Source organism: Sphingobium sp. FG58 (assembly GCF_057809055.1).
This window is the reverse complement of record NZ_JBMDJF010000022.1, coordinates 1-51,175: the sequence shown is the minus strand read 5'-3', so window position 1 is coordinate 51,175 and position 51,175 is coordinate 1. Positions and strand designations below refer to the sequence as shown.

Genomic DNA, 51,175 nt, shown 5'->3' with positions numbered 1-51,175 from the left:
CCCCCCCCCCCCCCCCCCCCCCCCCCCCCCCCCCCCCCCCCCCCCCCCCCCCCCCACGGAGGTAGGGATTCAGGCGCGGGGATGGGCGTTGCGATAGACGTCCATCAGATGCGCGGCATCGACCTGGGTGTAGACCTGGGTCGAGGACAGGCTGGCATGGCCGAGCAGTTCCTGCAGACTGCGCAGGTCCGCGCCGCGGCCCAGCAAATGGGTGGCGAAGCTGTGGCGCAGCGCGTGGGGCGTGGTGCGATCCGAGAGGCCGAGGCGTCCCCGTGCGCCCTGTACCGCGCGGCGGATGAGGGCGGGGGAGAGCGGGCCGCCGCGTGCGCCGCGAAACAGCATTTCGTCGCGGGTCATGGGGTAGGGGCAAAGCGCCACATAGGCGTCGATCGCGGCGCGGACCTGCGGCAGCAGCGGGACGACGCGCATCTTGCCCCGCTTGCCGGTGACGCGCAGGGTTTCGCTCAAGGGCAGCACCGCGCCGGTCAGACCCATCGCTTCGCCGATGCGGAGGCCCGCGCCATAGAGTAGCAGCAGCACCGCCCAGTCGCGCGCGCCGATCCACGGTTCGCGTGCGCCCTCGGCAATGTCCTGCGCCAGCGCGACGGCTTCGTCGGGGGAGATGGGGCGGGGCAGGCCGCGCTTGGTGCGCGGGCCTTTGAGCAGCGGGACGCGGGCTTCCTCGCCCCCGATGAAACGCAGGAAACCGCGCACGGCGGACAATTCGCGCGCCGCCGACAGATTGCCGATCCCGTCCATCCGCCGCGCGGTGAGGAAGGCGCGCAGGTCCGCTTGCTCCAGCCGGGCGAGCAGCGGGACGGTGACTTGCTCGCCATGATGCGCCTCCAGAAAGGCGATGAGCCGCTCGGCGGTCGCGACATAGGCGCGCACCGTATGGGTCGATCGCCGCCGGTCGAGGCTGAGATGATGACGCCAGCGTTCGATAAGGTCTGGGGAGGGCATATGGCCTGTCTAGGGCAGGCGTGGGAAAATAGGAAATGGCGGGCTTAACTTCGCATATTTCCCGGCAAATGAGACATAAAAGAACAATATAGAGACGTTTTATTACTTCGCTAAGAGGTTGGGGACTGCCGGGCAAGCAGCGGGCCGGGGCCGACGATGGGAAAGAGCCGTGGCGACAGCGTAGCAGCAGCGGGGCCGATAGGACAGGCGCGGCCTTGAAATCCGGTGAGAAATAGGCACATGGGAAGCATGGCACCCCCTTTTGATCTGGCCGACCTGCCAACCGGCGTGGCGATGCCGCTGTCGCCGCTGGTCGCCCGCGTGCTGGCGCCCAATCCGTCGCCCTTCACCTTTACAGGCACCCAGACCTATGTGGTCGGGAGCAGCGACGTGGCGGTGATCGATCCCGGCCCGGACGAGGCGGACCATCTGGCGGCGCTGATGGCGGCGATTGCGGGGCGGCCTGTGGTCGCGATCGTCTGCACCCATACCCATCGCGACCATAGCCCGGCAGCGCGCCCCTTGAGCGCCATGACTGGCGCGCCGGTGATCGGCTGCGCGCCGTTGACGCTGGACGATGACGGGCCGCGCGCCGATGCGGCGTTCGATGCGGCCTATCGCCCCGACCGGGTGCTGGCCGATGGCGAACGGCTGGCGGGCGACGGCTGGACATTGGAGGCGGTGGCGACGCCGGGGCATACGTCCAATCACCTCTGCTTTGCGCTGGTCGAGGAACAGGCGCTGTTCACCGGCGATCATGTCATGGGCTGGTCCACCAGCGTGATTTCTCCGCCCGATGGCGATATGGCCGATTATATGCGGTCAATGCAGCGGCTGCTGGAGCGCGAGGATGCGGTCTATTATCCCGCCCATGGCGAGCCGATCGACAATCCGCAGCGGCTGGTGCGCGGCATGATGGGGCATCGCAAGCAGCGCGAGGGCCAGATATTGCGCTTTCTGGAGCGCAATGGCGACAGCGTCATCCCCGACATGGTGGCCGAAATGTATAAGGGCGTCGATCCGCGCCTGCATGCCGCCGCCGGGCGATCGGTGCTGGCGCATCTGATCGACCTTGATCAGCGCGGGATCGTGCGCGCGGCGGACGGCCTGTGGCAGATGCGCTGAAACGCTATGCCGGGCCGGTTGCGGCCGGGCTGGTCCTGCTGTTCGTGGCCGGAGCGATGTGGCTTGGCTGGCAGCGCTATGACCGCGATTATGTCGTGGCGGTGGAGGAGGACGGGTCTGCCGTCACCAAGGTGATCGCGGCCAAGCTGTCCGGGGTCAGCAGCCTGAAAGTCTCCGAACTCAACGGCACGATCCAGAGCAGCGCGCAGGATGTGCGCGGCTTTGGTCTGCTGAAATCCGATCAGGTCGTCAAAATGCCCTTCTCGGTCGATTATTTCGTCGATGTGAGCAAGCTGGACGCGGGCGATCTGGAATGGAACGGGCAGACCCGCACGCTGATCGTCAACGCGCCGGACGTGATGCCGGGCAAGCCCAATGTCGACGAAAGCCGCCGCACTTTGGTGCAGACCAACGGCCTGTTCGTGACCCGGCAGGCGAGCGAGGCGCTGAGCCGCCGCGTGTCCGTCCATGCCCAGAGCCGCGCGCTGGCGACCGCGCGCTCGCCCGAACGCCTGGCGCAGGCGCGCGATTATGGCCGGGCGGCGATCGGCAAGCTGATGACGGCACCGCTTACCGCGGCGGGCTATGGCGATGCGCAGGTGATCGTCACCTTTCCGCCGGAGCGCAAGGGGAGGAATGGTGAGCGCTGGGACGTGACCACACCGATCAACGAGGTGCTGGCCAACCGGCAACGGCAGCGTTAGGGCGCTCAACAGGGACCGAGGAGTTTTAGGCATATGAACGCTTTTACCGGCATTCCGCAGGGCACCGACCTGCGCGCAGAGATTGAGCGGCTGCGCAAGGAGCGCAACGCCGTGATCCTGGGTCATTATTATCAAAGCCCTGAAATTCAGGACCTGTCCGATTTCGTCGGCGACTCGCTGGAACTGTCGCGCAAGGCGGCGGAGACGGATGCGGATGTCATCGCCTTTTGCGGTGTGCGCTTCATGGCGGAGACGGCCAAGATTTTGTCGCCCGACAAGATCGTCGTACTGCCCGACATGGATGCCGGTTGCTCCCTGGAGGACAGTTGCCCGCCCGCCCAGTTCAAGGCGTTCCGCGAGGCGCATCCTGATCATATCGCCTTGAGCTACATCAACTGTTCGGCCGAGGTGAAGGCGCTGTCCGACATTATCGTGACATCCTCGTCCGCCGAGAAGATATTGTCGCAGATCCCGAAGGATCAGAAGATCATCTTCGGTCCCGACAAGCATCTGGGCGGCTATCTGAAGCGTAAGCTGGGCCGCGACATGCTGCTGTGGCCGGGCGTGTGCATCGTGCATGAGGCGTTCAGCGAGACCGAATTGCTGAAGCTCAAGGTCCAGCACCCCGACGCGCCGATCGCCGCGCACCCCGAATGTCCGCCCTATATCGTCGATCATGCCGATTATGTCGGATCGACTAGTGGCATCCTTGATTTCGCCAAGACGATGCCCGGCGACACGCTGATCGTCGCGACCGAACCGCATATCATCCACCAGATGGAAAAGGCGGTGCCGGAAAAGACGTTCATCGGCGCGCCCGGTGCGGACGGCAACTGCAACTGCAACATCTGCCCCTATATGGCGCTCAACACGATGGAGAAGCTGTATCTGGCGCTGCGCGACCTACAGCCGCGCATCGAGATGGACGAGACGCTGCGGCTGGGCGCGAAGAAGAGCCTGGACCGGATGCTGGAAATGGCGAGTGCGACGGTAGGGTTGGGGGATTTGGGGGCGCGGTGATGACCTTCTCCCTCCCCCATTTCGACCTTGCCGCTTTCGTCGCTTCCACGCTTGCCGAAGATCTCGGCCCGGACGGGCGCGATGTCACCAGCGAGGCGGTGATCCCCGCGGACGCGATGTTCGACGGGGTGATGGACACGCGCGATGCGGTGACGCTGGCGGGGTTGCCGGTGGCGGTGGCGTTTTTTCGGGCGCTTGATCCTGATGTGGTGATTGAACAACTGCGTCAGGATGGGGATCAGGTCGCGGCGGGGACCGACATTTTGCGGATTCGTGGGAAGGCGCGGGCGATGCTGACGGCGGAGCGGTCGGCGCTCAATACGGTCCAGCATCTGAGCGGCATCGCGACGATGACGCGGGCCTATGTCGATGCGATCGCCGGGACGGGCGCGACGCTGCTGGACACGCGCAAGACCATTCCGGGGCTGCGCGTCCTTGAGAAATATGCGACGCGGATGGGCGGGGCGACCAATCATCGCATGGGGCTGTGGGACGCGGCGATGATCAAGGATAATCATGTCGCGGTGGCTGGGTCGGTCGGCGAAGCGGTGCGCCGCGCGGTCGATGCCGGGGTGCAGCAGATCATCGTCGAAGTCGACCGGATCGACCAGATCGAACCGGCGCTGGCCGCCGGGGCGACCCATTTGCTGCTCGACAATATGGATGCGGCAATGCTGCGCGCGGCGACGGCATTGGTCGCCCGGCGGGTGCCGACCGAGGCGTCGGGCGGGGTGACGCTGGAGACGATCCGGGCGAAGGCGGAAACGGGCGTCACCTATATCAGCGTCGGGCGGCTGACCCAGTCGGCCCCCGCGGCGGACATCGGGCTGGATTTTGCTTATGCTTGAACGGCTGGCCATGCTGGCGCTGATCGCGATGCCGGGGACGGCGCTGGCGCAATCCGCCCAGTGCAGCCCGCCGGCGCGGATCGAACGGCCCGATATCGAGGGACCAAGCGCGCAGGAGCCGAGGCGCATCCTGCCGATCGGCAGCTATACGCTGGCGCTCAGCTGGTCGCCGCAATATTGTTCGACCGCGACGGGCGGACGCAGTGCGCTTCAGTGCGGCGGGCGCAATGGCCGGTTCGGCTTTACCCTGCATGGGCTGTGGCCCGATGGTTATGGCAAGAAGTGGCCGCAATATTGCCGCGCGGCCGATCTGGTGCCGCGCGCGGTGATCCGGGACAATCTGTGCGCGACGCCCTCGGTCCAGCTGATCCAGCATGAATGGGCCAAGCATGGCACCTGCATGACGAGCAAGCCGAAGCAATATTTCGACCGGTCGCGCAGCCTCTACGAGTCGATCCGCTATCCCGACATGGGGGCGCTGGCGCGCACCAGGAATTTGACCGTGGGGCAATTCGCGCAAGCCTTTGCCCGCGCCAATCGGGGGCTGAAGCCGAACATGCTGCGCGTCACGACGACGCGCGACAATTGGCTGAGCGAAGTGTGGCTGTGCATGGACCGGGCGATGAAATTTGCCCGTTGCCCGGCGCATCAGGGCGGCGCGCCGGTCGCAAGCTATGTGCGGATTGCGCCCCGCTAATCGCTAGCGCTCGATCGTCACGGTCGAGGGATGATGCTTGTCCAGATGCTTGCGGATGATGCGCAGGTTGCGGCTGTTCGATCGGAAGGCGAAGTCGAACAGGTCGCCGACAAGGGGGATGGCGCCCAGCAGCGTATCGACCCCGACATTGGCCGACATGCGGGTCAACTGCCATTTCGACATGCCGAGGTTTCGGGCTTCCCAGATCATCCAGATGCCCATCGACGCGGTTGCCAGGTCGCCGATCACCGGGACCAGCCCGACGATGCTGTCGATGCCGACCGGGCGGTTGATGCCGGGAACGACGAACAGCCGCTCCAGCACCTCCTCCATCGTTTCGATGCGACGGCGGACCGAAGCAGGGTCGCGGCCAAAGCCCGGCATGGCGCGGGCGCCAGCCTTTGCGGGATCGGGCGAAATCGGCATGGGCAAAGCGTCTCCTGTTGCCCTTCCTAATTGGTGCGGCGGAACAGATGGTTCAATGGGTGGCGCGCACGGGGCGAGGGCAGGAAGCCGTTGAGCCGCTTGGACACGAGCGACCAGCGGATCGGTGCGCCGAGCGGGATATAGCCATTATGCGCGACCATCAGCGCTTCGGCCTGCGCGATGCGGGCCGTGCGATCGGCCAGCGAACTGGCGAGGCTCGCGGCCTGGAGTTGGGCATCGGCTTCATTGCTGCAATGGATTTTGCGGGCGCAGCCGACCCGGCCCAGATACCAGAGCGCGCTGTCATAGGCGGCGACTTCGTCGATCAGCCGCAGGTCCGCGTCGCTGGTGAGGGGGACGCGGCGGACGGCCAAGCCGATCGCGCCAAGATCGCGGCGCAGCAGCCCGAACAGCAGGGTTGCGCCCGGACCCTGCGGCAGGGCGATACGCAATGGCGGCGGCGCGCCGCGATCGGTGCGCCAGCGGTCGATGGTCGCGCGCGCCTGCGCCCGTCGATCCTCCAGCGACAGCGCCGCCCAGTCGGGTTCTGTCGGCGGACGGCCAAGGTCAAGCTGGTCGGGGACGATGCGGTTGCTGGTTGCCCAGCCGCCGATCGGCAGCAGGGCGGGAATCTGGCTGCGGTCGATCGCCATGTTGATGGCTGCGCGCACCCCGTCATCGTCCAGCAGGCGGCCCCGGCCGGTCACTGCCAGCCCCAGCAAGCCCTGCACCGGATCGGCGCGCACCGCGTCACGATCGATTCCCGCGGTGACCAGCAGCGGCAGGTCGGCTAGGCGTCCGCCCAGCACCAGCGCCGCCTGGCGTTCGCGGAAGCGTATGATCGCCAGCGCTGCCCGTTCGGAACGCACGACCCGCGTCTGCCAGGCGGGGACCGGCGTTTCTTCCGGCTCGTCCCCGCCGCTCAGCCGGTCGACCGGGGTCAGGATCACCGCCTTGCCCCATGTCTTGCGCCGATAAGGGCCAGTGCCGCCGTCGCGCGAGACGATGGCCATTTGCGGCTGGGCGAGCATCTGGAGGATGTGGGGACGGGCGGCGGCCAGGCGGATTTCGATCACTTCGCCGGTCATCGGGATGACGGCCTGCACCGCGTCCAGCGGTCCGTCCGGGTCGAAGCGGCGCAGCGATTCGATCCGCGCCATCAGCATCCGCGCGACGTCGGGCGCGGTGACGCGCGCGCCATTGGCCCAGAAGGCGCGGCGCAGGCGGAAAATATAGCTGCGCCCGTCATCCTCGACGATCCAGCGCTGGGCGAGTGCGGGCAATATGTCGCCGCTGGCGTCGAACGCGACCAGCCCCTGCGCGGTCGCTTCCAGGATCAGCTTGGCGCCGGGATCAGGCAGATGTTGCAAGGGTTTGGCGAAATCATCCCGGTCGCCCACGACGCTGACGACCACAGGGTCGTTATTCTCGCTGGAGCAGCCGCCAAGCAGCGCAAGCAGGCCGGGCAGCGCGGCAAGGGCAAGGCGGTGGAAGCGCCGACGGGGGATGGGCACGGTCGACATGATGGCCCGCTACCCTAGCCCGCTATCGGGCCGTCGCCAACCGCGATGGCCGGGCGATGGCGATCATTCCGACACCATGCCGGGATCGCGCGCCACCGCCATGGGAAGGTGCAGGATGAAGCAGGCGCCGCTCTGGGCGTCTTGCCGGTCGGCGATGCTGATGCGGCCCTGATGGCCGTCGATGATCGAGCGGGCAATGGCGAGGCCAAGGCCGGAATGTTTGCCGAAACTTTCGCCTTCGGGGCGGACGCTGTGGAAGCGGCGGAACACATGTTCGCGCTCCGATTCCGGGACGCCCGGCCCCTCATCCTCCACACTGACCAGCACCTGATCGTCCGCGACGGTTGCGACCACCTGAACCAGTCCGCCGTCGGGCGAGAAGGAAATGGCATTGTCGATCAGATTTTCCAGCACGCGCACCAGCCGCTGTTCTTCGCCCAGCACCACCGCGACATCCTTGCGCGGGCGGGCGAAGGCGAGGCGGACGCCGCGCGGCACGCCGCGCGCTTCATGGGCGCCGACGATCTTTTCGATCAGCTGGCCCAGATCGATCGGCTCGAACCGGGTGCGCGAGAGTTCGGCATCGACGCGGGAGGCTTCGGCAATGTCGGTGACCAGCCGGTCGAGGCGGCGGACATCGTCCTGCGCGATCGCCATCAGCTGCGCGCGCAGGTCGGGCCGGTCGACCCGATCGAGCGCATCGAGCGCGGAGCGGAGCGAGGCGATGGGGTTTTTAAGCTCATGGCTGACATCGGCGGCAAAGGCGTCGGTCGCGTCGATCCGCTGGCGCAGTGCCTGGCTCATGTCCGACAGGGCGCGCGCCAGCATCCCGATTTCGTCACGTCGTTCGGGCAGGCGCGGCACGGTAACCTGCCGCGCCCGGCCCAGCCGCACCCGCACGGCGGCGCGGGCAAGGCGCTGGAGCGGCAGCACGATGGTGCGGGCCAGGAACAGCGAGAGCAGCACCGAGGCGAGCGCGGCGACGGCCAGCACCATGCCCAGCCGCAACCGCTCCGCCCGGACGGTGCGGGTGATGTCACGGGCATTTTCGGTCGCCAGCAGGCTGGTGCCGTCGCGCATCACCATGGCGGCGGAAATCACGAAGGTCCGGTCGGGGGCGTAGCGATTGACCGCCTGGGGTCGCCCGGTCTTGCGCGCCAGTTGCACTTCGGGCCAGGCATCGGCGCGATCGACGGTCGGTTCGGTAAAGTCTGGCGGACGGTCAGCCGATACGACCCGGTCCATCGCCTTGTCCAGGAAACGGGCGACATGGCGCTGCCAGCCTTCTTCCGACGGCTGGCGCAGCCGATAGCGCGGCGCGTTCATGGCGAAACTGTCGGACAGGCGATGGCCGTCGGGGGCGTAGCGGCGCACCCGGTCGCCGGTCTGGCGGGCATAGGCGGCGATCAGCTGGCCCTGCCGTTCGGGCGGCGCGCTTTCCAGCCCGATCGCCAGCAATTGCAGCTCCCGCGCGGACTGTTCCAGCCGTGCGTCGACGATGCGCGTGCGATAGCTGTCGAGATAGAAGAATCCCCCCGCCAGCAGCGCCAGCGCAAAGACGTTGACGGCCAGGATGCGCGGCGTGAGGCTGATCCGCCCGGACCAGCGCAGGCCGTCAGCACCCATGCCGTCACTCTTCGGAGAAGCGATATCCGGCGCCATAGAGTGTGTCGATTGCGTTGAAATCGGAATCTACCTCGCGGAATTTGCGCCGCAGCCGCTTGATATGGCTGTCGATGGTGCGGTCGTCGACATAGACGTCATCCTGATAGGCGGCGTCCATCAACTGGTTGCGGTTCTTGACCACGCCGGGGCGGGCGGCCAGCGTTTCGAGGATGAGAAATTCGGTGACGGTCAGCGTCACGTCCTGCCCGTTCCATTTCACCCTGTGACGGGCCGGGTCCATTTCCAGTCGCCCGCGGATGATCGGGTCGGCGACTGGCTGGTCGGGGGTTTCGGGGGTGCGGCTGACTTCGGCGCGGCGCAGGATCGCGCGGATGCGGGCGATCAGCAGCCGCTGGGAAAAGGGTTTGGAGATATAGTCGTCCGCGCCCATCGCCAGCCCCAGCGCCTCGTCCAGCTCATCGGCCTTGGACGTCAGGAAAATGACCGGCATCGGGCTTTTTTCACGCAGGCGGCGCAGCAGTTCGAGGCCGTCCATGCGCGGCATCTTGATGTCGAACACGGCCAGATCGGCAGGATTGTCGAGCAGCGCTTTCAGCGCGCCTTCGGGATCGGAATAGACCCGCGTCATGAAGCCTTCGGTCTGGAGCGCGATCGACACGGACGTCAGGATATTCTTGTCGTCATCCACCAGGGCGATGGTTGCTGTCATGCGGCATCCCAGAAAAATGTGTGGCCAGGAATATGTGAGGACGGGGGCGGACAGAGCGTTAGACCATGCCAGCGCGCGCTGCAAGGAAGGCAGGTGCAGCCGATCCTGCGGTATAAGAGTCGCTATTCGGGACAAACGCCGGACCACAGGGATTTGACGCACCATCCGCAAAGCCTTATGCCCCCAAATGTCTGCAGGAATGACGCCGCGCACAAGACAGCGGCGCTGAGGGGCGGACCGGTCGCGAATATGCAGATGTTTGTGACACGGAATTATTACATCAGGAGCAAAGGCGTGCAGGCCAAATCCTCAATCACCCTGGTCAACCAGGGCATTACGACCAATGCCGTCCAGTTCTGGAATCTCGGCACCGCGCCTTTGGTCGAGGCGGCGATCCGCAACGGCGAAGGCATATTGTCGAAGGACGGCCCGCTGGTCGTCAAGACCGGCAAGCATACCGGCCGCAGCGCCAAGGACAAGTTCATCGTCCGCGACGCCGAAACCGAATCGACGGTGTGGTGGGGCGATACCAATCGCGGCATGACGCCGGAGCAGTTCGCTGCGCTGAAGGAAGATTTTTTCAAGGCGCTGGGCGAGAAAGACACGCTCTATGTCGCCGACCTGTTTGGCGGTTCGCAGCCTGAACATCGCGTCAATGTGCGCGTCATCAACGAACGTGCCTGGCACAATCTGTTCATCCGCACGCTGCTGGTCCGTCCGAGCGCGGACGAATTGGCGAGCTTTGCGCCTGAATATACGATCATCGACCTGCCCAGCTTCAAGGCTGACCCGGCGCGCCATGGCTGCCGCAGCGAGACGGTGGTGGCGGTCAACTTCACCGAGAAGCTGATCCTGATCGGCGGCACCGCCTATGCCGGTGAAATGAAGAAGTCGGTGTTCGGCATCCTCAACTATCTGCTGCCGGTGAAGGGCGTGATGCCGATGCACTGTTCGGCCAATATCGGCCCGAACGGCGACACCGCTGTGTTTTTCGGCCTGTCCGGCACGGGCAAGACCACCCTGTCGGCGGACGCCAGCCGCACGCTGATCGGCGATGACGAGCATGGCTGGTCGGACACCGCCGTGTTCAATTTCGAGGGTGGCTGCTACGCCAAGATGATCAACCTGTCGGCCGAGGCCGAGCCGGAGATTTTCGCCACCACCAAGCGTTTCGGCACGGTGCTGGAAAATGTCGTGATCGACGAGGAGACTCGCGAGATCGACCTGGACGACAATAGCCTGGCCGAAAACAGCCGCGGTTCCTACCCGATCGACTTCATCCCCAACACGTCGGAGAAGAATCTGGGTCCGGTCCCGAAGAATATCATCTTCCTGACCGCCGACGCCTATGGCGTCCTGCCGCCGATCGCGCGGCTGACCCCGGAGCAGGCGATGTATCACTTCCTGTCCGGCTATACCGCGCGGGTCGCTGGCACCGAAATCGGTGTGACCGAGCCGACCGCGACCTTCTCTACCTGCTTTGGCGCGCCCTTCATGCCGCGTCACCCCAGCGTCTATGGCAATCTGCTGAAAGAGCGGATCAACAAGGGCGGGGTTACCTGCTGGCTGGTCAATACCGGCTGGGCCGGTGGCAAGGCGACGATGCCGGGGATCAAGCGGATGCCGATCAAGGTCACCCGCGCGCTGCTCAATGCCGCGCTCGACGGCAGCCTGAACCAAGCCGAATTCCGCACCGATCCCAATTTCGGCTTCGACGTGCCGGTGGCGGTCGCTGGTGTCGAATCGACCATTCTGGATCCGCGCGCGATGTGGGCGGACGCCAACGCCTATGACGAAACCGCCGCCGTGCTGGTCAAGCAGTTCGTCGACAATTTCGCGCAGTTTGAGGATCATGTGGACGAGGGCGTCCGCAGCGCGGCGCTGACCGTCGCCGCCTGATCCGGCGCAATCGTGAAAAATCGGGGCCGGGGGAGCGATCCTTCCGGCCCTTTTTCTTTTTGCACATGCGTAACGATGCTATGCTGCCCGACGTTGTGAAGCAGGAGTGACGATGATGGGCATGTTCGACGATCTCATTGGCAAGGTAGGCGGTCTGGAAGCGATCGCGGCGCAGATCGGCGTGACGCCGGAACAGATGCAGGGATTGATGACCGAAATCAGCGGCAAGATCGGGTCGGGCGAAACCAGCGTGGCCGCGCTCGCTGAAACGGCGGCGGAACATGGCGTGTCGGCGGACAAGTTGCAGGAATTGCTGGGCCAGTTCGGCGGTCCCGAAGCGATATTGGGGAAGCTTGGCGGGATGTTCGATCGTGATGGCGACGGCAATCCGCTCAATGAACTGGGCGGCCTGGCCAAGGGGCTGTTCGGCTGAAATCCTGATGACGGCGGGGGCCAGCTATCGGCCCCCCAAGTTTTTTTCGCCTTGCCTTCATGCGGCGTTGGCTCCATTCGCGGCTAATATCAGTTGTTGCGAACGATACGCAACTGGCGTTGCCCGCCCGGCAGGCGCGCATAGATGGCAAGGAAGAAGGTCTTGACCGACGTGACGATCGAAAAGCCGCACTTGGAACCCACCGGCGCGCTGAGCGTGGAAACGGTGCTGTCGGTGCGGCACTGGAACGAGCATCTGTTCAGCTTCCGCATCAGCCGCCCGGCCAGCTTCCGCTTCCGCTCCGGCGAGTTTGTGATGATCGGCCTGAAGGGCGAAAATGGCAAGCCGCTGCTGCGCGCCTATTCGGTCGCCAGTCCTTCGTGGGACGAGGAGCTGGAATTTCTGTCGATCAAGGTCGAGGATGGTCCGCTGACCAGCAAGCTTCAGCTGATCGAGCCGGGCGACCAGATTTATCTGGGCCGCAAGCCGACCGGGACGCTGGTGACCGACGCGCTGCTGCCGGGCAAGCGGCTGTTCATGCTGTCGACCGGCACGGGCCTGGCCCCGTTCCTGAGCCTCTCGCGTGACCCGGACGTCTATGAATTTTACGAGCAGGTCGTGGCGGTCCATTCAGTGCGCCGGGTGAGCGATCTGGCCTTCCGCGAGGAGCTGGAATCCAAATGGGCGGAGGATCCGCTGGTGTCGGAACAGGCGCCCGCCCAGTTCCATTATGTGCCGACCGTGACCCGCGAGCCGTTTGACGGCCATACCGCGCGGATCGACAAGCTCGTCGAGAGCGGGGTGCTGTTCGAGGGGATTCCGGGCGCACCCAGGTTCGATCCCGAAACCGACCGGATCATGATGTGCGGCAGCATGGAGATGATCAAGCAGTTCGCGGCCTGGTTTGAAGCGAACGGCTTTACCGAAGGCTCGAATGCCGCGCCGGGGCAGTTCGTGATCGAGCGGGCGTTTGTGGGGTAAAGGTGGTTTATCCTCTCCCTTGAGGGAGAGGTTGCGCAGACTTGGCAGCTTGCTGCCTAGTGGTCCGATTCTGACATTTGCTACCCTATGGGATAAGGCGTGTTCAAATGTCAGAATCTTTTCGGACCACTAGCATTCTTTTGATTCTAGTGGATTTTACGATTTTGACATTTGCAGACCCATCCCAGCCGCCAGGGGATGCAAGTGTCAAAATCAATCCACTAGTCGCAGCTGGTGAGGGTGTCCGACTTGTCGGAAGCGTGCCATCATGGCGTAGCACACCCTCATCCAACTTCGCCTAACTGGCTGCGCCAGTAAGGCTGCATATCCTTCTCCCTTGAGGGAGAAGGTTTGTCACGATCGTCGCTCCGCCACCCATGCCTCGACATGCCCGGCCAGCACGGTCATCGGCACGCCGCCGCCCTTGACCACGGCGTCGTTGAACAGGCGATAGTCGAAGCGGTCGCCCAGTGCGGTTTTCGCCATGGTGCGCAAGCGGTTGATTTCGCCATGGCCGACCTTGTAGCCGCAGGCCTGCCCTGGCCAGGCGCAGTAGCGATCGACCTCGCCCTGCACATCCTCGACCGTCGAGCCGTTGGTGGTGGCGAACCAGTGGATCGCCTGTTCGCGGGTCCAGCGCTTGGCGTGGAGGCCGGTGTCGACCACCAGACGGCAGCAGCGATAGGCGATCGACTGGAGATAGCCCAGCCGCCCCGCGACATCGCCGTCATAGGCGCCCAGTTCGTCGCCCAATTGCTCGGCATAGAGCGCCCAGCCCTCGCTATAGGCGTTGAAGGCGAGCAGGGACCGGATCAGCGGCAGTTTATACGTATATTCGCCTTGCCAGATATGGCCCGGTATCCCTTCATGATAGGTGAGCGTCGGCAGGCCGTAACGCGGCCAGATGCTGGTATCGCGCAGATTGATATAGTAATTGCCGGGCATCGTCCCGTCGATGGACCCGGCCCCGGCATAGGCGCCGGGCGCGCCCGCCTCTATCTCCACCGGCACGCGCTTGACGATCAGCTTGGCGGTGACGAGCGTGGCGAAGGCGCGGGGCAGACGGGCGCGGATGTCGGTCAGGCGGCCGTCAATATAGGCCAATATTTGCGCGCGCCCCTTGTCGTCATTGGGGAAGAGATAGCGCGGGTCCTTGCCCATCGCGGTCATCCGTTCGCCCACGGTCCCCTTGGTCATGCCCAGACCCTTGAGCAGCCCGTCCATTTCCGATTGCAGCGCGGCGAGTTGCTCCAGCCCTAGTCTATGCACGTCGTCCGGGGTCATGGTGGTCGTGGTCCCGGCTTTGAGCGCCCAGGCATAATAGGCCTCGCCCTGCGGCAGCTTCCACACGCCTGCGTCCATAGTGGCGGTGGCGCGCTGGCGTTTGAGTTCGGCGACCTGGGCGGCGAGCGCCGGGGCCACCTTGTCCCGCACGATCTGGAGCGCCTTCGCCGCATAGTCGCCGGGCATCGACGCGGTGCGGCGGGCGATGGAGGCGACCGGCACCCACTGGTCGAACGGCAGGGCGCGCACCGCCTCCATCTGGGCAATGCTCTTGTCGAGCAGGAAGGCGGGGGCGGTGACGCCAATGCCTGCGTCATGGCGCAGCCGTTCCGTCTCGCCCGCCAGATTGGCGGCATAGGCGGTCAGGCGATCGAGATAGGCGTCGGCATCGGCGGGGGTAGCGATGGCGTGGTTGCTATCGAGGAAATCGGGGGTCTCGACAAAGCTGCCGGTGTTTTGGGCGACGGCATAGGGCGCGTTGCGGTAGGACCAGTTGCTGTTCATCATCGCCATGTCGCCGAAGGGGAAGGCGAACCCTTCCGCCGCCAGTTCGTGCGCGGCGCGGGTGACCTCCACATTGGTGCGGGTGACGGGGGAGAGCGGGGCAAGGTCGATAGCGCGGAGTTTGCTCAGCCGATCGGTCACATGGGCGGCGATCTGCGCTTGGCCCGCGGGGCTTTTATTGCCGAGCCGGTGTTTGAGCGCGGCGCGCGGGCCGGTGTCGATGCCTAGCCCGCTGGCGCTTTCGGGGGCATCGGCCAGCATCGCTTCGGCCATGGTGGCGAGAGTCGCTTCGGCGCGGGCGTCTGGTGTTTCGGTGGCGGCGCGGGCGGGCAGGGCGGCCAGCGCGAAGGCGGAGGAACCGGCGACAAGGAAATCGCGGCGAGTGGCAGTCATGCAAGCGCTCCGGGATAGGATATTTGCCGCTTAACTTCGCATATTTCCCGGTAAATGCGACATGATATTTCCTATTGGCGACAGATCATAACAAATGGCTGCGCGCCTGTTCCGTCTGCTCGCGCTGGTCGATCCGCACACGATGGGGCATGTGGGCGCGCAGCCCTTCGACGTCGCCCGCCAGCGACCGCAGCGCCGCGAACATGATGCGATGGTCCGGCCCGGTGCGATAGCCAACCTCCCGCCTGCCCCGGAAGAGCGGTCGCGGCGCATCGTCATGGATCAGTGCCATGGCGCGATCCCGCGCGGCATCCAGCCCCATTTCGATCGCCCAGTCCCAGGCGGCGGCGAAACTGTCCGCGCCGGGCCGCGCGCGCAGATGATAGGCCGACCGCGGCGAACAGCCGACGCTCCGCGCCGCGTGCGCGACGATGCCGCACTGGGCCAGCGCGGCGATGAACGCCACCTGCGCATCAGGCGTCCAGCCGCGCGCGCGGCGCTGGAGCGGGACCGGGGTGAAGTGGAGAAGGTCGGGAGAGTCGGGCATGACGGGGAGCATGGCATGGGAGACGGGTTGTAGGACAGGGGGGAGGGCGGAGCGTTGACAGCGGAATGACGACATATTATGTCTGTATGTAACGACATATGGGATATGCCGATGACCGCGACCTTCACCAGCCGGGAATTCAACCGCGACCCCGGCAGCATCAAGCGGGCGGCGCAGTCCGGCCCGGTGTTCATCACCGACCGCAACAAGCCCTCGCTCGTCGTACTGGCGATCCGCGATTATGAGCGGCTGGCCGGGCATGGCGCGTCGCTGTTCGACCTGCTGATGCCCGATGATGATCAGGATTTCGATTTCGACCCGCCAAAGGCGCAGATCGCATCGCGTGCCGCCGAGCTGGATTGATGTTCCTGATCGACACCAATGTCATTTCGGAAAGCCGCAAGATGCGGTCGGGCCGTGCCGCGCCGCAGGTCGTGGCATGGCTGAAGGCGACCGACCCCAGCACGACCTTTGTTTCGGCGATGACCCTGTTCGAGCTGGAACTGGGCGTGGTACGGATCGAGCGCCGCGATGCCGCGCAGGGGACAAGCCTGCGCCGCTGGCTCGATCAAATCGTCAGGCCCGGTTTTGCGGGGCGGGTGCTGGCGATGGACGGTGCGGTGGCGGTGGCCTGTGCCGGACTGCATGTCCCCGACCCGGTGAGCGAACGCGACGGCTGGATCGCGGCGACGGCGCTGGTCCATGGGCTGACCGTGGTGACGCGCAATGTTCGGGATTTTGAGGGGACAGGGGTGGGGGTGGTTGATCCTTGGGTGGGGTAGGGGGCGATTTATAACGTCCAGCAACGACGGGAAATGCCCAGATAGATTCTATCAGTCTGTTGGTTCATCTGTATCATTGATGTGCGGATCAAACTGGATCGACATCTGAGCATCAGCTGGTGGTAGCGGCAGGCCGCCCATACCAATCACCTGATCTTGATCGTTCCACAGGCGTCGAATATCTTTATCGTCGCTGTATATTCGGTCTGCGCCTTCTACTTTTGCAATCGCGACAATTTGTTGATCGAACTTTGCCTTCGGGCGAGACGATCCGGTCCGTGGGCCAGCCACCCTCATACGCTCCATGACCGAATATTCTACAGCTGCACGCTCATCGAATGGCGCGATCACGATATGCCGCGACGTATTCAGGATGCTCAACCATTCAGCTGCCGCTGATCCACCGTAGACCAAAACCTCTGCCAACGAAGGCGCAGGGATCACGATCTTGGCTCTAGCGCGCTGTAATTCTGCAATCAGATGTGAGACCCGCTTATGGCAATCGGCGATCGGCGTGCCATTTTCGCCCAAGGGAGCAGACGCATTTTCATCAAGGAGAAAGACAAGCACACTGGCATCGAAAGCGACGATCATTCAAGCGTCCCCTTCATGCCGATCAGCCAGCAGACGTTGAATGGCATCTGGCACTTTCGACAACTCTGCGGCCGACACTGCTCGCAGTCGCATCACGACGTCCTCTAGCGGCGCCTCGTCGAGTACCTCGAAATCGTTGATACGGAAGCTTTTTAGTTCCCATGATCCATTGCCGTGACGGACCCAGCTGCCGACACCGTGGAAGCGAAGAGTCTTATCCCACAATTGGTGTCGCAGTCTCAGCGCGACAGCCTCGCTAGTGATGAGGCTGCCATAATCACGGTTCCCGTCGCGCACCCCGACATGTTTTGTGTCGTCTTTTCCTTCAATTCGATAGACCTGTCCGTCAATATGGCCTGCCTGCCGAAAAGGACCGAACACGATAGCCTGTGGCCGACGCTTTCCAGGGAACGGAACAACGACATCTTCCGAATCGCCAGCTAGTGAACCAATCGCATTGTCCTTGAGCAGCATGTCGTCGAGATCTTTATAGGCCTTCAGCGCGTCTTTAGGTGCGGAACCAGCTCGGATTGACCGAACGCGCTCACGCACTTTCGGTCGAGCAGGTTCATCGACGTCCACTCGGATCGCAACCGAACCCTCCTCGATCGTGTCCAAATGGACGTTTGCGCTCTCACCAAGGAGACGAGCAACGCCAGCAATATATGCCGCCAGGCGATCCAACGGGATCGTCTTTGGCGAATAACTTTCGCTGATCGTAAAGCTGTAACCTTTTGCCACGCGCTTGCTGCCCAAATCCTAATATGCCCAACGAAGAGCATTCGGTGTATCATATTAGAGGTTAATCGTCTGCCAAGCCAGACGATGCAAGATTTAAGTCCGTTCCATGCGGAAGCACCCAAATAGTTTCAAAAATATCGCAAATCGGTTGTAAATGCCTCCTCAAACCCCCTCCACCCGCAACACCGTCCCCTCAGCCGCGATCACGCGCACCCGTGTGCCGACCGCTGCGTCCGCGCCCGCCGCGGTCCAGACGCTGTCGCCGACTTTGACGCGGCCTTCGCCGTTGGTGATGGCTTCCACCACGGTGACGGTCTGGCCGATCAGGCGGGCGGTGCGGTCGTTGAGGAGGGGGTCGGTGGAGGCGACGGGGTGGTCGGTGTACCAGCGGCGACCGGCCCAGACGGCGGCGATGCTCAAGGCCGCAAACAGCAGCAGTTGCAGGGGCAGGCCGATGGGGAGCGCTAGTGCGGTCAGGCCGGTGATGGCGGCGGCGATGGCGATCCAGATCAGGAACACGCCGGGGATCATCACTTCGGCGATCCCCAGCAAGGCGGCAAGGACCAGCCAGGCCCAATGATCTTCGAGCAGGGTATTGAGGGTCATGGGGTGGGGGTCTCTTTGCTTCCGTCATGCCCGCGCGGGCGAACGATGTTCGGCGTCAGCCAATCCGTCTCGCAAGCGTGGCGTTGGGTGGAGAGGTTGGGAGATGGGTCCCCGCCTTCGCGAGGATGACGGGGTGGTTGGTGGCTGGACATAATTTCCGGTGGGGGTGTGGGACTGGCGCTGGTTTGCGAGGGCAGGAAGGGTAGGGGCTTCGACAGGCTCAGCCGATCCTTCGACAGGCTCAGGACGAACGGAGGTGGGGAACTGGTCGCGAACCGGGGATGGTGTCGGGCCGCACCCATCGCGCTTACCCCTGGCTTTGGCCGAAGGGGCCACGGCGTGGCGCTGGCGGGGGTGGCGTTGGCGTATTGTCGCTGCCCAAGGCTTCGCGCGCCAAGGCGCCGATGCCGCCCAGCGTGCCGATCAGCTGGGTGGCCTCGACCGGGAAGAGGATGGTCTTGGCATTGGGGCTGGTGGCGAACTGGCTGACGGCTTCGGTGTATTTTTGGGCGATGAAGTAATTGAGCGCCTGCGGGTTGCCGGCGGAAATCGCGTCGGAGACCATCTGGGTCGCCTTGGCTTCGGCCTCCGCCTCGCGCTCGCGGGCTTCGGCGTCGCGGAAGGCGGCTTCGCGGCGGCCTTCGGCTTGCAAGATCTGGCCCTGCTTCTCGCCCTCGGCGCGCAGGATTTCGGCGGCGCGTGCGCCTTCGGCATCCAATATGTTGGCGCGCTTTTCGCGTTCGGCCTTCATCTGGCGGCCCATGGCGTTGACGATGTCGGCGGGCGGGCGGATGTCCTTCAGCTCGACGCGGGTGATCTTGATGCCCCAGGCGTTGGTGGCATGATCGACCACCGATAGCAGCCGCGCGTTGATCTCGTCACGTTTGGAGAGGGTTTCGTCGAGGTCCATCGATCCCATGACGGTGCGCAGGTTGGTGGTGGCCAGTTGCATGATCGCGACATAGAGTTCGGACACTTCATAGGCCGCCTTGGCCGCGTCCAGCACCTGAAAGAACACGACGCCGTCGACCGACACCATGGCGTTGTCCTTGGTGATGATTTCCTGCCCCGGAATATCGACCACCTGCTCCATCATGTTGATCTTGCGCCCGACGGCGTAGAAGAAGGCGGGGTAGAAATTGAGGCCGGGGCGGGCGACTTCGGTGAAGCGGCCGAACCGTTCGATGGTATATTGATAACCCTGCCGCACCACCTTCACACTGACGGCGAGGTAGAAGAGGACGAGCGCGGTGAGGGTGAGGGCGAAGGTCGTCAGCATCATGGTCTCCCCGAAAGAGGCTTGGACTATGCGCCTTATTCGTTAACGGGGAAAGTCAAACCAAGGAGAGTCTGCCCATGTTGCTGCGCCATGCCCGTTCGCTGCTGTTCCTGCCCGCGTCCAACCCGCGCGCCATCGCCAAGGCGAGGGGATTGCCGTGCGACATGGTGATACTGGACCTGGAGGATTCGGTGATGGACGAGGCGAAGGCGGACGCGCGCGCCGGGGCGGTGGCGGCGCTGGCCGAAGGGTTCGGGAGCAGGCTGACCGGCGTGCGGATCAATGTGGAAGGGACGCCCTGGCACGGGGCGGAGATGGTCGCGATGAAGGGGGCGGCGGTCGACTATGTCGTGCTGCCCAAGGTGGAGAGCGCCAAGCAGGTGCGCGATGTGTTCAGCGTGGCGCAAAAGCCGGTGATCGCGATGATCGAGAGCGCGAAAGGCGTGCTGGCCGCGCCGTCCATCGCGGCGGGCGAGGGGTGCGCGGGGCTGTTCATGGGGGTGAACGACCTGCGCCGCGACCTTGGCATACCGGCGGGCGCGGGGCGCGAGGGGCTGAGCCATGCGATGCAGGCGGTGCTGCTGGCGGCGCGGGCGGCGGGGATCGCGGTGTTCGACGGGGTCTATAACCGGCTGGATGATCTGGACGGGCTGGCGGCGGAATGTGTGGCGGGCCATGCACTGGGCTTCGACGGCAAGACGCTGATCCATCCCGCGCAGGTGGCGGTGGCGAACGAAGTGTACGGGCCGGATGCGCAGGCGCTGGCCGACGCGCGGCGGCTGATCGAGGCGGCGACCGGCGGGGCGGAGCGGTTCGAGGGGCGGATGATCGAGACGATGCATGTCGAGGAAGCGCGCGCGCTGGTGGCGCGGGCAGAGGCGGTGGGGGCGCTGTCAGCCTGATGCGCGCTCGTCTCCACCGGATAATTGCGGGTGGAGACGAGGCTCTCGCTGTTACTCGGCCGAGGCGGGTACTTCCTTGATCAGGCGTCCTGTAGCCGCTTCGCGCCGCGCTGCACCGTCATGCGGTGCGTACCCGCCAACTCGGTCGTGCGGGTGCGGATGTCCTTCATGAAGTGCCAGGAGCCGGCGACCTGCTGCGGTGTCACCTCCAGCGAGACATAGCCGCGCTGGCTGGTGTCGCAGAAGGCCATGCCCGGATTGACCGCGCGCAGGGCGGCGGCGATGTTGGCTGGCGGCACCCCCTTGGCATAGGCTTCAAAGCCCGGCGACGTGACGCTGTGACCGGCGAATTCCACGCCGACCCGGTCCTTGCCGCCGCCCTGACCGGGGCCGCGATCGCCCAGATTATAGCCCCAGGCGTTGTGGCTGTCGCCCGACAGGACGATGAGGTCGGCGTCGGCGCCAAGCGCCGCGTCGTACAGGCGGTTGCGCGCCGCGGGATAGCCGTCCCAGCTGTCCATATTATAGGGCAGGCCCGCCTGCGACGCGGCGACCGCGCCCGCCAGCGTCTTGCGCACGATCTCCGGGCCATTGGCTGGCACCCAATCGGCCGCGTTGGTCGGGAAACGGCCATAGCCCATGATCACTTGCTGGGCGAGGATCTGCCAGGCGGTGCCGTCTTTCCTGGACTTGCCGAAGCCGTCATAGAGCCATTTTTCCTGCGCCGCGCCCATCAGGGTGCGATCCTGCGCGCTCCAGGCGCCATCGCGGAAGTCGGCGAGCGCCTTGGCGATGTCACCGCGCCCGGCGATCGCGTCGCGGACGCTCAACTGCTTGTTGCGCGCGGTGATCCGGGTTTCGGGACGGAAGATGGTGGCCAGCGTGCCGATCTGGAAACTGTCATACATTGCGTCGGAGACGGGCATCCATTCGCGATAGACCTTCTCCGCCGCCGCCTTGCGCACGGACCATTCGCCTTCCTTGTCGGGCTGATGATTTTCCGCGCCGTCCTTATAGGCGTCGTTCGCCAGTTCATGATCATCCCACTGGGCGATCATCGGGAAGGCGGCGTGGAGTGCCTGAAGATCGGGGTCGAGCCGGTAGGAAGCGTAGCGCAGGCGATAATCGGCCAGCGTCACCATCTCGTTCGCCGGTTCGATGATCCGGCCGGGAACGGCGTCCTCCAGACTGGGATAATGACCGCGATCATATTCGTAGAGATAGTCGCCGCAATGGATGACCAGGTCGATATCGTCGCGCGCGGCGGCATGGCCATAGGCGTTGAAGAAGCCGAAGGGCATGTTGGAGCAGGAGAAGAGACCGATGCCGAAGCGGGACACGTCACCCTGCGGCAGGGTGCGGGTGCGGCCGATCCGGCTGATCCGGCCATCGGGCGCGATGAAGCGGTAGAAATACCATTGGCCGGGCTGAAGGCCGGTGACGGTTATTTTCGCCGTGTGATCGGCATCGGCACGGGCCGTGACTTCGCCGCCCGACACGACCTTCGCAAAGGCCGGGTCGGTGGCGATTTCGGCGCGCAACTTGCTGTCGCCCGACCCGACATAGCGGGTCCAGAGCAGCACGGAGTTCGCGCCCGGCTCACCGCTGGCGACGCCATGGGTGAAGCCGCGTGCGCTCAATATCTGCGCAACGCCGGGAATGGGCAGGGCGGCCAGGCCGACTATGCTGGCCTTGATGAGCAGGCGGCGGTCGATGGTGAAGCTCATGGCTGTTCCTTCCTCGTGCCGATCAGAAACGGCCGGTCAGCTGCGCGCCGTAGAAGCGCGGCTCGGCAGGGATGTAGGTCGGGATGCCGAAGGCGCCGCCGGTATTGCCAGCGTCGAGCAGGTAATTCCTGTCCGTCGCATTGCGCATGAAGGCGGAAATTTCGTAGCGATCCTCCGCGAAGCTGACGCCTGCGCGCAGGTTGACCAGCATCACGCCCTTTTGGCTGATCGCTTCGGTATTTGGCACTTCGAAATAGATTTTGCTGCGATAGGTCAGGCTGGGCGTCGCAAAGAGGCGCATGCCATTGCCGAGCGGGGCATCGACGGTGAAGCCAGCCGCCGCCTGAAATCTGGGCTGGAGGCGGAACTTGTCCCCGGCGAAGCGGCCATTGGCCGCCTTGTCGTCGATGCCGCCGTCGATATAGCCGCCATTGGCGAAGATGTTGAGCCAGCTGGTGGGCTGGATCGCGACTTCCGCTTCAACGCCAAGGTTGCTGGCCGTGCCTGCGCTGACCGTGCGGGTAACGCCGTCGCTGCCAGTCACGCTGACCTGGAAATTGTCATATGTCTGATAATAGACGCCCAGCGAACCGGAGAAGATGCCGCTATTGCCCTTCAGCCCGACTTCATAGTTCCAGACATTTTCCTCAGCGATCCGGTTGATGCGGGCGACGCCGCCAGCGGCGGCGTCCAGGCTGACGGTCGGTGAACGGCGGCCCTTCGACACGGTGGCAAAGCCGTTCAGATTGGGCGAGAAACGATAGAGGATGTTGAAGCGCGGCAGGAAGGCGGCGAAGCTGTCTTCGGTCCGCAGGACGCGGCCGTTGGTGTTGACCTGACCCGGAATGAGCGGCGCGCGGCTCAGCACGGAATTGGGCACGTTGGTCACATAGCCCGACCGGCGCTTTTCGATAAGCGCGCGGATGCCCGCCGTCAGTTCCAGCGACGGGCTGGCAAGCCAGGTGCCGTCGGCGAACATCGAATAGCTGTCATTCTTGCCCTGATTTTCATAGACCGAGCTGTAGGGAATGACGGTGGCTGCGCCGTTGGTGAGGATCGCGGTCGCCTGCGACGCGGTGACGGTGCCGTCGGCTGCGATACAGGCGAGGCCGGGGATCAGGCGCGCGGCGCACTGAAGATAGGTGCCTTCTTCGGTCGAGAAAGGCACACGTTGATGATTGTCCTCACGAAACATGTTCCAGCCGAACGCGCCGCGGAAATGGTCGCCAGCGTAGGAGAAGCGGGTTTCATGGCTTGCCTGCCAGCCCTTCGCCTCCTCGGCAAATTCCAGATACCAGGCGGCCGAACCGTCGGCATCAAAGACTTCGTTGCTGTCGAATTTGCGATAGCCATTGACCATCGTCAGCGTCCAGTCGTCGGCGAAGTCCCAGCTGAAGGTCAGGTTCGCGTCATAGACGTCGCGGTGCAGGCCCAGCTTGTCGCCGCCCAGCACGGCAGACGATAGCGGAGAACCGCTCAGATTGGCGGCGCCGAAGGGGTTGCCCGGCCCGTCCGAGGTCGGCAGCGCGCGGGAAATGAAGGGCGTGCCGGAATTGCGCTGACGGTCATAGGTCAGGATGATGTCGGCGGTGAAGTTTTCGGTCGGCTTCAGGCGCAGCGAGCCGCGCACGCCCAACTGGTCACGGGCATAGAGATCGTCCTGCGTCGCGGACAGGTTCTGCACATAGCCGTCGCGCTTTTTCCAGGCGAAGGCGATGCGCCCCGCGACCTTGTCCGACCCGCCATTGACGAAGCCGCTGAGCAGTTTGGAATCATAATTGCCGTAGCCGGCGGTCAGTTCGGCCGAGAAGCCGGGCTTGGGCCGGGCGGAGATCATGCTGATCGCGCCCACCGCCGACGCGGTGCCGAACAAGGTGGCCTGCGGTCCCTTGATGACCTCGATCCGCTCCATATCGTAGATATCCTGATAGGAGCCGCGCGAGCGGGAAATATCGACGCCATTATAATAGAGGGTGACGCGCGGCGCCTGCTGGGCCGATCCGCTGTCCGACGTAATGCCGCGAATGACGATGCCGGGATTGTTGGCGCTCTGTTCCTGAATGTTGAGGCCGGGAATATAGTTGGACAGTTCGTCGAGGTCCGAAACGCCGATTTGCTCCATCCGCTTGCCGCTGACGGCCGAGATGGTGATCGGCACGTCCATTGCGCGCTGTTCGATCTTCTGGGCGGTGACGATGATCTGTTCGCCACCTGCGGCCTCTACGTCGGGCGTGGCGGTCTGGGCGATGGCGGGGAAAGCGGTGCTGCTGGCGAGCAGGACGGCAAAAATTTTCATACGGCGTGTCATGGTGCGAACCCCCTTTATGGATGGGGACGCCGTTGCCGGAAGGATGTGACTCGCCGGTGGCCGGGATATGACAATGTTATGAAAGTTCAGATATTACAATGTCATGCAAGACCGGTTCCTCGACCAGATCAGGGGGCCGACCAGCGCGTCTATACACCACCCCCATTTTTCACTACATGATCGCAACGTAACGAAACGAGTTCGTAACGCGGCATGGCGTTTCTATCGATCCACCGCGCCAGACTCGCTTCCAGCGTCCGAAGGACAAGGGCGCGAAGAAGGAGGAGCGATAGCAGGTGATGTGGCGACGGACCGAGGCGGCTTCTATTTCCTGGAAAATACGACCTGTGCCGATGCGGCAGGCCGTGCCATGAGTCATGAACCCTTCACCATCCTGTTCGAGCAGGACCGCCGCTTGTTGAATATTTCTTTGCGCGGCCTTTGGGATTTGGCTCAGGTCCAGCACTATGAAGATAGCGTAAGATCCATGGTCCGGGATATCATGCGTTCAGGCGCGATCCGTCAATTCGACGTCCTTGTCGACCTGAGAGAACATGCCGTGCAAACACGCGATGTTGCCGAGGCGCTGCAGGGCGTCGTCGGGCGGATAGGAGACGGCGTTGCCCGCCTGGCGTTAGTGACGTCCAGCAGCTCGCTTCAGAAGATGCAGGCGACACGTCTGGGCCAATCCTCCTTCACGCGATTCTTTTCCAGCATGGAGGATGCGGACAGCTGGCTTGCGGATTGATGTCCATGCCTGCGTCGGCAATCAGGGACGGCCTGCCGGGTTCGATCTGACCTGGGCGGCGGCCTTGGACTATGCCGCGGTCGATGACCGGATGGCGCTACCATTGCCTTGGCCCAGGACGATGTTGGCGAGCAACGCGGCATTGCGTCCGAAATGATGGCCGCCCGGCACGACGATCTGCGTTGCGAAGCGGCGCGGAATGGCCGGGCAGGCGCTTTCTTCCTCCAGCGTGCCGCGGATGCAGCGGATGGGGACGTCGCGCAGGCGCATGATCGCGGGTACGGTTGGCTGGGCCTGGGCCGAATCGAGGTTCAGCCATGATGCGAGGTGGAACTGAAAATCGGCGGTCGGCCCAAGCCCCAGCAGCGACAGGCTGGCGATATGGTCGCGCGTTTGCGGGTCGAGCGTGCCGACGATCGCGGGCAGCACATCCGCGCCGAAACTATAGCCGATCATCATGACGCGCGGCCGGTGCCAGCGCGCGCTATAGGCCGCAATGATGTGGCGCAGATCCTGTCCTGCGCCCGCTGGCGTGCGCTGGCTCCAGAAATAGGACAGGCTGTCGATGCCGACGACCGGGATGCCCTTGGCCGCCAGCTGGCTGGCGATGTCGCGGTCCAGCCCGACCCAGCCGCCGTCGCCCGAATAGATGACCGCCATCCTGTCGTCATGGTCGCCGCGCCTGGCTGGCGGCACGATGGTCAGGGGCAGGTCGGCGACGTTGGCGGCGTCGACGGGGCTGAGTATCGGCCCCAGCGCGGCCATCAGGCGCGGCATCCAGCGGGTGCGGTCGGCAAAGCCATGATCGCCCTGGGGCAGGTCGATCAGGCGGGCGTGCGGCACGGCCGCGACGAAGCGCCGGGCGGCGGCAAAATCGACCACCGTGTCGCGCCTGCCCTGGACCACGATCCAGGGCAGTTTGATCCGGCGGTTGGCGACGAACAGCCAGCCGCGGCTGGGCTTTGCAATGGCGTGGGCGGTAAAGCCCGGTGCGGAACACCAGGGCTTGCGGCCTGGCATGTCCGCGCTGAAACCCAGCGATATGACGGCCCGATAGGCACCGTCGGGCCATTGCGCCAGACTGGCATAGGCGAGCGTCGCGCCTGCCGAATAGCCGATGATGATGGGCTTCATATAGGCACGGACGCCCGCGCGATGCTGGACATCGCGCGCCAGTGCGACCAGCGCATAGTTGGGATTGATGCAGCGCTCCCGGCCCCGCTCCAGCGCGCGCAGGAAGGTGGGGGTGGATACGCCCGCCACCAATATGCCGCGCTCCGCCAGATCATGGGCGATGGCCGCCGTGCCTGCGTTCCACCCGCCATCCCCGGACAGGAACAGGGCCGTCGCGCGGGGTGGGTCGCCGGGGCGATAGAGCCGGATTCCCCCAAATGGCGCGAGGCTATAGGCCGACACCTTCACCCCCCGGTCCGCCGAAGCGCTGACCGGCGCACCGACACCGGTGGCGAGCAGCAAGCTGCCGGCAATGAGGGTGGAGATGGTCCGAATGATCCTGCGCATGGCCGGCAACCCCGTTTCAACCGGCAGGCATCATGCGCCGACGCAACTGTCCCGCCATTTACGGGCAGATGACAAGTTCGTCATTTATGGGTCTGCACCCTATGCGCCGCCGCTGCCGATCAGCGCCTGGAGATCGATCAGGGTGCGGGCGAAGGTCAGGCCCTGTGGTCCGGCGACGAAGCGCGCATCCCATTCGGGCGAGAATTTCTCCTTATAGGCGCGGAGTCCTTCAAAGCCGTAGAGCGCATTGCCATGCTGATAGAGCATCGCGCCCAGTCGCGACCAGAAGGGGGCCAGCCGCCGTGCGTCCAGCCCCGAAAGCGGCGCCATACCCAGGTTGAACCAGGCATAGCCCTGCGCCTGCCCCCATTGCATCAGATGGATGAACAGAAAATCCATCGTGCCATAGGGCATATCGTCGCGGTGGCGCATCAGGTCGACCGACAGTTCCGACCGGTCCTGCGTTTTCCATATATTGGCGAAGGCGACGATCTGTCCCTGCACGCGCACGACCGCGCAATCGAAATGCGCCAGATAGGCGGGATCGAAGCGACCGACGCTGAACCCTTTTTCCCGATGCCGCTTGGCCGCGAGCCAGTGCGCCGAAATCTCCGCCAGTTCGTCGATGATTCCAGGCAGGTCGGCGGCAGCGACGATGGCGAAGGTCGCGCCTTCGCGCGTTGCGCGCCGTTCGGCGTAGCGCAACGGCTTGGCGTCCGGCCCCTCCAGCGTGAAGCGGTCGAGCGGGACATGCGCCTCTTCGCCATATTTGGTGATCTGCAACCCCAGTTCGATCGCCAGCGGCAAGGCGGCGGCGCTGATCTGGTAGAGCAGCAGGCGACCCTGCGCGGCATCGACCTGTTCGCGCAGGGTCCAGAGCAGGTCGCTCCATTCCACTTCAGCGCCGACAGGATCGCCCATCACGATCCAGCTATGGCCGCGTATCTGATACATCAGGAAGGCCTGGCCCGTCGCCGACAGCAGGAAGCGCTTGTCGCCGGTCAAGGCCAGATTGGCGTCGGTCCGCTGGGCCAGCGCCATGGCCGCTTCGCTTGGGCCGACGGCGGCGTTGACATCCTGCCGGGCGGGTGCGGCAGGCTGGAAAAGGCGCAGGAACGCGACGCCCGCCAGCAGGATCGCCACGGCAAAGCTGGCCCGCAGGAAACGCGACGCATCCCCACGCCGGGCAAATTGCCACCACAGGTCATTTTGATAATCGACATGCTTATAGGCGAAAAAGCCGATCCAGATCGACAGGCCGACCATCACCGCGACGGTCGCCAGCCAGCCCGGCGAGAAGGCTTCGGCCAGCAGGTGCGTTCGGCGATAAAAGGCCGGACGGGTCCATTGCAGGGCGCCTGCGATCAGCAGCATCACCACCGCTTCCTCATAGTCCAGGCCCTTGAGCAGCGAAAAGGCCGCGCCCGCGATCAGCAGCAGGCGCGTCAGCCAGAAGGCGCCGTCCAGCCGTCGATAGAGGCCAGCCGACAGGATCAGCAGCGCTGCGCCCACAAGGCTGCCGGCCAGATGCGATATCTCGGTCAAGGGCAGGGGGAGCAGGGTGGAGAGGGTTGCGGCCCGGCCCGGCACGGTCGGCAGCGATCCCGATACCAGTAGCACCGCGCCGCCCAGAAAGACCAGCGCGGCCATCATCATGGGTGCAAGGCCCGATGCGACGGCCCGCATACCGATGAGCGTGCGCGCGATCGGCCGGTGCCATCGGCTGCCCTCCTGCAACAGGACGATCACAACGGCCAGGAGCAAAGGCGCGACATAATAGATCAGGCGATAGGCGAGCAGCGCGGCGACCAGTTCAGGCCGTCCCGTGCCGGGCAGTGCGGCCAGCATCACCGCTTCGAACACGCCGATGCCGCCTGGCACATGGGTGATGAGGACGGCGATGATCGCCAGCGTGTAGCCGATGAAGAAGGCGGGCCATTGGTCGAGGCCGATGCCGGGGACCAGAACGAACAGCGCGGCGCTGGCGGCGGCGAGGTCGATCGCGCCGATGCCGACCTGCGCCATGATGCCCGTTGCTGGCGGAACCGGCGCGCTCCAGCCGCGCAGCCGGATCGTGCGTCCGCGCGGCCCCGCCCAGACGACGAGGCCTGCCATCGCGAGCAGCAGCGCGATGCCCAGCGCCCGCAGCAGCTCCGCCGGTCCCGCCAGCGCGCCGATCGCCATGACCTGCGGACGCCACACCAGCATCGCGCCCGCCAGCACGAACACCCCGCTCCAGAAGGTCGCGCTCGCGATCATCACCACGCGGGCGATATCGCTTAAGGGCAGGCCCGCCGCGCTGTAGATCCGGTAGCGCGCCGACCCGCCGGTCAGCAGCGACAGGCCAAGATTATGGCTGAGCGTGTAGCTGGTGAAGGATGCAAGGGCGGCTATGCGATAGGGGAGCGGTCGGCCGATCGCCCGCAATGCCGATACGTCGTAGAGCGTCAGCGTCAGATAGCTTATCGCCGTCAGCGCTGCTGCCGCCAGCAGGCTGGCGGTGGGCAGCATATGCCAGGCCAGCCGGACCTGATGCAGGCGAACATCCTGCAACAGATGGTCGAGCGCCACGAAACCCAAAGCGGCCAGCAGCAGAACGATGCCGACCGAGAGGGTCATGCGATGCCGCTGGAACAGGCGGGCCGCCGTCATGCGATCGATCATGCTGTCATCACCCCCGTTGCCGCGTCCAGATCTGGCTTTTGCACAGCCAGCCGCGCAGCAGGCAGCCCGATATCTTCAAACGGTCGGCGTCGAGCTGCTCGATCGTGGATGAAAAGCTGCGGCCCCTGTCGGGTACAAAGACGTAGCCGGCCCAGCGGCCCGGCCCGCGAGAATGATAATCCTGGAGCAATTCGGTGCCGACCAGATGGGTGACGCCCGCGTCGGCTGCATCGGCAGTGGCGTGGGCATCGGCCCAGCGAACCCAGCCGCATAGCGCATCGCGGCAGGCGCCCGTCGTCACCACCACACTGCCATGCGGATTGACCCAGTTGCCCTCGATCGGGGCTATGGCGAAGGCAGCCTGCGGCAGCAGCAGCGCTCCGGCGAAGATCAGCCACAGGCGGAGGCGCGGCATGGGTCACGCCCTTCCGATAAGGTGGGCGCGCATCATCGCCGCGCGCAACATGGCATAAACCGCATCGACATCGCCGTTCAGCCGATGGCCTCCGGGCAATGCGACCGACTGGGCGTTGGGTTGATGCAGCAAGGGACACAGGCTCGACGTCTCGTCGCGCCCCTGAATACAGAGCAAGGGTGTCCAGCTCAGCTGACGCGCGGTCGGCAGCGCGTCGGTCTCCGCCATGGCGAAGGTGAAGATTTCCGATGGCGACGCCCTATATTCGACCGTCGCCCCCGGCACCACCAGCGCCACCAGCCCGATCGAGGACCGCTCGGCGCGCGGCAGTTGGCTGAGCGCAACATGCATCATGTCCGCGCCATAGGATTGGCCGACCAGCAGCAGCTGTGCCTTGGGGTTGATCCTGCGCGCCTGCCCGATCGCCGTCTCCAGCAGCGCGGTGGCATCGGATGCGGTTCGGGTCGTGCGGAAATAGCGCAGCGAATTGACGCCGACGACCGGTATGCCGTCGGCGACCAGCCTGGCCGCGACATCGGGCGCCATTCCGACGCGAAATCCCATGTCGCCCGACCACAGGATCGCGACCGGTGCGCCTGGCCGGGGATGATAAGGGACAGGGCGCATCGGCGTGAAGAGACCGCCACCCAGATAGCCGATCCAGGCAAATTCCAGCAGGATCGCCACCAGCAGCGCACCGACGGCCACCATCCATCGCCTATTACGCCTGCGCATCATCGGTCGGACCTCTGCTCTGTTATCGTCGTCCTTCTGCGCCCCCATATCCATCGGATCGGTGACCTTTGCATGAACTCTATGTCATGTAGCGGACAGCGCGGCGACAGACGGTGGTGGCTAGAAGGGCGGTGATGATCTGGTCCGCCCGCCCCTTCTACGCGGCCGCCATGGTGCTGGCGTCCTTTGCGCCGCTGTTGGCGACCCGGCTGGAGCGTGCGCCTTCATCCCCTACGGCCGTCAGCGATGCCATGGGCCTGACGTTGGGCGAGGATGACCGCCACCGCATCGTGGTGACCAGCCTGCGCAGCGGCGGCATCGCCGATCGCCACGGTATTCAGGTCGGGGACCAGTTGACCGGCATGGCGGGCCGACCGACGGTGACGCTGGGGGCGGCGCGCAAACTGGTGCGCGCGCCGGGACATTGCGCCATGCCGCTCATGCTCGAACGTCATGGCATTCCCTATCGGACGATAATCTGGCAGTGCGGCAAGGCCGGCATCGGTTAGAAGGATCATTCCCATGGGTCGCAAGATTTTGCTGGTAGAGGATGACCGGACGACCGCCGACTTCATACGCAAGGGGTTGGCCGAACATGGCCATGTCGGCGACCATGCGGCCAATGGCCGCGACGGCCTGTTCATGGCGACCGACGGTGGCTATGACGCGATCATCCTGGACCGGATGCTGCCGGGCATGGACGGGCTGGCGGTGCTAGGCGCGCTGCGGGCGGCGGGGATCGAAACGCCGGTCATCCTGCTGTCCGCGCTGGGATCGGTCGATGACCGGGTGACGGGGCTGACCGCTGGATCGGACGATTATCTGGTCAAGCCCTTTGCCTTTGCCGAACTGCTTGCCCGCCTTGAACTGCTGATGCGCAGGCGCGGGAGCGGCACCCATGTCGAGACCGTCCTCATCTGCGCGACGTTGCGCATGGACCTGCTCAGGCGCGAGGTGAAGCGCGGCGAACGCGCCATCGACCTGCAACCGCGCGAATTTCGCCTGCTGGAATATCTGATGCGGCACACAGGACAGGTCGTCACCCGGACGATGTTGCTGGAAGGGGTATGGGATTATCATTTCGACCCCGGCACCAATGTCATCGACGTCCATATCAGCCGCCTGCGTCGCAAGGTCGATACGGACGGCGACCAACCCCTGATCCATACCGTGCGCGGCGCGGGTTATCGGTTGGGCGAATGAGGCGGGCCGCATGACCGCAAACCGCGCCCTGCGCTGGCTGCGATCGTCCCATGCCCGCTTCATCGGCCTGATCCTGCTGTTGGAACTGGTCTTTGGCGGCGCGCTGTTGCTGTCGGTCACGCAGCTGGTCCACGCCAGTCTGGACGCGGCGGACAATGCCATCGCGCGCGACACGCGCGACACCTTGCTGGAAATCGAACGGCAGGAAGGCCGCCGGGCGCTGGCCAGCGCGGTCACCGCCCATGCGCAGGACGAAAGCGACGCCGTGCTGCTGCTGGCGCAAGCGGATGGCCGCCGGATCGCAGGCAATCTGTCGGGCTGGCCGCCGGTCATTCCCGCCGATACCGCCGGGGTTACGGCGAAGCTCTATCGCATCGGCGACACCGACGCGGCCCCCTATACGATCACCGCGACCCGGTTGCGGGATGGCGCTCGCCTGCTGGTGGGTGAAAGCACCGATGACAGCGACCAGATCCGCCAGACGGTGGAACGCACGCTGTTGACCGCATTGCTGATGGCGCTGCCCCTGGCCATCGTCGCCGCATGGCTTGTGGTGCATATCATCGACCGGCGGATCGGGCATATCGCCGCCACTGCCGCACGGGTAGGCGCGGGTGAGATCGACCGGCGCGTGCCGCTCGACGGATCGGGCGACAGTTTCGACACGCTGGGTCGTACCATCAACCGGATGCTGGATCAGATCGGCGCGCTGCTGGCCGAATTGCGCACCGTCACGGACAGCATCGCCCACGACCTGCGATCGCCATTGACCCGGTTGCGGACGCGGATCGACCGGGCGATGCAGTCGGACAATCCGGCGGTGCTGCGCGAGGCGATCGACGGGATCAGTCGGGAGGCCGACCAGTTGCTGGCGATGCTCGCCACCGCGCTGGAGGTCAGCCGGATGGAGGCGGGGATCGGGCGCGATCGCTTCGTCGCGACCGATCTGGCCGCCATGCTGATCGATATGGGCGAGTTGTACGAACCGGTGAGCGAGGAACAGGGCCGCGCCCTGGCCATATCCATCGCGCATCCCGCGACGCTGCCGGTCCATCGCGAACTGTTGGGGCAGGCGCTGGCGAACCTGATCGACAATGCGCTCAAATATGGGGCGGGGACGATGACGCTCTATCTGAAGGGCGAAGGGGACGAGATTATCGTCGGGCTGGCGGACGAAGGGGCGGGCATCGCGCCCGAACGAGAGGCCGAGGCATTGCGCCGCTTCGGGCGTCTGGACCCTGCCAGGGGGATAGCAGGGGCGGGCCTCGGCCTCTCTCTCGTCGCGGCGGTGGCCCGGATGCACGGAGGGGACGTGCATTTCGACCGTCGCGACGAATATTTTGCCGTGGAAATGCTACTCAGGCGGCAGGCTTAGAAGCGGATAGCGGCAAGGCCATATCCGAGCGACGGGAGCCGGGTCGGGTCAACAGGGGGACACCCGATGCCGACTCCCTGTCGGCGGGGCTTAATTGGAGGCTGGCTTCGGTGCGGTCGTGGTGGTGGTGGTCTTCGAGACCTTCTTGGCGGCCTTGTGCTTTGCGACATGCTGCGTCGGCTTGGCCGCAGCAGTGGCGGCCGAGGCAACGAGCGGGGTCGCGAGAACGGCCAGCGAAGCCAGGCTGGTGAGGATCAGGCGGGTTTTCATGGTTCAACTCCTATCAAGCGGTCCGTCCTGGACTGCCTGTTCCTTATGACGCCGACCCTCTGTCGCGAGCGTGACGGGAAGATGAACTTTCAGACAGACGCCATGGGGATCGTCGTCGCCCTGCATCCCGCCGACCTTGCTGATCGCGCCCGAATATCCAGCGTCCGCGCGTCGATGCCGACCATGCGAGGGCCGTCGGACATACATATCCCCCAACCCTGGCAGCGCGTGTGTCGTCCACGCCTTCGCCACGCCAGGCTGCCGGAACGCTAGCGCCTTCAGCCGCGTAGGACGACAACGTCGTTATCTTGGCGATTGGGCGAGAGAGCGCCTATGCATGGTCCGTTGCCTGCGAGGAACGGAGCCAGCCTGATGTCCATGCCGTTGATCATGGCTTTGATATATGTAGCGATGATGTTCGCCGGGGCGGCTTTGGCGCATCGCTATCGCCATGCCCTGCATAATTCATCCTGGCGCATGTATGCGTACACGCTGGCATTCGCTGTCTATTGCACGAGCTGGACCTATTTTGGTGCCGTGGGGAGTGCGGCGACCGGGGGGTGGGATTTCCTGCCCATCTATCTGGGGCCGATCCTGCTCATGGCATTGGGCGGGCGATTTCTCCGTCGGCTAAATGTGGAGGTACATAAGGAAGGCGCAACCTCCATATCGGACTTCATAGCCGCCCGTTTCGGGAAAAGCCGCTCGGTGGCGGCGCTGGTGACCATGATCGCTCTGTTCGGCACCATCCCCTACATCGCCTTGCAGCTTCGCTCTGTCGCGCTCAGCTTTGCGCTGGTTTCGGGAACGCCGGAAAGTACCGGCCCGCTGTTCGTCGCGGCATTCATCCTGGCGATTTTCGCGATCGTCTTTGGCGCCCGCCGCTACCAGGTTTCAGGGCAGAATGAAGCCATATTATTTGCCGTTGCGTTCGAGTCCGTCCTGAAGCTGGGGGCGATCCTGCTGGTGTCGGCGCTTGCCGTCTGGCTAATATGGACCATCCCGGACAGCCAGGCTCTGGCCAGACTGGAGCATTTTCGCGGACGCTTTGCGCTTAATACACTCGACGCTGATTTTCTGGTGACGATGCTGGTTTCGGTCATGGCCATCATGTGCCTGCCCCGGCATTTTTTCATCAGCGTCACGCAGGCACGTCATCCCGATGACATTCTGCGGGCGCGCTGGGGCTTCATCGCCTATCTGCTCCTCACCGTGCTTGCCGTATTACCCATTGCCGGTGCTGGCGTCGCGACGCTGGATCAAGGCGCGATGCCCGATCTGTTCGTCATCAGCCTGCCACAGCAATTCGGCTTCGACCGGCTGACGCTTTTTGTCTTTCTGGGCGGGCTTTCTGCGGCAGTCGCCATGGTCGTGACGGAAACCGTGGCAATTTCCAGCATGATTTCAAATGACCTGTTCGCGCCGATCTTGCTGCGTCGACCTGCACAGGACGTACATGTCGGCGAACAACTGCTCTGGATCCGTCGCAGCACGATCATTGGCCTGATGGCGGCCGCGGTCGGCTATGCCTTGCTGACCCCATCGACGACGCAGCTTGCGTCGGTGGGGCTGATCGCCTTTGTCGCGATGGCGCAATGCACGCCCGCGCTGATCTTCGCGGTCTATCGGACCGACAATGACGCGCTGGCGGCCAAGGTCAGCCTTATCGTCGGCTTCCTGCTTTGGTTTGTGCTGCTTTTCCTGCCGGCCATCAGCGGTAACCATATGGGCGAAGATGCGCGCGCGATGATCCCGCTCGCCGCGTTCGAGCATCTGAGCGCTGTCACATCCGGCGCGATTATCAGCCTTAGCGGCAACCTGCTTGCCTATCTGCTGATGGCCGCGCGCAAGGTCGGCAAGGATGGCATCGGCAAGGTCCATATCAGGCAGCGCGGTGTTTCGTCCATTTCGACCGTCGGCGGGCTGATTGATCTGGTCACGCGCTTTGTCGGCACGGATCTGGCAACCGAAGCGTTCGGGCCGGATGGCGATCGGGATCGACCGATCGACCGCCCCAGCGCGCGCACGGCGGAACGACTGATCGGCAGCGTTGTAGGGGTGCCATCGGCGCGCGCCATCATGGCGTCGGCGATTTCAGGCCAGGGCATGGGATTGGCCGATGTCACGCAGATGCTCGATGCATCGGGGCAATCACTCCATTTTTCGCAAGGCCTGCTGGCCGCGACCCTGGAGAACATCGACATCGGCGTCAGCGTGGTGGATCGCGATCTTCGGCTGATCGCCTGGAATGGCCGCTATCTGGAGCTGTTTACCTACCCGCCCGGCCTTGTTCGCATTGGCGTCCCCGTCGCCGAGCTGATCCGTTACAATGCCGAGCGCGGCGATTGCGGTCCGGGCGAGGTAGAGGATCATGTCGCCCGCCGCCTCGACCATATGCGCAGCCGCAGCCACCATAGTTTCGAGCGAAATCGCGCAGACGGTCGCGTTATCAAGACGGTCGGCGGGCCGATGCCGGATGGCGGCTATGTCATGTCCTTCACCGACATCACCATAGAGGCCCAGGCGAGAGCTGCGACAGAAACGGCGCGCAAGAATCTGGAAAGCGCGGTCGTGGAACGGACGGCCGAACTTTCCGAAGTAAATGATAAGCTTGCCAGGGCTATGCGGGACAAGACGCGATTCCTGGCCGCAGCCAGCCACGATTTGTTGCAGCCGCTTCATGCCGCCATGCTGTTTTCAGCCGCGCTGCGCCGACGGCTGGAGACCGGTGAGCAGGCGATACTCGATCGGCTCGACCGTTCGATCGAGGCGGCAAACGATCTGCTGCGGGCGCTGCTCGACATTTCCAAGCTGGACGCGGGGGGCGTTCAGATTGCCCCTGACCGATTTGCCGTTCGACCGCTGCTGGTCGATCTGGCGGAGGGTTTTGCGCCCCTGGCAGCGGAAAAGGGATTACGCCTGCGGATAGGTCCAAGCGATGGCTGGGTCGAATGTGACCGCACCCTCTTGCGGTCGATCATGCAGAATTTTCTGTCCAACGCCATTCGTTATACCGAAAAGGGCGGGGTGATCATTGCGGCGCGCCCGCGCGGCGCGTGCATCCGGCTTGCCGTTTATGACAGTGGCATAGGTGTTCCGCCCGACAAGCTGACAGACATCTTCCGCGAGTTTGAACGACTGGATCAATCGACCGAAACGGGTATCGGACTTGGCCTTGCCATTGTGGAACGGTCTGCGCCCTTGGTCGGCGGCACCATTACGGTACGATCCCGGCCGGGTCAGGGCAGCGTGTTTTCCATCACTTTGCCATGTGTGCCAGCGCAGGATGCCCCGCCCAAGCCCGCGGTGCATCTTGCCAGCAGCAGCCAGGCATCGCGGAACCTGCTGGTGGTGGATGACGACCCAGCCAATCGGGAGGCGATGCGTGCGGTGTTGGAAGGACTGGGCCATCGCTGCGTGACGGCCGCCGATGAGCGGGAGGCGCTGGCTTGTGCGGCGGCGTTGGACGGCGGGCTGATCGATTACCATCTTGGCGATGGCCGCGATGGCATCGACCTGATCGATGCCCTACGCGTCAATAAGCCGGATATGCCGTTCGCGCTGGTGACTGCGGAGCGGGGACAGGTAATGATCGAGCAAGCCCGCCTTCGTGGGGTTGTAGTCCTGCCCAAGCCATTGACGCTGTCCATGCTGGACCAATGGATCTCAGCGCAGACGCAAGGCCGCGATCACCCTGCCTAATGGTCGGCCCCCAGACCTAGCGCACGGGCAGCAAGGGCGGCCTGCGTCCGGTTCTGTACACCCAGCTTTGCCAGCACGGTCGTCATATGCGATTTGATCGTCGATTCCGCGACGCCCATTTCCCATGCAATCTGTTTGTTGAGTTGGCCATTCAGCACGCCCAGCAGGACGCGAAGCTGCGTCGGCGTGAGCGAGGCAACCTTGTCGGCCATATCATCGATATCGTCACGCGCGACCGTCGGCGTCGCTGGACTATGGCCTGCCAGGACGGCGGCAATCGCATTCTCTATCGCCGAGAGATCCTGATCCTTGCCGATGAAGCCGACCGCGCCATAGCGCCGGACTTCTGGTGCCGCGACCAGGGCATCGGCGCTGGATACGACCAATATTGGCACCGACGGACGTTCAGCATGAAGCAGCGCGACCCCGGAGAATCCGACCGAACCCGGCATTTTCAAATCGAGCAGGATGAGCAACAGGTCACTGGCGGCAGAGGCCGCCGCAGTGGCACGGTCGAGTGTCGGGGCTTCGATTATATGGGCATCAGGCGCGACATTGGCTGCCGCCATGACCAGCGCCTGACGAAATAGCGGGTGATCGTCCGCAACCAATATGGTGCCGCCTGTGTTCAGCCCGCTATCCTCTCAATCTGCTTGTGACCCGTTTCACCGTTTAGGGAAAGCGGGAAAAGTGGCGATTGGCGCGTGACACGGTCAGGCACCTGCCATCTGGCTGTCAGCGATCAGGCTTTCGACGACCGATGGGTCGGCCAGGGTCGATATGTCGCCCAGCGTCGACGTGTCCCCTTCAGCAATCTTGCGCAATATGCGCCGCATGATCTTGCCCGACCGGGTCTTGGGCAGGCTTGGTGCGAACTGGATGATATCGGGCGTGGCGATCGGCCCGATTTCATTGCGAACCCAGGCAACCAGTGCCTTGCGAAGGTCATCGCTGGGCTGTTCATGGGCGTTGAGCGTAACATAGGCATAGATGCCCTGCCCTTTGATCGGGTGGGGCATGCCGACAACGGCGGCCTCGGCAACTTTGGCATGAGCGACGAGGGCGCTTTCGACTTCGGCCGTACCCATGCGATGGCCCGACACGTTGATGACGTCATCGACCCGTCCGGTGATCCAATAATATCCGTCATCGTCGCGACGCGCGCCGTCGCCGGTGAAATAACGGCCGGGATAGGTGCTGAAATAGGTCTGGAAGAAGCGCGCATGATCGCCATAGACGGTCCGCATCTGTCCGGGCCAGCTTTTGGCGATGCACAGATTGCCCTCGGTCGCGCCGTCGAGTTCCTGTCCGTTGGCATCGACCAGCAGCGGATAGACGCCAAACAGGGGCTTGGTCGCGGAGCCGGGTTTCAGATCGGTCGCACCGGGTAGCGGAGCGATGAGGATGCCCCCCGTCTCGGTCTGCCACCAGGTATCGACGATCGGGCAGCGGCTATCGCCCACGACACGGTAATACCATTCCCAGGCTTCGGGATTTATTGGTTCGCCCACGCTGCCAAGGATACGAAGCGATGCCCGGCTGGCAGCCTGAACAAAGTCGTCACCTTCGCGCATCAGCGCCCGCAACGCGGTGGGGGCGGTGTAAAATATGGCGACCTGCCATTTGTCGCACACCTGCCAGAAGCGGCTATGGTCCGGATAGTTAGGCACGCCTTCAAACATCAGCGTCGTCGCGCCATTGGCCAGCGGCCCATAAACGACATAGCTGTGGCCTGTCACCCAGCCGATATCAGCGGTACACCAATAGACTTCGCCGGGCCGGTAATCGAACACATGTTCATGCGTCATCGCTGCCCACAGGAGATAGCCGCCGGTGCTATGCAGCACGCCCTTGGGCGTACCGGTCGATCCCGACGTATAGAGAATGAACAGCGGATCTTCGGCCCCCATGGCTTCAGCCGGGCAGTCGGCGGACGCCTGCGCACGCGCGTCGGCATAGGCGATGTCGCGGCCCGGATGCATCGCCACCGCCGCGCCGGTGCGCCGGACGACCAATACGGTTTCGACCGACGTGCAATGGGTAAGGGCGGCGTCGACATTCGCCTTCAACGGCACGGTCTTTCCGCCGCGCAGCCCTTCGTCGGCGGTGACGACCAGACGGGAATCGCAATCGCGAATCCGGCTGGCCAGGCTGTCGGGCGAAAAGCCGGCAAAGACGATGCTATGGATCGCCCCGATGCGGGTGCAGGCCAGCATTGCAAAGGCGGCTTCCGGGATCATCGGCAGGTAGAGCGTGACACGGTCGCCCCGGCGAACGCCATGGGCCTTCAGCACATTGGCGAAGCGACATACTTCCTCATGCAACTGGCGATATGTGATGACCCGGCTGTCGCCGGGATCGTCCCCTTCCCAGATGATCGCGGGCTGATCGCCGCGGCTGTCGAGATGGCGGTCAATGCAGTTGGCGCTGACATTAAGTTGTCCATCAGCGAACCAGCTTATGCCAAAATCCGCTTCATCGAAGCTGCTCTCGTCCGTCCTGGTGAAGGGTACGATCCAGTCGAGCCTTTGCGCTTCGCGCCGCCAGAAAGCATCCGGGTCCGCCTGGACATGCGCATGCATATCTGCTGCCTTTGCGGCTGTGACGCGGGCGTCGACGGCCAGAGCAGCGGACACGGGATAGACGGGCTTGCTCATGGTCTCAGGCCTCTCCAAATTTCTTTGTCGACACCGTAACAAGGTTCCGACGTCGGGGCATCCTCGACCAAGGTCGGATATCATTCCTACCATTGTCCGCCTTCTCCATGACCGCGTGCGCCTGCACTGTGTCATCCACGCCGGATCGTAGACACCCCACACAGAGGGAGAGTCCGGCAGGGAGAGGGCAAATGCCGATTATCAACGCTGTCGAAATGCCGCCCTGGTCGAATTGGCGCTGGGGCATTGCAATGAGCGCGCTGGCTGCGGGCCTCAGCATCAGTCCCGGTGCGATCGCGCAGACCGCCCGTGAAGCGGCTCTGGAGCAGCGGCTTAGCCAGTTGGAAACGGCGCTGGTGACGCTCAGGAGCGAACTGGCGCAGGCACGCGCTGATCAGCAGGAAACGGCACAGAAGGCGGCGACTTCGGTGGAAATCGCGCAAAAGGCGGACAGCCGAGTAACCGCGATGGCTGAAAAGCCCTCCCCCGACGGCTTCCGCGTCGGCGCGACCACGTTCAAACTTGGCGGTTTCGTCAAGGTGGTGGGTAGCGCCACCCGCTATGGTGACGGCGAAGTCGCGAGCGGATCACTGGGCAAGGAATTCTACCTGCCCCAGCAGATTCCGGTTGGCGGCCGGAGCAGCCGTGACGTCATTGGCCATGCGCGCCAGACGCGCTTGGCCTTCAGCACATCCACCCCGCTGGGCGGCAAGGACGTCAAAAGCGTCATCGAATTCGATTTCGCGCTGGCCGCCGCGCCGCTGGGTGCGCAGCGCGCGACCAACCCCTATACCCCGACCTTCCGCCGCGGCTTCATCAGCTATGGCAAATGGCTGATCGGGCAGGAATGGACGACGTTCCAGAACCCCGGCCATCTGCCCGAAAGCACCGATTTCGTGGGACCGATGGACGGTGCGATCTTTGTGCGGCAGATGATGGTCCAGTATAAACAGCCGCTGGGCGGCGGTCTGGATCTCTATCTGGCGGCGGAAAATCCCCAGACCGAGACGGTGACGAGCGTGTCGCCCGCTTTGGTCGACAATGATCAGGATCGTATGCCCGACCTGGTCGCGAAGCTAGCCTATAAGGGCAAGATCGGTGAAATCCATGTGGCGGGGCTGGTTCGCGAACTGTCCGTGCGCAGCAATGGTGTTGGCGACAAGGCGATGGGCTGGGGCATCACCACCGGCGGCAAGATAGCTTTCGGCCCGCAGGGACGGCACGACATCCGGTTTCTGGCGACCTATGGACATGGCATGGGCCGTTATTTTACGGTCGGCTATGCGCCCGACGCCATTTATGACGCAACCCTGGGCAATCAACTGCATGTCGTCGATAATGTCGCTGGTTTCGCCGCGATAAAGCTTGGCTGGACGCCGACTGTCCGGTCGACATTCATGGTCGGATATCAGCATGCCGACTATCCCGATGGCATATTACTGCCTGGGCTGGCCAATCGTGAGGCATATAGTCTGGCGGGCAACCTGTTCTGGTCCCCTGTTAAAAATTTGGACCTTGGTATCGAATATCGCCATGCTCAACGCACAGTCGTCAACGGCCTCACCGGGCAGATGGATCGCGTTGAGATGGCCGCGAAATATAATTTCTAAGGGAGAGGGCACATGGCAACAACATATGACGACGGCCTGCCGAAGCATCATGTAGCGACACAGAATGAAAAGCTGGTCATCGCCGCGTCCTCGCTGGGCACGGTGTTTGAATGGTATGATTTCTATCTCTACGGGCTGTTGGCGACCTATATCTCGGCGCAATTTTTCTCCGGCGTGAACGAGACGACAGGCTTCATCTTTGCCCTGGCGGCCTTCGCAGCCGGTTTTGCGGTGCGGCCGTTCGGTGCGATCGTGTTCGGGCGGGTCGGCGACATGGTCGGCCGCAAAAACACGTTCCTCGTCACGATGGGGATCATGGGTCTTTCGACCTTCGCCGTGGGCCTCTTGCCGAGCTATGCCAGCATCGGCGTGGCGGCGCCGATCATCCTGCTGATCATGCGACTGGCGCAGGGTCTGGCGCTGGGCGGCGAATATGGCGGGGCGGCGACCTATGTCGCGGAACATGCGCCCGAAGGCAAACGCGGCCTCTACACCAGCTGGATTCAGACGACGGCGACCTTCGGCTTGTTTGCCGCGCTGCTGGTCGTCATCGGATTTCGCTATGGGCTGGGTGAAGAAGCATTCGCCGCCTGGGGCTGGCGCTTGCCCTTCCTGATCTCGATCCTGCTGCTGGGCGTGTCGATGTGGATCCGCATGCAGCTCAATGAAAGCCCGGTCTTTCAGAAGATGAAGGATGAAGGCACCACGTCGAAGGCGCCGCTGACCGAAGCGTTCGGCAAATGGGGCAATTTGCGCTGGGTCATCATCGCGCTGCTGGGCGCGGTCATGGGACAGGCCGTGGTCTGGTATGCCGGTCAATTCTACGCGCTGTTCTTCCTTGAAAAGACGTTGAAGGTGGATGGCGCGACGGCGAACATCCTGATCGCCATCGCATTGGCACTCGCAACCCCTTTCTTTGTGTTCTTCGGCTGGCTGTCCGACAAGATCGGTCGCAAGCCGATCATCCTGGGCGGCTGCGCGCTGGCGGCGATGACCTACTTCCCGCTGTTCGGGGCGTTGACCAACGCGGCCAACCCCATGCTGGCCGCGGCGCAGGCTTCCGCGCCAGTGACGATCGTCGCCCATCAGGAGGAATGTTCGTTCCAGTTCGATCCGGTCGGCAAAAACAAGTTCGACAGTTCCAGTTGCGATGTCGCCAAGGCCTATATGGCCAAGACCGGCATCAATTACGCCAACATCGACGCGCCTGCCGGTACGCCCGCCACGGTCAAGGTCGGAACGGTCAGCTTCACCGCGCCTGTTCCCACCGGCATGGCCGGGACCGAGAAGAAAGCGGCAATCGCCGGGTTCCAGGATGCGCTGAAGGTCGGCCTGACGGAGGCTGGCTACCCGCCCAAGGCGGACAATGCCAAAATCAACAAGCCGATGGTGGTGGCGATCCTGTGGGCGCTCGCGATGCTCGTGACGATGGTTTATGGTCCGATTGCGGCCATGCTGGTGGAGCTTTTCCCCAGCCGTATCCGCTACACGTCGATGTCGTTGCCCTATCATATCGGCAATGGCTGGTTCGGCGGCTTCCTGCCCACGACCGCATTCGCGATGGTCGCGGCCACCGGCAATATCTATTACGGCCTGTGGTATCCGGTCGTGGTGGCCGCTGCGACGGTGGTGATCGGGCTGCTGTTCCTGCCCGAAACCTTCCGCCGCAATATCGACGATTAAATCATTGAAAAGCCGGTAACATATGGGGCGACTTCCAACCGGAAGCCGCCCCTTTTTTATAAGCGGCGCGGGGTGCTGTCAGTCCAACTTCGTTGATCGGCCGTCAGTCTCATCCGCTAGGCAGCTGTTAGGGATGGCGCAAAAGCAGCCCGAGTAAAACCGACCATTCTTTGCCGTTCGATGTGCAAATGTACGATCCAGAGTGCGCAAGTTCCGCTTGTAAACGGATCGCGAGCTTAGCCCCCGTATCGGTGGTCTGATCGACCTGTCTCTCCCTGTGATGAACCATGAGAATGGATTTTGGCGGCTTGCCCTGACGGTACAAACTCCGTAACGCTAATCACTATCATTAGCGAATCCGATATGGGGGTTGTTTTGTCCATTTTCCGCGCGGCGCTGTTTGCGTCTGTTTCCTTCTGCGCGTCGGCGGCTTCCGCGCAGCTAGCCCCTGCGTCGGCACCAGATGCGGCCGTGGCGGATAGCGATCAGATCATCGTGACGGGGCGCGCGCAGCGCCTCTACCGCACCGAAACCACGACCGTCGGAAAAAGCGCCGAAGATCCGCTCGACATTCCGCAAGCGTTGCAGGTGATCAACAAGGATCTCTTTGCCGATCAGGGTGCGCGTGATGCGACCGACATTTATCGCAACATTTCTGGCGTCAGTTTCTTCAGCTATGCGGGCGTCACCTTCCGCGGATTTCGCCAGGACCAGTCATTCTACGACGGCATGCGGGGCAATCCGTTCATCGGCTTTTCCGTACCCCAGCTGTTCAATATCGAACGGGTAGAGGTGCTGAAGGGACCGGCTGGGCTGTTCTTCGGTCCGGGGTCGCCCGGCGGCATCATCAATTACGTGTCGAAGGTGCCCGGCGACACCAGCGCCATGCGCCTGGTGGCCACCGCAGGCAATTACGACCGGCGTGGCATATCGGCCGAAGCGACAGGCCCGATCGACAAGGACGGCATCGTCACCTACCGCCTTGGCGGCTTTTACGAGGCGATGAACCCCTATCGGCGCAATACGAAGAATGTGTCGCTGATCGGCGATGGCGGCGTTGCCATCAAGACCAATGACGGCGGTAAGCTGACGCTTCAGGCGACGGTTTACGACAATGATCTTCAGGCAAACCGTCTGCGCGGCATATTGACCGACGATGACGGCAATTTCCTGACCGACATTCGCTGGAATGCCAACGAACCCACCGACTTTCTCCACCTCAAGTCGCAGGCCTATCAGGCGCGTTATGCCACCGCGATCGGAGACCGGGTCACCTTCGATGCCGGGGTTCGCTATTTCAAAGCGACCGAGACGCAACAATATCATGAGCCGCGCGGATTGGTCGCAGGTAGCGACGATCTGGTCGCGCGTGAATTTCGCGATCAGATACGCGATGTCGACGGCCTGTCCTTTTCCGCCAATCTGACGGCGCGCGTCGATCTGCTCGGCATGGAGCATAAATTCCAGACCGGGGCGGACTGGTATGACGAGACGAGCATACTCAATTCGCGCATCCTGCGCACGGACGTCACGCCGCTTAGCCTCAGCAATCCCGTCTATACCAACAGCGCGCGCGATGTCGCGCGGGCCGCTTTGCTGCCCTTTACCGTCACGGATACGCGCACGAAGCGTCAGGGCGCCTATTTTCAGGACCAGATCAGCCTGAGCGAGGCTTTCATGCTGGTCGGCGGCGTGCGCTACGACAAGTTCGAGGATCGCGTGGTCAACGCCGCCTCTTATGAGGATGACGATATCACTTTCCGCACCGGCGCGATCTACAAGCCGCGCAAGGATGTCTCCGTCTATCTGAGTTGGTCGCAAAGCTTCGAACCACAGACGGCCGCAAGTCAGAATGGCGACGTCGGCGGTCCCTTCGCGCCGGTTACCGGCGACCAGTTCGAAGGGGGCATCAAGACCGACCTGTTCGACGGCAGGCTTCAGGCCAATCTGGCCGCCTACCGCATCGTGCGCAAGAATATCCTCCAGGCCGATACCAGCCTGCCGCCCGTCAACGGCCAGGACCAGTTGCGCCCGATCGGCGAGGTGACGAGCAAGGGGTTCGAGATCGACCTGTCCACCGACATTACCGCCAATTGGGTGGCGCTGGTCAATTATGGCTATAACGACACCAAGATCACCGGCACGATCGCGGGACAGGCGATCACCAATGCCGTCGGCAATCGCTTCGCCAATGCGCCCAAGCACAAGGTCGGCTTCTGGACCCGCTATCAGGTGCCGACGATCGATGCCGCCTTTGCGGTGGGCGGTGAGCATGTGTCGAAGCGGATCAGCTTGTCGGGGCAGACCGTGAAACCCTATACGATCTTCGACGCATCGATCACCAAGGGGCTTGGCTTTGCCGAGCTGATGCTGCGCGTCGATAATATGTTCGACAAAGTCTATGCCGCATCGGGCTTTTCGGCACAGAGCGGGCATTTTCCCGGTGAGCCGCGGACATTTCTGGCCGAACTGCGCTTCCAGTTCTGACCATGGATCAGAGGCGCGTGAAAAAGGGCCGGTCGCTCTGGTGGGTGGTGCATAGCTGGATCGGCCTGAAACTGTCGATCTTCCTGACTTTCATCCTGGCGACGGGCACTTTTGCGGTGTTCGCGCATGAAATCGACTGGCTGGCGACGCCCGCAATGCGGGTATCGCCCCGGTCGGAACCCGTCGCGTCATGGGGGGCATGGGCGCAGGCGGCGGCCCGCGCCGCACCGGACGCCCGGCTCCAGACCCTCTACGCGCCGATCGACCCCTGGTTCACGGTCGAGGCCTGGGTCCGTCGCGGCAAGGGCGCGCCGGACCGTGTCTATGTCGATCCGTGGACGGCGGAGGTTACCGGCAGGCACGGCTGGGCCAATGTCCACCGCTTCCTGCGGCAGGCCCATCGCCACCTGATGCTGCCGACGAAGATCGGCATACCGATCGTCTGTTCGCTGGCCCTGCTGCTGGCGGTATCTTTGGTGTCGGGCATCGTCACCTACAAGAAATGGTGGCGCGGCTTCTTTCGAATGCCGCGCGGCGGCGATGGTCGGCGGATGACCGGCGACCTGCATCGCCTGATGGGCTTGTGGAGCCTGTGGTTCGTGGCGCTGATCACGCTGACGGGCCTGTGGTATCTGGTGGAAACGTTGGGCGGGAACGCCAAAGTCCCCAAATTGCCGGAGGTCGTGGCCAGTGCGATGCCCACAGGCGTTGCGCTGGACCGGTTGGTCGCCGTAGCACGCCGCGCCGATCCTGCGCTCTATATTCGGGAAATCCGCTTCACGCCCGACAATGGCGTCATCTTCCTGGGCCAGTCCTCCGCCTGGCTGGTGCGCGATCGCGCCAACGCGGTGGTCGTCGATCCGGCTACGGCGCGGGTCGTGGCGCGGCTGGATGGACGTACATTGAGCGCGCATCAGCGTATTTCCGAAATGGCCGATCCGCTGCATTTCGGTACGTTCGGGGGGCTTTGGACGAAAGCCATCTGGTTCCTGTTCGGCGCTCTTCTCACCGCAATGGCCGTCACCGGCACGATGATCTACGCGATGCGGCTGGCCAGATCGTCGCGATCCGATAGCGGCAGCATGAAGATCGCCTGGCAGGGCATGGGCGCCTGGGGATATATCGGCATTGCCCTTATTCTCCTGACCCTGATCCTGACGCCGGGCGCGATTGGAGGGGCGAGTTGACGGAAATCGACCCTTACCAGACCCTCAGCTATTCCGGCGGGAGTCGACCAGGCCAGGACTTTCGGCAAACTGCTATCGAATGGCTGAATTTCTTAAAGTCAGCTGTCGGCGGAGCGTGTCATTTGCCGCGGGACTGGGGAGGTAGTGCAGGAGGGCCACCGCCAGTCGGCATGGCCCGCCATGTTAACGAATTCTAGCGGACTGGCTCCTATCCTGCGCCACATGCGATTAGCGACGATCACGAACTGGGCCTATGGCGCAACCGTCCTGCTGACGCTCGCCTCGGCAACGACGATGCTGCTGGCGTCCGGCGCGCAGGAGAAGGAGCGTGCGGCTGTCGCGCAGCGCTACCAGCTTGATCAAGCGACCTCGAAAATCGCCGCCGAAGTATCCGCATCGAGTGATCAGGCGCGGGATTTCGTGATCACTGGCGAAAAGTCCCACCTTGCCGCCTACCGTCGCGAGGTGGAAGCCCTGCGCTCGGTGGAGAATCGCGTTCGTCACCTGAAAGATAACGGCGCATCGGCGGATGAATTGGCGGCGCTCACCGAAGCGATGCGTTGGGCCGATAGCCTCCAGGACGAGCAGGTCGAAGCGATCGCGGCTCGCCAGCGTGGCGATGATGACCGTGCGCGTGAAATCCTGTTCGGCGCCGAATATGAACGGGGGCTCGACCGCGTCGCTGGCAATATCGAGCGCTTCCAGTATCGCCTCGACCAGCGCACCGACGAAGAGGTGGCGGCTGCGACGACGATCGCCCGGATCTGGAAGACAAGTTCGGAGATTGTGCTGGGGTTTACCGGCTTCCTGTCGCTGTGCGTCCTCTACTTCATCTTCAAGCGGCGGGTATTGCACCCGGTGGTGCGGTTGAGCGACGTCGTCGGCCGGCTCGCCAGGCAGGACTATGCCGTCGAAGCGCCGGATTACGACCAGATCGACGAGATTGGCGACATGGCTCAGGCCATCCGCATATTTCGCGAGAATGGCCTCGAACGGCAACGGCTAGAAGCTGAACGCGCCGAGGATCAAGCCATGCGTGCCTTGCTGTCGCGGATGACCCAGCGGATGCAGGGCTGCGATACTATGCACGATCTCGAACGGGTCGTATCGGGGTTCATGCCAGAGATCGCGCCCGGACTCGCCGGCCGTCTCTATCGCCTCGATGAATCGCGCAACATCATGGTCGAACGATGCGCGTGGCTGGCACCAACTCATTCGCGGCCAGAGTTTTCGCCGATGGCCTGCTGGGCCTTGCAGCGCGGCGATCTGCATCGGCCACGTGGACAATTGATCGATATCCCCTGCGACCATGTCGATCCGCAGGGCAACACCGACTTGGCCTCGATCTGCCTGCCGCTGATTGCCCAGCGCGTCACGCTTGGGCTGCTCTATCTGGAGCCCTGCGCCGACCTTCCCGAACCCAAGGTCGACATCGGCGAAACCTATCTGAGGGTGCTTGCGGAAAATATCGGCCTGGCCCTTGGAAACCTGCGCTTGCGCGATGCGCTTCGCGAGATGGCGATGGCCGATCCGCTGACGGGCCTCGCCAACCGCCGCCAGCTCGACATGGTACTTGAAGTACAACTGGCCGAGGCGGATCGGCTCGGACGGCCGATCAGCTGCCTGATGCTCGATGTCGACCATTTCAAGCGGTTCAACGACCAGTTCGGCCACGACGCCGGCGACGCCGTACTCCGCGCGCTCGGCAAGATACTGCTGACCATCACGCGCGAGCACGGGCTTGCCTTCCGCTATGGCGGAGAGGAGTTCTTGCTGCTGATGCCGGAACTTGATGCCGAGCAAGCCTGCCAACGCGCCGAAGACATCCGCGCCCGCGTCAAGGCGTTGCAGATGCAGCACGACGGCCGCGAACTCGGACCGATTACGGTCTCGGTCGGAATGGCTTGCGCGCCGCTCCATTGCCGGTTCGACACGCTCGTCAAAACGGCAGATGCGGCCTTGCTTCGCGCCAAGGAAGCCGGGCGTGACCGCATCGTCGTTGCCGAAACGCGCCGTTCAGGACAGAGAGTGGCCTGATCGCGCAAAGGGCCGGCGATCGTCTGCGTCAGCCATCAGAACAGCGCCGCACCCGCGATCAGCGCGGCAGCGAGACGGACAATGCCGGTCAGCCAGTCCCCATGCGATCAGGCAATGAAGGGGAAGGCCAGCGCGATTATGCCCACCAGCGTCATGACGACGCATACCGCCGTTGCAGGCAACAGGGTGAAGCGCTGATGATCGGCCAGATCGATGCCGGCCAAGCTGACGAGCAGATAGGTGGAAGGCACCAGCGGGCTGAGCAAATGGACCGGCTGGCCCATCAGCGATGCGCGCGCGATCGCCATCGGCTCGACTCCGTAATGGGCGCCCGCTTCGGCCAGGATCGGCAACATGCCGAAATAGAAGGCGTCGTTCGAGATGAAAAAGGTGAAGGGTATGGAGAGCAGAGCGGTTATCGGCGCCATATATGGTCCCAGCGCGGGAGGTATGAAGCCCACCACTTCCTTGCTCATCGCCTCCACCATGCCGGTGCCGCCCAATATGCCAGTGAAGATGCCGGCGGCGAAGATCAGCGAGACGACCGACAGGACATTGCCGGCATGGGCGGCAATCCGCTCCTTTTGCTGCGCGACGCCTGGATAGTTGACGATCATGGCGATGGCGAAGGCGATCATCATCAACACGGAGAGCGGCAGGAACAGGGTCGCAGGATCTAGTTTCAGGGCGCTCGCCGCACGCGCGGTCGGCCCGCCCCATGGCGTCAGGTTCATGATGCCGCTCGTCACCAGTCGAAAGAAAACGCCAAGCACGTCCTGCGCGCCTTGAAGGAAAATGCCCGACAAGGCTTCTGGAACGGATCGCTGCCACCGATCGGCTATCGTGTGGTCGCGGCCGAGCAGCGCGGCGCGAAGACAAAGAAGAAGCTAGAGATCGACCCGCTGCACGCCGACACGGTGCGGCTGGCGTTCCGGCTCGCGCTGGAAGGCGATGGCAGGTCCGGGCCGATGGGCGTCAAGACGATCACGAAATATCTCAACGAACGCCGCATCTTCACCCGAGACGGCGGGCGCTGGGGTATCGGCACGGTTCACCGGTTGCTGAGCCGTCCAACCTATGTCGGTCGGCATGAGTTCAACAAGCGCGGCAAAAGCAAGGAACTGAAGCCCGCCCAAGAGGTGATCCCCGTCGAGGTGCCGCCGATCATCGACCAAGCGACGTTCGACGCGGTGCAGGCGCATTTGAAGGCGCGCAGCCCCAAGGTGGAGCACCCGCAGGTCGTCGGCGGCCCGACGCTGCTGACCGGCCTCATCCATTGCGCCAAATGCGGCGGCGCGATGGCCATCCGCACCGGCAAGGGCGGGCGCTATCGCTACTATACCTGTTCGACCAAGGCGCGGCAGGGGCCGACCGCCTGCGAAGGCATGACCGTGCCGATGGAGAAGCTCGACGATCTTGTCGCGGCTCATCTGGAGGAGCGCCTGCTTGATCCCGATCGGCTGGAGGAAGTCCTGTCGGCTGTCCTCGATCGCCGGCAGGAACGATCCGACCGGCGCCGCGAGCATATCGCCGAACTGAACTAGCGCTCCGCCGAGACAGAGTTACGCCTGAAGAGGCTCTATGACGCGATCGAGAGCGGGGTCGCCGATCTCGATGACCCAGCGCTCAAAGATCGTATCGACGGGTTGAAAGCCACCCGCGATCAGGCGCGGGCTGATGCCGAGCGCGCGTCGGCCCTACTGCAAAGCTCAACCCAGCAGGCGATCACGCCCATGATGCTGCGCAGCTTTGCCCGAACCGCCCGCCAGCGCATCCGGTTGGAAGGCGGCGGCTATCGCCGCGATCATTTGCGTGCGCTGGCGCAGCGGGTGGAGGTCGATCAGGGCGAGGTCCGAATCATGGACACCAAGAGCAACCTGTTGCGGCTGCTCGCCGCTAACGGCGTAGGCGCGGCGGCTGGGGGGCAGCATTGTTCCGAAGTGGCGGAGCGGCAGGGATTAATAACCGTGAATAAAAACGGCGGAAATCCAAACTTTTCTTGCACGTTACCTGAGGCTTTACCACACCAGTTCCCACAGGTGCCTCTGCTAATCGTAAAATCACCAGCTTGATAGCATCATGACGGACGATATTGGATGTGTCCAGACACTTTTACTCACGCATGATTGGCCGTTGGTGAATGTCCTGCTCGGAGCCGGGATGCGGGAATAGCTGCGGTTCTCGCGGTGTCGCCTCGCGCTCAGAGCACGAACCCGCTCCGCGGGAGGGTCGCTTGGGGTGACGTAGCGTAGTATTGTTC

General features: G+C 63.8%; 44 protein-coding genes. 23 read left to right on the top strand and 21 right to left on the bottom strand.

What is annotated here, in order from left to right; translation table 11 throughout:
- Positions 1-69: 69 nt before the first annotated feature.
- On the bottom strand, positions 70-963 hold the full coding sequence (locus ACODR8_RS17810) for a tyrosine recombinase XerC (protein ID WP_489008495.1): 894 nt from the start codon (positions 961-963) through the stop codon (positions 70-72).
- A 249-nt stretch (positions 964-1,212) separates the two neighbouring features.
- On the opposite strand from ACODR8_RS17810, the gene ACODR8_RS17805 reads away from it, so the two are divergent.
- From ACODR8_RS17805 to ACODR8_RS17785, 5 genes are read left to right on the top strand one after another with little or no spacing between them, the layout of a single operon-like run.
- Positions 1,213-2,088: an MBL fold metallo-hydrolase gene (locus tag ACODR8_RS17805; RefSeq protein WP_489008494.1), complete on the top strand. Its 876-nt coding sequence runs from the start codon at positions 1,213-1,215 to the stop codon at positions 2,086-2,088.
- On the top strand, positions 2,073-2,792 hold the full coding sequence (locus ACODR8_RS17800; protein WP_489008493.1) for a DUF4230 domain-containing protein: 720 nt from the start codon (positions 2,073-2,075) through the stop codon (positions 2,790-2,792). The genes ACODR8_RS17805 and ACODR8_RS17800 overlap by 16 nt, the downstream gene beginning before the upstream one ends.
- A 33-nt stretch (positions 2,793-2,825) precedes the next feature.
- Complete coding sequence (gene nadA, locus ACODR8_RS17795) at positions 2,826-3,812, top strand: quinolinate synthase NadA (RefSeq protein ID WP_119746232.1); 987 nt, start codon at positions 2,826-2,828, stop codon at positions 3,810-3,812.
- The gene (nadC, locus tag ACODR8_RS17790; protein ID WP_489008492.1) at positions 3,812-4,660 is read left to right on the top strand and encodes a carboxylating nicotinate-nucleotide diphosphorylase; all 849 of its coding nucleotides are present in this window, start codon (positions 3,812-3,814) and stop codon (positions 4,658-4,660) included. Before nadA ends, nadC begins: the two co-directional genes overlap by 1 nt.
- Entirely contained in the window at positions 4,653-5,357 is a 705-nt protein-coding gene (locus ACODR8_RS17785) for a ribonuclease T2 family protein (RefSeq protein ID WP_489008491.1), read from the top strand. Before nadC ends, ACODR8_RS17785 begins: the two co-directional genes overlap by 8 nt.
- Positions 5,358-5,360: 3 nt before the next feature.
- On the opposite strand, the gene ACODR8_RS17780 is transcribed toward ACODR8_RS17785, so the two are convergent.
- The 4 genes from ACODR8_RS17780 to ACODR8_RS17765 all read right to left on the bottom strand — a co-directional run bounded on the left by ACODR8_RS17780 (position 5,361) and on the right by ACODR8_RS17765 (position 9,641).
- On the bottom strand, positions 5,361-5,783 hold the full coding sequence (locus ACODR8_RS17780; RefSeq protein WP_489008490.1) for a DUF4112 domain-containing protein: 423 nt from the start codon (positions 5,781-5,783) through the stop codon (positions 5,361-5,363).
- Between the two features lie 26 nt (positions 5,784-5,809).
- A complete protein-coding gene (locus ACODR8_RS17775; protein ID WP_489008489.1) occupies positions 5,810-7,306 on the bottom strand; it encodes an ABC transporter substrate-binding protein in 1,497 nt (498 codons plus the stop codon).
- A 63-nt stretch (positions 7,307-7,369) separates the two neighbouring features.
- The gene (locus ACODR8_RS17770) at positions 7,370-8,968 is read right to left on the bottom strand and encodes an ATP-binding protein (protein WP_217672664.1); all 1,599 of its coding nucleotides are present in this window, start codon (positions 8,966-8,968) and stop codon (positions 7,370-7,372) included.
- Positions 8,937-9,641, bottom strand: coding sequence for a response regulator transcription factor (locus tag ACODR8_RS17765; RefSeq protein ID WP_294133525.1), 705 nt, complete (start codon positions 9,639-9,641; stop codon positions 8,937-8,939). Before ACODR8_RS17765 ends, ACODR8_RS17770 begins: the two co-directional genes overlap by 32 nt.
- Positions 9,642-9,935: 294 nt before the next feature.
- Here ACODR8_RS17765 and ACODR8_RS17760 point away from each other — a divergent pair, with 294 nt between their 5' ends.
- The 3 genes from ACODR8_RS17760 to ACODR8_RS17750 all read left to right on the top strand — a co-directional run bounded on the left by ACODR8_RS17760 (position 9,936) and on the right by ACODR8_RS17750 (position 12,954).
- Entirely contained in the window at positions 9,936-11,540 is a 1,605-nt protein-coding gene (locus ACODR8_RS17760; RefSeq protein WP_489008488.1) for a phosphoenolpyruvate carboxykinase, read from the top strand.
- Between the two features lie 115 nt (positions 11,541-11,655).
- Positions 11,656-11,973, top strand: coding sequence for a hypothetical protein (locus ACODR8_RS17755; RefSeq protein ID WP_119746441.1), 318 nt, complete (start codon positions 11,656-11,658; stop codon positions 11,971-11,973).
- Positions 11,974-12,117: 144 nt separating this feature from the next.
- On the top strand, positions 12,118-12,954 hold the full coding sequence (locus ACODR8_RS17750; protein ID WP_489008487.1) for a ferredoxin--NADP reductase: 837 nt from the start codon (positions 12,118-12,120) through the stop codon (positions 12,952-12,954).
- 354 nt (positions 12,955-13,308) lie between these two features.
- Here the strand turns inward: ACODR8_RS17750 and ACODR8_RS17745 are convergent, their stop codons facing one another.
- On the bottom strand, positions 13,309-15,135 hold the full coding sequence (locus tag ACODR8_RS17745) for a DUF885 domain-containing protein (protein ID WP_489008486.1): 1,827 nt from the start codon (positions 15,133-15,135) through the stop codon (positions 13,309-13,311).
- Positions 15,136-15,220: 85 nt separating this feature from the next.
- Positions 15,221-15,682: a hypothetical protein gene (locus ACODR8_RS17740; protein WP_489008485.1), complete on the bottom strand. Its 462-nt coding sequence runs from the start codon at positions 15,680-15,682 to the stop codon at positions 15,221-15,223.
- Between the two features lie 111 nt (positions 15,683-15,793).
- Between ACODR8_RS17740 and ACODR8_RS17735 the strand changes: the two genes are divergently transcribed.
- On the top strand, positions 15,794-16,045 hold the full coding sequence (locus ACODR8_RS17735) for a type II toxin-antitoxin system prevent-host-death family antitoxin (protein WP_294133538.1): 252 nt from the start codon (positions 15,794-15,796) through the stop codon (positions 16,043-16,045).
- Positions 16,045-16,464: a type II toxin-antitoxin system VapC family toxin gene (locus ACODR8_RS17730; protein ID WP_489008484.1), complete on the top strand. Its 420-nt coding sequence runs from the start codon at positions 16,045-16,047 to the stop codon at positions 16,462-16,464. Before ACODR8_RS17735 ends, ACODR8_RS17730 begins: the two co-directional genes overlap by 1 nt.
- 51 nt (positions 16,465-16,515) lie before the next feature.
- Here the strand turns inward: ACODR8_RS17730 and ACODR8_RS17725 are convergent, their stop codons facing one another.
- The 4 genes from ACODR8_RS17725 to ACODR8_RS17710 form a co-directional block, all read right to left on the bottom strand.
- Positions 16,516-17,058: a type II toxin-antitoxin system VapC family toxin gene (locus tag ACODR8_RS17725; RefSeq protein ID WP_489008483.1), complete on the bottom strand. Its 543-nt coding sequence runs from the start codon at positions 17,056-17,058 to the stop codon at positions 16,516-16,518.
- Positions 17,059-17,814, bottom strand: a complete 756-nt coding sequence (locus ACODR8_RS17720; protein WP_489008482.1) for a hypothetical protein — start codon at positions 17,812-17,814, stop codon at positions 17,059-17,061.
- Between the two features lie 147 nt (positions 17,815-17,961).
- Positions 17,962-18,405, bottom strand: a complete 444-nt coding sequence (locus ACODR8_RS17715) for an NfeD family protein (protein WP_489008481.1) — start codon at positions 18,403-18,405, stop codon at positions 17,962-17,964.
- A 307-nt stretch (positions 18,406-18,712) separates the two neighbouring features.
- Positions 18,713-19,684, bottom strand: a complete 972-nt coding sequence (locus ACODR8_RS17710; protein WP_489008497.1) for an SPFH domain-containing protein — start codon at positions 19,682-19,684, stop codon at positions 18,713-18,715.
- 77 nt (positions 19,685-19,761) lie between these two features.
- Here ACODR8_RS17710 and ACODR8_RS17705 point away from each other — a divergent pair, with 77 nt between their 5' ends.
- On the top strand, positions 19,762-20,586 hold the full coding sequence (locus ACODR8_RS17705) for an HpcH/HpaI aldolase/citrate lyase family protein (RefSeq protein WP_489008480.1): 825 nt from the start codon (positions 19,762-19,764) through the stop codon (positions 20,584-20,586).
- Positions 20,587-20,666: 80 nt separating this feature from the next.
- On the opposite strand, the gene ACODR8_RS17700 is transcribed toward ACODR8_RS17705, so the two are convergent.
- Positions 20,667-22,313 (bottom strand): alkaline phosphatase D family protein, encoded by a 1,647-nt coding sequence (locus ACODR8_RS17700; protein ID WP_489008479.1) that lies wholly within the window; start codon positions 22,311-22,313, stop codon positions 20,667-20,669.
- Positions 22,314-22,335: 22 nt separating this feature from the next.
- Positions 22,336-24,609: a TonB-dependent receptor gene (locus tag ACODR8_RS17695; protein WP_489008478.1), complete on the bottom strand. Its 2,274-nt coding sequence runs from the start codon at positions 24,607-24,609 to the stop codon at positions 22,336-22,338.
- A gap of 115 nt (positions 24,610-24,724) precedes the next feature.
- On the opposite strand from ACODR8_RS17695, the gene ACODR8_RS17690 reads away from it, so the two are divergent.
- A complete protein-coding gene (locus ACODR8_RS17690; protein ID WP_489008477.1) occupies positions 24,725-25,369 on the top strand; it encodes a hypothetical protein in 645 nt (214 codons plus the stop codon).
- 69 nt (positions 25,370-25,438) lie between these two features.
- Here the strand turns inward: ACODR8_RS17690 and ACODR8_RS17685 are convergent, their stop codons facing one another.
- The 4 genes from ACODR8_RS17685 to ACODR8_RS17670 all read right to left on the bottom strand — a co-directional run bounded on the left by ACODR8_RS17685 (position 25,439) and on the right by ACODR8_RS17670 (position 30,758).
- On the bottom strand, positions 25,439-26,890 hold the full coding sequence (locus tag ACODR8_RS17685) for an AcvB/VirJ family lysyl-phosphatidylglycerol hydrolase (protein WP_489008476.1): 1,452 nt from the start codon (positions 26,888-26,890) through the stop codon (positions 25,439-25,441).
- 99 nt (positions 26,891-26,989) lie between these two features.
- The gene (mprF, locus tag ACODR8_RS17680) at positions 26,990-29,554 is read right to left on the bottom strand and encodes a bifunctional lysylphosphatidylglycerol flippase/synthetase MprF (RefSeq protein WP_489008475.1); all 2,565 of its coding nucleotides are present in this window, start codon (positions 29,552-29,554) and stop codon (positions 26,990-26,992) included.
- A gap of 7 nt (positions 29,555-29,561) precedes the next feature.
- Positions 29,562-29,969: a DUF2147 domain-containing protein gene (locus tag ACODR8_RS17675; RefSeq protein WP_489008474.1), complete on the bottom strand. Its 408-nt coding sequence runs from the start codon at positions 29,967-29,969 to the stop codon at positions 29,562-29,564.
- A gap of 3 nt (positions 29,970-29,972) precedes the next feature.
- Entirely contained in the window at positions 29,973-30,758 is a 786-nt protein-coding gene (locus ACODR8_RS17670; protein ID WP_489008473.1) for an AcvB/VirJ family lysyl-phosphatidylglycerol hydrolase, read from the bottom strand.
- 80 nt (positions 30,759-30,838) lie between these two features.
- Here ACODR8_RS17670 and ACODR8_RS17665 point away from each other — a divergent pair, with 80 nt between their 5' ends.
- The 3 genes from ACODR8_RS17665 to ACODR8_RS17655 are packed head-to-tail and all read left to right on the top strand — an operon-like array spanning position 30,839 to position 33,282.
- On the top strand, positions 30,839-31,213 hold the full coding sequence (locus ACODR8_RS17665; protein ID WP_489008496.1) for a PDZ domain-containing protein: 375 nt from the start codon (positions 30,839-30,841) through the stop codon (positions 31,211-31,213).
- 13 nt (positions 31,214-31,226) lie between these two features.
- Entirely contained in the window at positions 31,227-31,907 is a 681-nt protein-coding gene (locus tag ACODR8_RS17660) for a winged helix-turn-helix domain-containing protein (RefSeq protein ID WP_489008472.1), read from the top strand.
- 10 nt (positions 31,908-31,917) lie between these two features.
- Positions 31,918-33,282 carry a sensor histidine kinase gene (locus tag ACODR8_RS17655; protein WP_489008471.1) on the top strand — a complete coding sequence of 455 codons (1,365 nt, stop codon included), beginning with the start codon at positions 31,918-31,920 and terminating at the stop codon, positions 33,280-33,282.
- A 90-nt stretch (positions 33,283-33,372) separates the two neighbouring features.
- Here the strand turns inward: ACODR8_RS17655 and ACODR8_RS17650 are convergent, their stop codons facing one another.
- Entirely contained in the window at positions 33,373-33,552 is a 180-nt protein-coding gene (locus tag ACODR8_RS17650) for a hypothetical protein (RefSeq protein ID WP_489008470.1), read from the bottom strand.
- A 390-nt stretch (positions 33,553-33,942) separates the two neighbouring features.
- On the opposite strand from ACODR8_RS17650, the gene ACODR8_RS17645 reads away from it, so the two are divergent.
- Complete coding sequence (locus tag ACODR8_RS17645) at positions 33,943-37,254, top strand: hybrid sensor histidine kinase/response regulator (protein WP_489008469.1); 3,312 nt, start codon at positions 33,943-33,945, stop codon at positions 37,252-37,254.
- On the opposite strand, the gene ACODR8_RS17640 is transcribed toward ACODR8_RS17645, so the two are convergent.
- The gene (locus ACODR8_RS17640) at positions 37,251-37,865 is read right to left on the bottom strand and encodes a LuxR C-terminal-related transcriptional regulator (RefSeq protein WP_489008468.1); all 615 of its coding nucleotides are present in this window, start codon (positions 37,863-37,865) and stop codon (positions 37,251-37,253) included. The two genes, ACODR8_RS17645 and ACODR8_RS17640, sit on opposite strands and share 4 nt — an antisense overlap.
- Positions 37,866-37,967: 102 nt before the next feature.
- Entirely contained in the window at positions 37,968-39,911 is a 1,944-nt protein-coding gene (acs, locus tag ACODR8_RS17635; RefSeq protein ID WP_489008467.1) for an acetate--CoA ligase, read from the bottom strand.
- Positions 39,912-40,102: 191 nt separating this feature from the next.
- Here acs and ACODR8_RS17630 point away from each other — a divergent pair, with 191 nt between their 5' ends.
- From ACODR8_RS17630 to ACODR8_RS17610, 5 genes are all read left to right on the top strand, one after another.
- Positions 40,103-41,521: a DcaP family trimeric outer membrane transporter gene (locus ACODR8_RS17630; RefSeq protein WP_489008466.1), complete on the top strand. Its 1,419-nt coding sequence runs from the start codon at positions 40,103-40,105 to the stop codon at positions 41,519-41,521.
- Positions 41,522-41,533: 12 nt separating this feature from the next.
- Positions 41,534-43,204, top strand: coding sequence for an MFS transporter (locus tag ACODR8_RS17625; RefSeq protein ID WP_489008465.1), 1,671 nt, complete (start codon positions 41,534-41,536; stop codon positions 43,202-43,204).
- Positions 43,205-43,675: 471 nt separating this feature from the next.
- Entirely contained in the window at positions 43,676-45,691 is a 2,016-nt protein-coding gene (locus ACODR8_RS17620) for a TonB-dependent siderophore receptor (protein WP_489008464.1), read from the top strand.
- Between the two features lie 2 nt (positions 45,692-45,693).
- A complete protein-coding gene (locus ACODR8_RS17615) occupies positions 45,694-46,878 on the top strand; it encodes a PepSY-associated TM helix domain-containing protein (protein ID WP_489008463.1) in 1,185 nt (394 codons plus the stop codon).
- Positions 46,879-47,100: 222 nt separating this feature from the next.
- Positions 47,101-48,915, top strand: coding sequence for a sensor domain-containing diguanylate cyclase (locus ACODR8_RS17610; RefSeq protein WP_489008462.1), 1,815 nt, complete (start codon positions 47,101-47,103; stop codon positions 48,913-48,915).
- Positions 48,916-49,022: 107 nt separating this feature from the next.
- Here the strand turns inward: ACODR8_RS17610 and ACODR8_RS17605 are convergent, their stop codons facing one another.
- On the bottom strand, positions 49,023-49,721 hold the full coding sequence (locus tag ACODR8_RS17605; protein WP_489008461.1) for an SLC13 family permease: 699 nt from the start codon (positions 49,719-49,721) through the stop codon (positions 49,023-49,025).
- Here ACODR8_RS17605 and ACODR8_RS17600 point away from each other — a divergent pair.
- Positions 49,701-50,459, top strand: coding sequence for a recombinase family protein (locus tag ACODR8_RS17600; RefSeq protein WP_489008460.1), 759 nt, complete (start codon positions 49,701-49,703; stop codon positions 50,457-50,459). The two genes, ACODR8_RS17605 and ACODR8_RS17600, sit on opposite strands and share 21 nt — an antisense overlap.
- A gap of 102 nt (positions 50,460-50,561) precedes the next feature.
- Complete coding sequence (locus ACODR8_RS17595; RefSeq protein ID WP_489008459.1) at positions 50,562-50,987, top strand: hypothetical protein; 426 nt, start codon at positions 50,562-50,564, stop codon at positions 50,985-50,987.
- Positions 50,988-51,175 lie beyond the last annotated feature (188 nt).

What these genes read in the sequence shown, in the direction of transcription:
- ACODR8_RS17785 (WP_489008491.1), top strand. Translation starts at nt 4,653, where the DNA reads ATGCTTGAACGGCTGGCCATGCTGGCGCTGATCGCGATGCCGGGGACG.
- acs (WP_489008467.1), bottom strand. Translation starts at nt 39,911, where the DNA reads ATGAGCAAGCCCGTCTATCCCGTGTCCGCTGCTCTGGCCGTCGACGCC.
- ACODR8_RS17755 (WP_119746441.1), top strand. Translation starts at nt 11,656, where the DNA reads ATGGGCATGTTCGACGATCTCATTGGCAAGGTAGGCGGTCTGGAAGCG.
- nadA (WP_119746232.1), top strand. Translation starts at nt 2,826, where the DNA reads ATGAACGCTTTTACCGGCATTCCGCAGGGCACCGACCTGCGCGCAGAG.
- ACODR8_RS17770 (WP_217672664.1), bottom strand. Translation starts at nt 8,968, where the DNA reads ATGGCGCCGGATATCGCTTCTCCGAAGAGTGACGGCATGGGTGCTGAC.
- ACODR8_RS17740 (WP_489008485.1), bottom strand. Translation starts at nt 15,682, where the DNA reads ATGCCCGACTCTCCCGACCTTCTCCACTTCACCCCGGTCCCGCTCCAG.
- ACODR8_RS17765 (WP_294133525.1), bottom strand. Translation starts at nt 9,641, where the DNA reads ATGACAGCAACCATCGCCCTGGTGGATGACGACAAGAATATCCTGACG.
- ACODR8_RS17705 (WP_489008480.1), top strand. Translation starts at nt 19,762, where the DNA reads ATGTTGCTGCGCCATGCCCGTTCGCTGCTGTTCCTGCCCGCGTCCAAC.
- ACODR8_RS17690 (WP_489008477.1), top strand. Translation starts at nt 24,725, where the DNA reads ATGCAAGACCGGTTCCTCGACCAGATCAGGGGGCCGACCAGCGCGTCT.
- ACODR8_RS17625 (WP_489008465.1), top strand. Translation starts at nt 41,534, where the DNA reads ATGGCAACAACATATGACGACGGCCTGCCGAAGCATCATGTAGCGACA.
- ACODR8_RS17660 (WP_489008472.1), top strand. Translation starts at nt 31,227, where the DNA reads ATGGGTCGCAAGATTTTGCTGGTAGAGGATGACCGGACGACCGCCGAC.
- mprF (WP_489008475.1), bottom strand. Translation starts at nt 29,554, where the DNA reads ATGATCGATCGCATGACGGCGGCCCGCCTGTTCCAGCGGCATCGCATG.
- ACODR8_RS17610 (WP_489008462.1), top strand. Translation starts at nt 47,101, where the DNA reads ATGCGATTAGCGACGATCACGAACTGGGCCTATGGCGCAACCGTCCTG.
- ACODR8_RS17650 (WP_489008470.1), bottom strand. Translation starts at nt 33,552, where the DNA reads ATGAAAACCCGCCTGATCCTCACCAGCCTGGCTTCGCTGGCCGTTCTC.
- ACODR8_RS17735 (WP_294133538.1), top strand. Translation starts at nt 15,794, where the DNA reads ATGACCGCGACCTTCACCAGCCGGGAATTCAACCGCGACCCCGGCAGC.
- ACODR8_RS17700 (WP_489008479.1), bottom strand. Translation starts at nt 22,313, where the DNA reads ATGAGCTTCACCATCGACCGCCGCCTGCTCATCAAGGCCAGCATAGTC.
- ACODR8_RS17745 (WP_489008486.1), bottom strand. Translation starts at nt 15,135, where the DNA reads ATGACTGCCACTCGCCGCGATTTCCTTGTCGCCGGTTCCTCCGCCTTC.
- ACODR8_RS17675 (WP_489008474.1), bottom strand. Translation starts at nt 29,969, where the DNA reads ATGCCGCGCCTCCGCCTGTGGCTGATCTTCGCCGGAGCGCTGCTGCTG.
- ACODR8_RS17725 (WP_489008483.1), bottom strand. Translation starts at nt 17,058, where the DNA reads ATGATCGTCGCTTTCGATGCCAGTGTGCTTGTCTTTCTCCTTGATGAA.
- ACODR8_RS17665 (WP_489008496.1), top strand. Translation starts at nt 30,839, where the DNA reads ATGATCTGGTCCGCCCGCCCCTTCTACGCGGCCGCCATGGTGCTGGCG.
- ACODR8_RS17630 (WP_489008466.1), top strand. Translation starts at nt 40,103, where the DNA reads ATGCCGATTATCAACGCTGTCGAAATGCCGCCCTGGTCGAATTGGCGC.
- ACODR8_RS17615 (WP_489008463.1), top strand. Translation starts at nt 45,694, where the DNA reads ATGGATCAGAGGCGCGTGAAAAAGGGCCGGTCGCTCTGGTGGGTGGTG.
- ACODR8_RS17670 (WP_489008473.1), bottom strand. Translation starts at nt 30,758, where the DNA reads ATGGATATGGGGGCGCAGAAGGACGACGATAACAGAGCAGAGGTCCGA.
- ACODR8_RS17780 (WP_489008490.1), bottom strand. Translation starts at nt 5,783, where the DNA reads ATGCCGATTTCGCCCGATCCCGCAAAGGCTGGCGCCCGCGCCATGCCG.
- ACODR8_RS17810 (WP_489008495.1), bottom strand. Translation starts at nt 963, where the DNA reads ATGCCCTCCCCAGACCTTATCGAACGCTGGCGTCATCATCTCAGCCTC.
- ACODR8_RS17645 (WP_489008469.1), top strand. Translation starts at nt 33,943, where the DNA reads ATGGCTTTGATATATGTAGCGATGATGTTCGCCGGGGCGGCTTTGGCG.
- ACODR8_RS17730 (WP_489008484.1), top strand. Translation starts at nt 16,045, where the DNA reads ATGTTCCTGATCGACACCAATGTCATTTCGGAAAGCCGCAAGATGCGG.
- nadC (WP_489008492.1), top strand. Translation starts at nt 3,812, where the DNA reads ATGACCTTCTCCCTCCCCCATTTCGACCTTGCCGCTTTCGTCGCTTCC.
- ACODR8_RS17715 (WP_489008481.1), bottom strand. Translation starts at nt 18,405, where the DNA reads ATGACCCTCAATACCCTGCTCGAAGATCATTGGGCCTGGCTGGTCCTT.
- ACODR8_RS17750 (WP_489008487.1), top strand. Translation starts at nt 12,118, where the DNA reads ATGGCAAGGAAGAAGGTCTTGACCGACGTGACGATCGAAAAGCCGCAC.
- ACODR8_RS17655 (WP_489008471.1), top strand. Translation starts at nt 31,918, where the DNA reads ATGACCGCAAACCGCGCCCTGCGCTGGCTGCGATCGTCCCATGCCCGC.
- ACODR8_RS17805 (WP_489008494.1), top strand. Translation starts at nt 1,213, where the DNA reads ATGGCACCCCCTTTTGATCTGGCCGACCTGCCAACCGGCGTGGCGATG.
- ACODR8_RS17695 (WP_489008478.1), bottom strand. Translation starts at nt 24,609, where the DNA reads ATGAAAATTTTTGCCGTCCTGCTCGCCAGCAGCACCGCTTTCCCCGCC.
- ACODR8_RS17710 (WP_489008497.1), bottom strand. Translation starts at nt 19,684, where the DNA reads ATGCTGACGACCTTCGCCCTCACCCTCACCGCGCTCGTCCTCTTCTAC.
- ACODR8_RS17775 (WP_489008489.1), bottom strand. Translation starts at nt 7,306, where the DNA reads ATGTCGACCGTGCCCATCCCCCGTCGGCGCTTCCACCGCCTTGCCCTT.
- ACODR8_RS17685 (WP_489008476.1), bottom strand. Translation starts at nt 26,890, where the DNA reads ATGCGCAGGATCATTCGGACCATCTCCACCCTCATTGCCGGCAGCTTG.